General features: G+C 65.3%; 55 protein-coding genes (1 of these 55 only partly in view). 21 read left to right on the top strand and 34 right to left on the bottom strand.

The window, feature by feature from the left end; genetic code table 11:
• Positions 1–738, top strand: partial view of an ABC transporter permease gene (locus tag LRX76_RS11505; RefSeq protein ID WP_231805295.1) — the 3' portion only. 474 nt of this gene lie to the left of the window's left edge; 738 of the gene's 1,212 nt are visible here — the last part of the coding sequence; the start codon falls outside the window, past its left edge; its stop codon occupies positions 736–738.
• An 83-nt stretch (positions 739–821) separates the two neighbouring features.
• Here LRX76_RS11505 and LRX76_RS11500 read toward each other — a convergent pair whose 3' ends face one another.
• On the bottom strand, positions 822–1,826 hold the full coding sequence (locus tag LRX76_RS11500) for an energy transducer TonB (RefSeq protein ID WP_231805293.1): 1,005 nt from the start codon (positions 1,824–1,826) through the stop codon (positions 822–824).
• A gap of 148 nt (positions 1,827–1,974) precedes the next feature.
• Positions 1,975–2,586 (bottom strand): TIGR00645 family protein, encoded by a 612-nt coding sequence (locus LRX76_RS11495; RefSeq protein ID WP_231805291.1) that lies wholly within the window; start codon positions 2,584–2,586, stop codon positions 1,975–1,977.
• Between the two features lie 104 nt (positions 2,587–2,690).
• Between LRX76_RS11495 and LRX76_RS11490 the strand changes: the two genes are divergently transcribed.
• The 8 genes from LRX76_RS11490 to LRX76_RS11455 all read left to right on the top strand — a co-directional run bounded on the left by LRX76_RS11490 (position 2,691) and on the right by LRX76_RS11455 (position 13,716).
• Positions 2,691–3,380: a glutathione binding-like protein gene (locus LRX76_RS11490; protein WP_231805289.1), complete on the top strand. Its 690-nt coding sequence runs from the start codon at positions 2,691–2,693 to the stop codon at positions 3,378–3,380.
• Between the two features lie 150 nt (positions 3,381–3,530).
• On the top strand, positions 3,531–5,780 hold the full coding sequence (locus tag LRX76_RS11485) for a S9 family peptidase (protein WP_231805287.1): 2,250 nt from the start codon (positions 3,531–3,533) through the stop codon (positions 5,778–5,780).
• Positions 5,781–5,964: 184 nt separating this feature from the next.
• A complete protein-coding gene (locus LRX76_RS11480; RefSeq protein WP_231805285.1) occupies positions 5,965–6,720 on the top strand; it encodes a cyclic nucleotide-binding domain-containing protein in 756 nt (251 codons plus the stop codon).
• 280 nt (positions 6,721–7,000) lie between these two features.
• Positions 7,001–8,491: a UbiD family decarboxylase gene (locus LRX76_RS11475; protein WP_231805283.1), complete on the top strand. Its 1,491-nt coding sequence runs from the start codon at positions 7,001–7,003 to the stop codon at positions 8,489–8,491.
• Positions 8,488–9,510: a peptidase U32 family protein gene (locus LRX76_RS11470; protein ID WP_231805281.1), complete on the top strand. Its 1,023-nt coding sequence runs from the start codon at positions 8,488–8,490 to the stop codon at positions 9,508–9,510. The genes LRX76_RS11475 and LRX76_RS11470 overlap by 4 nt, the downstream gene beginning before the upstream one ends.
• The gene (locus LRX76_RS11465; protein ID WP_231805279.1) at positions 9,497–10,402 is read left to right on the top strand and encodes a U32 family peptidase; all 906 of its coding nucleotides are present in this window, start codon (positions 9,497–9,499) and stop codon (positions 10,400–10,402) included. The genes LRX76_RS11470 and LRX76_RS11465 overlap by 14 nt, the downstream gene beginning before the upstream one ends.
• A gap of 8 nt (positions 10,403–10,410) precedes the next feature.
• Positions 10,411–11,283, top strand: a complete 873-nt coding sequence (locus tag LRX76_RS11460) for a chorismate mutase (RefSeq protein ID WP_231805277.1) — start codon at positions 10,411–10,413, stop codon at positions 11,281–11,283.
• Between the two features lie 645 nt (positions 11,284–11,928).
• Positions 11,929–13,716: a DUF885 domain-containing protein gene (locus LRX76_RS11455; RefSeq protein WP_231805275.1), complete on the top strand. Its 1,788-nt coding sequence runs from the start codon at positions 11,929–11,931 to the stop codon at positions 13,714–13,716.
• Positions 13,717–13,842: 126 nt separating this feature from the next.
• On the opposite strand, the gene LRX76_RS11450 is transcribed toward LRX76_RS11455, so the two are convergent.
• Positions 13,843–14,286, bottom strand: coding sequence for a hypothetical protein (locus LRX76_RS11450; RefSeq protein ID WP_231805273.1), 444 nt, complete (start codon positions 14,284–14,286; stop codon positions 13,843–13,845).
• Positions 14,287–15,025: 739 nt separating this feature from the next.
• On the opposite strand from LRX76_RS11450, the gene LRX76_RS11445 reads away from it, so the two are divergent.
• The 4 genes from LRX76_RS11445 to LRX76_RS11430 all read left to right on the top strand — a co-directional run bounded on the left by LRX76_RS11445 (position 15,026) and on the right by LRX76_RS11430 (position 20,213).
• Positions 15,026–15,274 carry a hypothetical protein gene (locus LRX76_RS11445; RefSeq protein WP_231805271.1) on the top strand — a complete coding sequence of 83 codons (249 nt, stop codon included), beginning with the start codon at positions 15,026–15,028 and terminating at the stop codon, positions 15,272–15,274.
• 139 nt (positions 15,275–15,413) lie between these two features.
• Entirely contained in the window at positions 15,414–16,331 is a 918-nt protein-coding gene (locus LRX76_RS11440) for a bestrophin family ion channel (RefSeq protein ID WP_231805269.1), read from the top strand.
• A gap of 76 nt (positions 16,332–16,407) precedes the next feature.
• A complete protein-coding gene (gene hemB, locus LRX76_RS11435) occupies positions 16,408–17,397 on the top strand; it encodes a porphobilinogen synthase (protein WP_231805267.1) in 990 nt (329 codons plus the stop codon).
• Positions 17,398–17,705: 308 nt separating this feature from the next.
• Complete coding sequence (locus tag LRX76_RS11430; protein WP_231805265.1) at positions 17,706–20,213, top strand: sulfite reductase flavoprotein subunit alpha; 2,508 nt, start codon at positions 17,706–17,708, stop codon at positions 20,211–20,213.
• A gap of 366 nt (positions 20,214–20,579) precedes the next feature.
• On the opposite strand, the gene LRX76_RS11425 is transcribed toward LRX76_RS11430, so the two are convergent.
• The gene (locus LRX76_RS11425; RefSeq protein WP_231805263.1) at positions 20,580–21,461 is read right to left on the bottom strand and encodes a TolB-like protein; all 882 of its coding nucleotides are present in this window, start codon (positions 21,459–21,461) and stop codon (positions 20,580–20,582) included.
• Between the two features lie 151 nt (positions 21,462–21,612).
• On the opposite strand from LRX76_RS11425, the gene aroE reads away from it, so the two are divergent.
• The 5 genes from aroE to LRX76_RS11400 all read left to right on the top strand — a co-directional run bounded on the left by aroE (position 21,613) and on the right by LRX76_RS11400 (position 26,352).
• Entirely contained in the window at positions 21,613–22,464 is an 852-nt protein-coding gene (gene aroE, locus LRX76_RS11420; protein WP_231805261.1) for a shikimate dehydrogenase, read from the top strand.
• Between the two features lie 11 nt (positions 22,465–22,475).
• On the top strand, positions 22,476–22,820 hold the full coding sequence (locus LRX76_RS11415; protein ID WP_231805259.1) for a hypothetical protein: 345 nt from the start codon (positions 22,476–22,478) through the stop codon (positions 22,818–22,820).
• Between the two features lie 8 nt (positions 22,821–22,828).
• Positions 22,829–23,062, top strand: a complete 234-nt coding sequence (locus LRX76_RS11410; RefSeq protein ID WP_231805528.1) for a hypothetical protein — start codon at positions 22,829–22,831, stop codon at positions 23,060–23,062.
• Between the two features lie 336 nt (positions 23,063–23,398).
• Positions 23,399–25,498 carry an ATP-dependent DNA helicase DinG gene (gene dinG / locus LRX76_RS11405; RefSeq protein ID WP_231805257.1) on the top strand — a complete coding sequence of 700 codons (2,100 nt, stop codon included), beginning with the start codon at positions 23,399–23,401 and terminating at the stop codon, positions 25,496–25,498.
• Between the two features lie 470 nt (positions 25,499–25,968).
• A complete protein-coding gene (locus tag LRX76_RS11400) occupies positions 25,969–26,352 on the top strand; it encodes a nuclear transport factor 2 family protein (protein WP_231805255.1) in 384 nt (127 codons plus the stop codon).
• Positions 26,353–26,433: 81 nt separating this feature from the next.
• Here LRX76_RS11400 and LRX76_RS11395 read toward each other — a convergent pair whose 3' ends face one another.
• The 3 genes from LRX76_RS11395 to LRX76_RS11385 form a co-directional block, all read right to left on the bottom strand.
• Positions 26,434–27,579, bottom strand: coding sequence for a histidinol-phosphate transaminase (locus tag LRX76_RS11395; RefSeq protein ID WP_231805253.1), 1,146 nt, complete (start codon positions 27,577–27,579; stop codon positions 26,434–26,436).
• Between the two features lie 162 nt (positions 27,580–27,741).
• A complete protein-coding gene (locus LRX76_RS11390; RefSeq protein ID WP_231805251.1) occupies positions 27,742–30,399 on the bottom strand; it encodes a TonB-dependent receptor in 2,658 nt (885 codons plus the stop codon).
• Positions 30,400–30,816: 417 nt separating this feature from the next.
• Entirely contained in the window at positions 30,817–32,142 is a 1,326-nt protein-coding gene (locus LRX76_RS11385; RefSeq protein ID WP_231805249.1) for a carbon-nitrogen hydrolase family protein, read from the bottom strand.
• Between the two features lie 215 nt (positions 32,143–32,357).
• Here LRX76_RS11385 and LRX76_RS11380 point away from each other — a divergent pair, with 215 nt between their 5' ends.
• The gene (locus tag LRX76_RS11380; RefSeq protein ID WP_231805247.1) at positions 32,358–32,582 is read left to right on the top strand and encodes a hypothetical protein; all 225 of its coding nucleotides are present in this window, start codon (positions 32,358–32,360) and stop codon (positions 32,580–32,582) included.
• Positions 32,583–32,680: 98 nt separating this feature from the next.
• Positions 32,681–33,226 carry a DUF2058 domain-containing protein gene (locus LRX76_RS11375; protein WP_231805245.1) on the top strand — a complete coding sequence of 182 codons (546 nt, stop codon included), beginning with the start codon at positions 32,681–32,683 and terminating at the stop codon, positions 33,224–33,226.
• A gap of 44 nt (positions 33,227–33,270) precedes the next feature.
• On the opposite strand, the gene LRX76_RS11370 is transcribed toward LRX76_RS11375, so the two are convergent.
• From LRX76_RS11370 to LRX76_RS11310, 13 genes are all read right to left on the bottom strand, one after another.
• Positions 33,271–33,672: an ACT domain-containing protein gene (locus tag LRX76_RS11370; RefSeq protein ID WP_231805243.1), complete on the bottom strand. Its 402-nt coding sequence runs from the start codon at positions 33,670–33,672 to the stop codon at positions 33,271–33,273.
• Between the two features lie 72 nt (positions 33,673–33,744).
• Positions 33,745–33,999, bottom strand: a complete 255-nt coding sequence (locus LRX76_RS11365; RefSeq protein WP_231805241.1) for an SHOCT domain-containing protein — start codon at positions 33,997–33,999, stop codon at positions 33,745–33,747.
• Between the two features lie 459 nt (positions 34,000–34,458).
• A complete protein-coding gene (locus LRX76_RS11360; protein WP_231805526.1) occupies positions 34,459–34,947 on the bottom strand; it encodes a nuclear transport factor 2 family protein in 489 nt (162 codons plus the stop codon).
• A gap of 584 nt (positions 34,948–35,531) precedes the next feature.
• Complete coding sequence (locus LRX76_RS11355; protein ID WP_231805239.1) at positions 35,532–35,921, bottom strand: DUF4260 domain-containing protein; 390 nt, start codon at positions 35,919–35,921, stop codon at positions 35,532–35,534.
• Between the two features lie 492 nt (positions 35,922–36,413).
• On the bottom strand, positions 36,414–36,764 hold the full coding sequence (locus LRX76_RS11350; RefSeq protein ID WP_231805237.1) for a VOC family protein: 351 nt from the start codon (positions 36,762–36,764) through the stop codon (positions 36,414–36,416).
• 1,015 nt (positions 36,765–37,779) lie between these two features.
• Positions 37,780–38,067 carry a hypothetical protein gene (locus LRX76_RS11345; protein WP_231805235.1) on the bottom strand — a complete coding sequence of 96 codons (288 nt, stop codon included), beginning with the start codon at positions 38,065–38,067 and terminating at the stop codon, positions 37,780–37,782.
• A 67-nt stretch (positions 38,068–38,134) separates the two neighbouring features.
• Complete coding sequence (locus LRX76_RS11340) at positions 38,135–38,827, bottom strand: CTP synthase (protein WP_231805233.1); 693 nt, start codon at positions 38,825–38,827, stop codon at positions 38,135–38,137.
• Between the two features lie 69 nt (positions 38,828–38,896).
• Positions 38,897–39,376, bottom strand: a complete 480-nt coding sequence (locus LRX76_RS11335) for a GNAT family N-acetyltransferase (protein ID WP_231805231.1) — start codon at positions 39,374–39,376, stop codon at positions 38,897–38,899.
• 162 nt (positions 39,377–39,538) lie between these two features.
• A complete protein-coding gene (locus LRX76_RS11330) occupies positions 39,539–39,943 on the bottom strand; it encodes an HIT family protein (RefSeq protein ID WP_331716776.1) in 405 nt (134 codons plus the stop codon).
• A gap of 99 nt (positions 39,944–40,042) precedes the next feature.
• The gene (locus tag LRX76_RS11325; RefSeq protein WP_231805227.1) at positions 40,043–40,363 is read right to left on the bottom strand and encodes a hypothetical protein; all 321 of its coding nucleotides are present in this window, start codon (positions 40,361–40,363) and stop codon (positions 40,043–40,045) included.
• 215 nt (positions 40,364–40,578) lie between these two features.
• On the bottom strand, positions 40,579–40,995 hold the full coding sequence (locus tag LRX76_RS11320; RefSeq protein ID WP_231805225.1) for a DUF4279 domain-containing protein: 417 nt from the start codon (positions 40,993–40,995) through the stop codon (positions 40,579–40,581).
• A 1,877-nt stretch (positions 40,996–42,872) separates the two neighbouring features.
• Complete coding sequence (locus LRX76_RS11315) at positions 42,873–43,253, bottom strand: hypothetical protein (RefSeq protein WP_231805223.1); 381 nt, start codon at positions 43,251–43,253, stop codon at positions 42,873–42,875.
• A gap of 1,034 nt (positions 43,254–44,287) precedes the next feature.
• Positions 44,288–44,476: a hypothetical protein gene (locus LRX76_RS11310; RefSeq protein ID WP_231805221.1), complete on the bottom strand. Its 189-nt coding sequence runs from the start codon at positions 44,474–44,476 to the stop codon at positions 44,288–44,290.
• A 389-nt stretch (positions 44,477–44,865) separates the two neighbouring features.
• Between LRX76_RS11310 and LRX76_RS11305 the strand changes: the two genes are divergently transcribed.
• Entirely contained in the window at positions 44,866–45,096 is a 231-nt protein-coding gene (locus LRX76_RS11305; RefSeq protein WP_231805219.1) for a SymE family type I addiction module toxin, read from the top strand.
• Positions 45,097–45,221: 125 nt separating this feature from the next.
• On the opposite strand, the gene LRX76_RS11300 is transcribed toward LRX76_RS11305, so the two are convergent.
• The 14 genes from LRX76_RS11300 to LRX76_RS11235 form a co-directional block, all read right to left on the bottom strand.
• Positions 45,222–45,659, bottom strand: coding sequence for a hypothetical protein (locus tag LRX76_RS11300; protein WP_231805217.1), 438 nt, complete (start codon positions 45,657–45,659; stop codon positions 45,222–45,224).
• A gap of 83 nt (positions 45,660–45,742) precedes the next feature.
• Entirely contained in the window at positions 45,743–46,201 is a 459-nt protein-coding gene (locus LRX76_RS11295; protein ID WP_231805215.1) for a hypothetical protein, read from the bottom strand.
• A gap of 66 nt (positions 46,202–46,267) precedes the next feature.
• Complete coding sequence (locus tag LRX76_RS11290; protein WP_231805193.1) at positions 46,268–46,579, bottom strand: hypothetical protein; 312 nt, start codon at positions 46,577–46,579, stop codon at positions 46,268–46,270.
• 507 nt (positions 46,580–47,086) lie between these two features.
• Positions 47,087–47,482, bottom strand: coding sequence for a hypothetical protein (locus tag LRX76_RS11285; protein ID WP_231805213.1), 396 nt, complete (start codon positions 47,480–47,482; stop codon positions 47,087–47,089).
• A 76-nt stretch (positions 47,483–47,558) separates the two neighbouring features.
• The gene (locus tag LRX76_RS11280; protein WP_231805211.1) at positions 47,559–47,870 is read right to left on the bottom strand and encodes a hypothetical protein; all 312 of its coding nucleotides are present in this window, start codon (positions 47,868–47,870) and stop codon (positions 47,559–47,561) included.
• Between the two features lie 412 nt (positions 47,871–48,282).
• Entirely contained in the window at positions 48,283–48,717 is a 435-nt protein-coding gene (locus tag LRX76_RS18815) for a toll/interleukin-1 receptor domain-containing protein (protein ID WP_231805209.1), read from the bottom strand.
• A 403-nt stretch (positions 48,718–49,120) separates the two neighbouring features.
• Positions 49,121–49,801 (bottom strand): hypothetical protein, encoded by a 681-nt coding sequence (locus LRX76_RS11270; RefSeq protein ID WP_231805207.1) that lies wholly within the window; start codon positions 49,799–49,801, stop codon positions 49,121–49,123.
• A gap of 51 nt (positions 49,802–49,852) precedes the next feature.
• The gene (locus LRX76_RS11265) at positions 49,853–50,512 is read right to left on the bottom strand and encodes a DUF998 domain-containing protein (RefSeq protein WP_231805205.1); all 660 of its coding nucleotides are present in this window, start codon (positions 50,510–50,512) and stop codon (positions 49,853–49,855) included.
• A 78-nt stretch (positions 50,513–50,590) separates the two neighbouring features.
• A complete protein-coding gene (locus LRX76_RS11260) occupies positions 50,591–51,511 on the bottom strand; it encodes a type II CAAX endopeptidase family protein (protein WP_231805203.1) in 921 nt (306 codons plus the stop codon).
• Positions 51,512–51,636: 125 nt separating this feature from the next.
• Complete coding sequence (gene catB, locus LRX76_RS11255; RefSeq protein WP_231805201.1) at positions 51,637–52,269, bottom strand: type B chloramphenicol O-acetyltransferase; 633 nt, start codon at positions 52,267–52,269, stop codon at positions 51,637–51,639.
• 432 nt (positions 52,270–52,701) lie between these two features.
• A complete protein-coding gene (locus tag LRX76_RS11250; RefSeq protein ID WP_231805199.1) occupies positions 52,702–53,088 on the bottom strand; it encodes a hypothetical protein in 387 nt (128 codons plus the stop codon).
• Between the two features lie 100 nt (positions 53,089–53,188).
• Positions 53,189–53,719: a hypothetical protein gene (locus LRX76_RS11245; RefSeq protein WP_231805197.1), complete on the bottom strand. Its 531-nt coding sequence runs from the start codon at positions 53,717–53,719 to the stop codon at positions 53,189–53,191.
• Positions 53,720–53,768: 49 nt separating this feature from the next.
• Positions 53,769–54,092, bottom strand: a complete 324-nt coding sequence (locus LRX76_RS11240) for a hypothetical protein (protein ID WP_231805195.1) — start codon at positions 54,090–54,092, stop codon at positions 53,769–53,771.
• Positions 54,093–56,188: 2,096 nt separating this feature from the next.
• Entirely contained in the window at positions 56,189–56,500 is a 312-nt protein-coding gene (locus LRX76_RS11235) for a hypothetical protein (protein WP_231805193.1), read from the bottom strand.
• Positions 56,501–56,898 lie beyond the last annotated feature (398 nt).

The raw sequence follows: 56,898 nt of genomic DNA, 5'->3' as shown, positions 1-56,898 counted from the left end.
GCCGGCGCCCTGCGCCTGCTCGCGCGCGGCATCGACCCGGGCATCGTCGGCGCGGTCGGCGTGCAGGACCGCGACCTGGCCACGCCCGAGGCCAAGCGCGGCCTGCTGCTGTCGGTGCTGCTGCCGCTGCTGCTGGTCATGTGGGCCTTCATCGGCGGCGCGCACATCTCGATGGACGCCACCGCCGGCGAGCGCGAGCGGCAGTCGCTGGAGCCGCTGCTGGCCACGCCGGCGCCGCGCTGGGCGATCGTCAGCGGCAAGATGTTCGCCGCCGCCGCGCTGGGCCTGGTCAACCTGACCTTGACGCTGCTGTCGTTCAAGCTCAGCGCCACGCTGGTCGGCGGCACGATGCGCATGCTCGACGTCAGCGCGCCGGCGATGCTCAAGCTGCTGGTGGTGCTGCTGCCGCTGGTGCTGATCGGCACCGCGCTGATCACCTTCCTGTCGGCCGCGGCCAAGAGCATGAAGGAGGCGCAGAGCCACATGACCTGGCTGATCTTCCTGCCGATGGTGCCCGGCTATGCGCTGATGGCCTATCCGCTGAAGAGCCAGGCGCTGTGGCAGTACGCGGTGCCGTTCCTGGCGCAGAACCAGATGCTGGTGAAGGTCACCCGCGGCGAGGCGGCCACGGCGCAGCAATGGGGCATCTACCTGGCCTGCGCGTTCGGCCTGGCGGTGCTGCTGTGGCTGGCCGCGACCTGGCGCTACAAGCAGGAGAAGCTGGCGATCTCCGGCTGATCGGCCGCGGTCGCAGCCGTCGCGCAAACGGACAAGCCCGGATCGCTCCGGGCTTGTTCGCCGGCTTCGCGGTCGATCGCGGATCAGTTGCCGGGATTGAACGCCAGCGTGCGGCGGGTGGTGACCGGCGCCGGCACCGGCTCGAAGCGCCAGCGCTTGGCCGCGTTCAGCGCCTCGCGGTCGAACACGCGCGCCGGCGTGGCCCGCAGCACGCGGGCGTTGGTCACCGAGCCATCGGTGCCCACGGTGATCTCCACCAGCACCTCGCCGGAGGTGCCCGAGCGCAGCGCCTCGGCCGGATAACGCGGGGCCGGGGTGCTGATCGGCCTGAGCGTGGGCGGGGCGGCGACCGCGGCCGGACGCGGGGCGGCCTGCTCGCGGCGGGCGGCGGCCTGGCGCTCGGCTTCGGCGCGCTCGGCCTGCTGGCGCGCGGCGGCCTGGCGGGCGGCCTCCTGCTGCGCGGCGATCTGCTGCGCCGCCTGAGCCTCGCTGGCCTGCTGCTGCGCCTGCCGCTGCTGCTCGGCCAGCTGCCTGGCCTTGTCGTCGGCCGCCTTCCTGAGCCGTTCGGTCTCGGACTGGGTGCGGTCGGCCACGGCCTGCCTGCCGCTGCCGACGCCCTGCCGCAGCCGCGGCAGCGCGGGGGCGTCGGCGTCGACCTTCTCGATCAGCGCGATCAGGCGCTGGGCCTCGGGAAAGTCCTCGCGGTTGATGTTCTGCTCGGCGGCGATCAGCGCGTAGGGCATCAGGTCGGTCAGCGCGCTCTTCACCGAGGCATCGTCGGGCTGCTTGTCGCGCAGCGCCAGGTAGTACTCCACGGCGTTGTCGCCGGCCGGGGCATACATGCGGTTGTCGCGCAGCGCCTGCGTGGCCGCCTCGCGCAGCTCCCCGGTGCCCATCGCCTGTACCTTGGTGGAGATGGCAGGCTCGGCGGCGGGTGCCGGTGTCGCGGGCGCGCTGGCGGCCGGCGCCGCGGCGGTGGCCGCGGGCTTGGCGGCGGGTTCGTCCTGCTTGCCGGAGCAGGCACCCAGCGCGAGCAGCAGCGCCGGCGCGAGCAGGCGCCATTTCCCCGGGTTCTTCGACTGCAACATGCGTGTTCCCCTTGATTCGACGCGGTGACCGGTGCGGATGCGTGGATCCCGGCGACGTCCCCACGACGGCCGGTGAAGCTTGCCGGGGCAATCTAGCACCGGCCCGGCATCGGCGCACGCGACGCCGGCCGCTGCCGCCGGGCGGGTGTCAGTGGCCCTTGGCGGCGCCCTTGCCGCCGGACATGAGCCGGTCGGTCCAGGCGATGCCGAGCGCGGAGAGGATGAACACGCAGTGGATGATGGTCTGCCACAGCACGCCATCGGAGGTCAGCGCCGAGCAGCTCATCTCGCCGATCTGGGTGGCGGCCTTGTTCATGTTCTCGGGCGCGCACAGCGGCAGGCCGTTCAGCGAGCCGGCGGCGATGAAGGTCTTGAGCAGGTGGATCGAGGAGATGCCGATGATCGCCATCGCCAGCTTCACCTTGAGCACGCTGGCGTTGACGTGGCTGAGCCACTCCGGCTGGTCCGGGTGGCCTTCCAGGCCCAGCCGCGAGACGAAGGTCTCGTAGCCGCCGACGATCACCATCACCAGCAGGTTGGAGATCATCACCACGTCGATCAGCCCCAGCACGATCAGCATGATCTGCTGCTCGCCCATGCCGGGCGCCTCGTGGATCAGGTGCCACAGTTCCTTGCCGAACAGGAACACATACACGCACTGGGCCACGATCAGCCCCAGGTACAGCGGCAGCTGCAGCCAGCGCGAGGCGAAGATCAGGGCGGCGACGGGATTCAGGCGGGCGGGGTGGGGTGCGGACATCGGGATGCTGCGTTGCGGGAGGACGGCGCAGGTTAGCCGCCGGGCGGGGCGGTGCCAAGCGTGCGGCGGCTACACTTGGGACTTTCCCGAGCCGGAGCGCGGCGATGATCGATTTCCACTACTGGCCCACCCCCAATGGCCACAAGGTCACCCTGATGCTGGAGGAGGCCGGCCTGGAGTACCGCGTGCTGCCGGTGAACATCGGTGCCGGCGACCAGTTCAAGCCCGACTTCCTCGCCATCTCGCCGAACAACAAGATGCCGGCCATCGTCGACCATGCCCCGGCCGACGGCGGCGCGCCGCTGAGCGTGTTCGAGTCCGGCGCGATCCTGCTGTACCTGGCCGAGAAGACCGGCCGCTTCCTGCCGGCCGACCTGCGCGGCCGCACCGCCGCCCTGGAATGGCTGTTCTGGCAGATGGGCGGGCTGGGGCCGATGAGCGGGCAGATGGGCCACTTCGCCGTCTACGCGCCGGAGAAGATCCCCTACGCGATCGACCGCTACCGCAACGAGGTGCGCCGGCTGCACGGCGTGCTCGACACGCGCCTGGCGCAGCACGCCTACCTGGCCGGCGAGGAATACGGCATCGCCGACATGGCCAGCTATCCGTGGCTGGAGGTCTACGGCGACCTGAAGCCGGACTACGCCGCCTTCCCGCACCTCAGGCGCTGGCACGATGCCATCGCCGCGCGCCCGGCCACGCAGCGCGCCTATGCGCTGAAGGAGCAGGTCAATCCGAATGCCGGCAAGCCGCTGTCCGACGAGGAGCGCAGGCACCTGTTCGGACAGAAATGACCGTCGCCACCGCTTCCCCTGCCTTTCCGTAGCAGCGTCCGTAGGAACGACTTCGGTCGCGATCGGGATTTACCGGTAATGCCCCATCGCGACCGAAGTCGCTCCTACACCCGCTCCTGCACGGATACCACCCGGTCCAGAGAACCCTCCATGCGCCATCTGCTAGCCGCCCTTGTCCTGATGCTTGCCATGCCCATCGCCGCCCACGCCGAGAAACTCACCCTCGAAGCCATCACCGGCCCGCTGCCGCTGTCCGGTCCCACCCTGATGAAGCCCAAGATCGCCCCCGACGGCTCGCGCGTGACCTTCCTGCGCGGCAAGGACAGCGACCGCAACCAGCTGGACCTGTGGGAGTACGACATCGCCAGTGGGCAGACGCGGCTGCTGGTCGATTCCAAGGTGGTGCTGCCGGGCAGCGAGAGCCTGAGCGCGGAGGAGCGCGCGCGCCGCGAGCGCCAGCGCATCGCCGCCTTCACCGGCATCGTCGACTACCAGTGGGCACCGGATGCGCGCGCGCTGCTGTTCCCGCTCGGCGGCGAGCTGTACCTGTACGACCTGTCCAGGCAGGGCGCCGCCGCGGTGCGCAAGCTCACCAACGGCGAGGGCTTCGCCACCGATCCGAAGATCTCGCCGCGCGGCGGCTACGTCAGCTTCGTGCGCGGGCGCGACCTGTGGGTGATCGACCTGCGCAGCGGACGGCAGTCCCGGCTCACCGACGACGGCAGCGACACCATCGGCAACGGCGTGGCCGAGTTCGTCGCCGACGAGGAGATGGATCGCCACACCGGCTACTGGTGGGCGCCGGACGACTCGGCCATCGCCTTCGCCCGCATCGACGAGGCGCAGGTGCCGGTGCAGAAGCGCTACGAGGTCTACGCCGACCGCACCGAGGTGGTCGAGCAGCGCTATCCGCAGGCCGGCCAGCCCAACGTGAAGGTGCAGCTGGGCGTGATCGCGCCCAGGGCCGCGGCGAAGCCGCAGTGGATCGACCTCGGTGCCGAGCAGGACATCTACCTGGCTCGCGTCGATTGGCGCGACGCCAGGCGGCTGACCTTCCAGCGCCAGTCGCGCGACCAGAAGAAGCTCGAACTGGTCGAGGCCACGCTGCCCGGCGGCCGCCAGCGCGTGCTGGTCACCGAGACCAGCACGACCTGGGTGCCGCTGCACAACGACCTGCGCTTCCTCAAGGATGGCCGCTTCCTGTGGGGCTCGGAGCGCAGCGGCTACGAGCACTTGTACCTGGCCTCCGAGGACGGCTCGCAGCTCACCGCGCTGACCTCGGGGCAGTGGATCGTCGATGGCGTGGAGGCGGTGGACGAGGCCGCCGGCAAGGTCTACTTCACCGCCAGCAAGGATTCGCCGACGCAGCGCCAGCTGTACGCGGTGCCGCTGGCCGGCGGCGCCATCGAGAAGCTCTCGCGCACGCCGGGCATGCACGCGCCCAGCTTCGCCCGCAACGCCAGCGTCTATGTCGACAGCTGGTCCAACACCACCACCCCGCCGCAGATCGAGCTGTTCCGCGCCGATGGCGAAAGGATCGCCACCCTGCTGGCCAACGACCTGTCCGATCCGCAGCATCCGTTCGCCCGCTATCGCGATGCGCAGCGCCCGGTCGAGTTCGGCACGCTGACCGCGGCCGACGGCACCACCGAGCTGCACTACCGGCTGACCCGGCCGGAAGGCTTCGACGCCTCGAAGCAGTACCCGGTGATCGTCTACGTCTACGGCGGCCCGGCCGCGCAGACCGTGACCGACAGCTGGCCCGGGCGCAGCGATGCCATGTTCGACCAGTACCTGGCCCAGCGCGGCTACGTGGTGTTCTCGCTGGACAACCGCGGCACCCCGCGCCGCGGCCGCGACTTCGGCGGCGCGCTGTACGGCAGGCAGGGCACGGTGGAGGTGGACGACCAACTGCGCGGCATCGCCTGGCTGAACGCGCAGCCGTGGGTGGATGCCTCGCGCATCGGCGTGCAGGGCTGGTCCAACGGCGGCTACATGACGTTGATGCTGCTGGCCAGGCACAGCCTCGCCTACGCCTGCGGCGTGGCGGGCGCGCCGGTCACCGACTGGGGCCTGTACGACACCCACTACACCGAGCGCTACATGGACCTGCCCGGGGCCAACGAGGCGGGCTACCGCGAGGCGCGCATCGCCACCCACCTGGACGGGCTCACCTCGCGGCTGCTGCTGATCCACGGCATGGCCGACGACAACGTGCTGTTCACCAACTCCACCTCGCTGATGGGCGAGCTGCAGCAGCGTGGCCGCCCGTTCGAACTGATGACCTATCCCGGCGCCAAGCACGGGTTGTCCGGCAGCAACGCGCTGCACCGCTACCGCGTCGCCGAGGACTTCCTGCAGCGTTGCCTGCGTCCGCAGGTCGCAGGCGAGCAGCGGTAGCAGGTCGCACCCCGGCAGGCCGTAAGCCGGCCGCCACCGCGGCGCGATGGCCCGCGACGTGCCATCGCATCGTCGTGCTATGCGACTTTGTGTCGCAGATGCCGCCTCAAGGCCGTTTTTTTGCGGCAGTACCGGGAGATTGCATCGTAAGCTGGGATCCCCACCTCAATCCATGATCCATGTCATGAACGACTTCACCCTGCCGCGTTCCCGTGCGTTGCCGCTGGCGCCACACGGCAACCTTGCCGCCCTTCGTTTCTGCATGGCCTGCGACATCGGCGACATCTGCCTGGCCGAGAGCGAGGCCGAACCTTTGCGCCGCATGGAGGCCCGCGTCGAGCACACCGGGTCCTACCGGCCCGGGCAGTACCTGTTCCGCGAGGGCGATCCGCTGACCTCGCTGTCGATCGTGCGCACCGGCACGGTCAAGCTGTTCGTGGTCGAGCCGTGCGGTACCGAGCAGGTGCTCGGCTTCGCGCTGCCGGGCGAGGCGATCGGGCTGGACGCCTTCCACGACGAGCGCCACGGCTGCCACGCGGTGGCGCTGGAGACGGTGGCGCTGTGCCAGCTGCCGCTGACGATGCTCAACGGCATGTGCGCGAAGGTGCCGCAGCTGCAGCGCAACGTGCTCAACCTGCTCAGCCGCCACATCGCCAAGGCGCACCTGCTGGTGGGCTGCTACGCCGCCGAGCAGCGGCTGGCGGCGTTCATCGTGCTGCTCTCGCGCCATGCCGAGCGCCGCGGGCTGTCGCCGCGCCAGCTGCACCTGGGCATGGCGCGCGTGGACATCGCCAACTACCTGCGGCTCACGCCGGAGACCATCAGCCGGGTGCTGCGCAGGTTCCAGGACGACGGGCTGCTGCAGGTGAGCCGGCGCGAGCTGGAAGTGCTCGACCTGCCTGCGCTGAACGATCTGGCGCGCAACATCCTGCGCAGCTGAGCATCTGCGGCCGGGCGGGCTTGCGCGGCCGTCGCTCCCGCAGCTCGGCCGCACGCGCTCGACGTGGGCGGTGTCAGGCTTCACGAGGCATCGGCAGCCTGGCCCCGAGCTGCCGGCCACCGCGCCGGGATCGCTGGTCCGCCGCCCCGACCGGGGCACGGCGGCACCGCCGCCGCTGCCGCCAACCCCGGCCGGCTTGATCCATCTCAAGATGCCGCGCGCCGGCATCTGTAGTCTTTCGTGATCGCCTCGATGCCGCCGTGCGCGGCTGCAGTATTCAATGAGCTATCACGATCTACGCACCTTCCTCTATCACCTGGAGCGCCAGGGACAACTGCAACGGGTGAAGTCGCCGGTGGACCCGGTGCTGGAGGCGACCTCGCTGTGCCTGCGCTCGCAGGTCGAGGGCGGCCCGGCGTTGCTGATCGAGCAGCCGACCGGTTCCGGGCACGCGCTGCTGGGCAACCTGATGGGCCACCGCGACCGCATCGAGGCGGCGCTGGGCGGGCGCCCGCTGGCCTCGCTGGCCGAACTCGGCGAGCTGCTGGCGGCGCTGAAGGAGCCGCGCTGGCCCGGCAGCCTGAAGCAGGCGCTGTGCAGCTGGCCGGAACTGGCGCAGCTGGCGTATGCCGCGCCGCGCCACGTGCGCCAGGCCGTGTTCGAGCACGAGACGGTGGAGGCCGGCGACATCGACCTGGAACGGCTGCCGGTCCAGCACTGCTGGCCGGGCGATGTCGGGCGCCTGATCACCACCGCGCTGGTGGTCACCCGCGGTCCCGGCCAGGAGCGGCAGAACGTGGCCATCTACCGCCAGCAGGTGATCGGCCGCAACCGCGTGATCATGCGCTGGCTGCCGCATCGAGGCGGCGCGCTCGACTTCGCCGCCTGGCAGAGGCAGCATCCGGACCAGCCGTTCCCGGTGCTGATCGCCATCGGCGCCGATCCGGCCACGCTGCTGGCGGCGGTGGCGCCGATCCCCGACAGCCTGTCCGAGTACGAGTTCGCCGGCCTGCTGCGCGGCCAGCGCAGCCAGGTCTGGCACAGCCGGCTGACCGGGCTGGACGCGCCGGCCGGCGCCGAGATCGTCATGGAGGGCTTCATCCAGCCCGGCGACTTCGCCGAGGAAGGGCCGTTCGGCGACCACACCGGCTACTACAACGGCCGCGCCAGCTTCCCGGTGGTCACGCTGCAGCGCATGCACCTGCGCGCCAACGCGATCTACCACGGCAGCTACATGGGCCGGGCGCCGCACGACGAGCCCTCGGTGATGGCGATGGCGCTCAACGAGGTGTTCGTGCCGATCCTGCGCAAGGTGTTCCCAGAGATCGTCGATTTCTACCTGCCGCCGGAAGCCTGCTCCTACCGCATCGCCGTGGTCTCCATCCGCAAGCAGTACGCCGGCCATGCGCGGCGGATGATGATGGGCATCTGGTCGTACCTGCGCCAGTTCACCTACACCAAGTTCGTCGTCGTCACCGACGAGGACATCGACGTGCGCGACTGGGGCCAGGTGATGTGGGCGGTGGCCACCCGCGTGGATCCGGCGCGCGACGCCATGCTGGTGGAGAACACGCCGATCGACTATCTCGACTTCGCCAGCCCCGAGCCGGGCCTGGGCTCCAAGATGGGGCTGGACGCCACCCGCAAGTGGCCCGGCGAGACCCATCGCGCCTGGGGCGAGCCGATCGCGCTCGATCCGCAGGTGGAGCGCCGCGTCGATGCGCTGTGGTCGCAGCTGCAGCGCGAGCGCGGGCAGGGAGCGGCGGCATGAGCGCCAGCGCGACGGTGCCGATGAAGCTGGTGTGCCCGGCCGGCAACCTGCCGGCGATGCTGGCCGCACTGGAGTCCGGTGCCGACGCGGTGTACGCCGGCTTCCAGGACCAGAGCAATGCCCGTGCCTTCCCCGGGCTGAACTTCAGCGAGGCCGAGCTGCGGACCGGCATCGCCGCCGCCCATGCGCGCGGCCGCCAGGTCTACCTGGCGCTGAACACCTATCCCGACGACGCGCGCATGCCGGCCTGGCAGGCGCGCGTGGATCGTGCCGCCGAGCTCGGCGCCGACGCCATCATCGCCGCCGACATGGCGCTGCTGGACTACGCCGCGCGCACGCATCCGCAGCTGGCGCGGCACCTGTCGGTACAAGCCAGCGCCACCACCGCCGCGGCGCTGCGCTACGCCTACGAGCGCGTCGGCATCGCCCGCGCGGTGCTGCCGCGGGTGCTGTCGATCCAGCAGGTCGAGCGGCTGTGCGACACCTCGCCGGTGGCGCTGGAGGTGTTCGCCTTCGGCAGCCTGTGCATCATGGTCGAGGGCCGCTGCCAGCTGTCGAGCTATCTCACCGGCGCCTCGCCCAACTGCCAGGGCGTGTGCTCGCCGCCGGCGTTCGTGCGCTGGGACGAGCGCGCCGACGGCAGCCGCGAGGTGCGCTTGAACGGCGTGCTGATCGATCGCTTCGGCAGCGACGAGCCGGCCGGCTACCCCACCGTGTGCAAGGGCCGCTACCGGGTCGGCGAGGCGGTGTTCCATGCGCTGGAGGAGCCCACCAGCCTCAACACCATGGAGCTGATCCCGCGGCTGGCGCAGGCCGGGGTGGCGGCGCTGAAGATCGAGGGCCGCCAGCGCGGCGCCGCCTACGTGCGCCAGGTCACCGCGAGCTGGCGCCAGGCGCTGGACCGCTACGCCGGCGACCCGCAGCACTGGCGGCTGCAGGACGGCTGGCGCGACACCCTGGCCGCGCATGCCGAGGGCCGGCAGACCACCTTGGGACCGTATCACCGTGGATGGCATTGAAACCCGTGGCGGACCCGGGGCGCGGCTGAGCCTGGGACCGCTGCAGTACTACTGGCCGCGCGAGCAAGTGCTGGCGTTCTATGCGCAGGCCGCGCAGTGGCCGCTGGACGTGGTCTACCTGGGCGAGACCGTGTGCGGCAAGCGCCGCGAGCTGCGCCTGCGCGACTGGCTGCAGGTCGGGCGCGAGCTGCACGCGGCCGGCAAGCAGGTGGTGCTGTCGTGCCTGGCGCTGATCGAGTCCGGCTCGGAACTGTCGGCCACCGTGCGGGTGGTGGAGAACGGCGATTTCCTGGTGGAAGCGAACGACCTGTCGGCGGTGCAGCTGTGCCGCGAGCGCGGCCTGCCGTTCGTCGCCGGCCCCGGCCTGAACGTCTACAACGCACGCACCCTGGCGATGCTGGCCGAGGATGGCATGGTGCGCTGGGTACCGGGCGTCGAGCATGGCCTGCAGACGCTGCTGCGCCTCTCCGCGGCGTTGCCCGAAGGCATGCCGATGCCGGAGCTGGAGATCCCCGCCTGGGGCCGGCCGCCGCTGGCGCACTCGGCGCGCTGCTTCACCGCCCGTGCCCACGACCTGCCCAAGGACCAGTGCGGCTTCCGCTGCCTGGACTATCCCGACGGCCTGCCGCTGGCCACCCGCGACGGCGCGCCGCTGCTCGTGCTCAACGGCGTGCAGGTGCTGGGGCATGCGCTGTTCGACCTGGCGCCGGAGCTGACCGCGCAGGTGCCGATGGCAGCCATCCTGCGGCTGTACCCGCAGGCCAAGGGCATGCACGAGGTGGTGATGCGCTTCCGCCGCGCACTCGCCACCGGCAACGTGCCGCCGCGGGTCGGCGCGCGCAACGGCTACTGGCACGGCGGCGCCAGCGTGGCGGCCTCCGACGCGGCATGAGCGCGGCCATGCTCCTGTCGTCGCTGCTTCCGCCGCCACCGCCGTTGCCGCTGCTGCGGCATGCGATCGATGCCGTCGACGATGGCCTGCTGGTGCTGCTGGCCGGGCGCCGCCGGCTGGTCGCGCAGGTCGCCGCGCGCAAGCACGAGCATGGCCGTCCGCTGCGCGACGCGTGGCGCGAACGCCAGGTACATGCCCGTGCCCAGGCCTGGGCGCGCTGGCTACGGCTGCCGGCCGCCAGCGCGCAGGCGCTGATGGACCTGCTGATCGCCGATGCCTGCGCATTGCAGCAGGCCCGGCACGTTTCCCCTCCTGCCTCGCTACCGGCCCTGCCCATGTCCGCTTCCTCCGCCACGCCTTCCGACACCACGCGCTCCGACACGCTCTCCTCCCTGTGGCCGGCGCTGCTGCCGCCGCCGCGCTACTGGCGGCAGCTGCTGCGGCTGGTGCCGCCCGCGCTGCAGGCCAGCGCGCTGCAGGCCGCGCTGGACCGCGCGCTGGCGCCGGCGCTGCAGCAGGGCGTGTTCGACGCGGTACAGTCGCGCCGGCTCGGCATCGCCGTCGAGGACCTGGGGCTGCACTGGGTCTGCGAACTGTCGCAGGGCCACGTGCGCCTGCTGCAAGGGCAGCAGGCCGAGGCCACGGTCGCCGGCAGCGCCACCGACCTGCTGCTGCTGGCCAGCCGCCAGCAGGACGCCGACACCCTGTTCTTCCAGCGCCGGCTGCGTCTGACCGGCGACGTCGAGCTCGGCCTGACCCTGCGCAACCTGCTGGACCGGCTGCCGTGGGAATCGCTGCCGCTGGGATCGCGGATCGTGCTGCAGCGGGCGGCGCTGCTGGCCGACAGTGCGCGCGGGGCTTACCGCCAGCGCCATCGCTAGGACGGGCATCTATCCAGCGTGGGAGCGGCGGAAGCCGCGAGGGTTTTCGCGGCAGGGATCCCTATGCTCGGCAATGGGAGCAGAAGCAAAGGCTTCCGTCCGCTGTCGCGGCCGGGTTCATTTCTTTTGGATAAGCGCCAAAAGAAACGGAACCAAAGAAAAACGCTTTCCCTGCAAGATCAAGAGCCTTCGCCTGATGGGTTATCGGGATTTTCCGACTCGCCATCCTGGCTCGGTCGGAAAACGCCGCCCATCCATGGGCGGCGCCCTCCGGGTCTGCAGAGATATTGGTTACTCATGCTTGGCAGCAACAGCAACAGCCACAGCAACAGCGGCAACAGAAGCAACAGAAGCAACAGAAGCAACAGAAGTAACAGCCACAGCAACAGCGCCGCCTGCGACGTCTGGAGAAGCAGGAGGCTCTGTGCTGTTGCCCCCTCCCTTGCGAAGCAGGGGAGGGATGGGGAGGGGTGCCGTTGCTGTCCTGGGCAATCCGGTCGTCATGGCCCGGAGGACACGCAGCATCGCTCCTGCACCGGCGCGCGTGCCGTCATGTGCCTGTCAACACCGGATCTGCGGCAGCGCGGCTTGGTCGCGCCGCGGCGGTCGGGTAGGGTGCGGCTTCCCTCCAAGGTGCGTGCCCCGATGAAACCGACCCTGCTCGCTGTTGCCCTGTTGCTGATCCTGCCGCTGGGCGCGCCCGCGTCCGCCGCCGCCCAGCAGGCCACTCCCGCCGCGGTCGCTGCAAATCCGGCCTGGGTCGCGCGCAGCAACGCGTACGCGCAGATCCTGCTGCAGGCGCAGGCGCCGTTCCAGCCCGAGCAGGCCAGCTTCTTCGGCGTGCCCGGCTACGACGACCGCGTTTACGATCTCGGCCCGCAGTATCCGGAGCGTTTCCGCACGGCGATGGCCAGGGCCCGGACCGAGCTGCAGGGCAAGCTGGCGAGCGAGCGCGACCCGGACGTGCGCCAGGACCTGCAGATCCTGATCGGCGCGGCCGACCAGGACATCGAGGGCAGCGAGCTGGACCAGCGCCTGCAGCTGCCGTGGGTGGACGTGCCGAAGCTGGTGTTCTCCGGCCTCAACGGCCTGCTGTCCGAGCAGACCCCGCCCGAGCGCCGCGCCCGTGCGCTGGAGCGGCTGCGGCGCTACCTCGGCCAGGCCGAAGGCAGCACCGCGATCGCCACCCTGGCGCGGCAGCGCTACGAGGAGGCGCTGGCCGATCCGTCGCGGCTGCAGCCCACCCGCATCGAGGTCGAGCAGTCGCTGGACAACGTGGACACCTACATCGCCGGCATCGGCGAGCTGTTCGCCAGGTACCGCATCGACGGCGCCGGCGAGGCGCTGGCGGCGCTGAAGCGGCAGATGACCGACTACGCGCAGTGGACCCGCGCGCAGGTGCTGCCGAAGTCGCGCAGCGACACCCGCCTGCCGCCGGAGCTGTACGCCTTCCGCCTCAAGCAGGTCGGCATCGACATCGACCCGCAGCTGCTGGTGCAGCGCGCGCAGCTGGAGTTCATGGAGACGCGCTCGATGCTTCGCCAGCTGGCGCCGCTGGTGGCGCGGGAAAAGGGACTGCCGGCCAGCGACGACTACGTGCAGGTGATCCGCGCGCTCAAGCGCGACAAGATCGCCGACGACCAGCTGGAAACCCACTACCGCGGCGTCATCGACCGCATCGACCCGATCATCCGCGCCCAGCGCATCGTCGATGTCCCCAACCGGCCGATGCAGATGCGCCTGGGCTCGGCGGCCGAGAGCGCGGCCAGCCCGGCGCCGCACTTCCTGCCGGCGCCGCTGGTGGGCAACACCGGCCAGCAGGGCCAGTTCGTGCTGCCGCTGGGCAACCCCGCCGCCGGCGCCGACGCCCAGTACGACGACTTCAACTTCGCCGCGGCGGCGTGGACGCTGAGCGCGCACGAGGGCCGCCCGGGCCACGAACTGCAGTTCACCGCGATGGTCGAGCGCGGGGTGTCGCTGGCGCGCAGCATGTTCGCCTTCAACTCGGTCAACGTCGAAGGCTGGGCACTGTACGCCGAGGCCGAGATGGTGCCGTTCGAACCGCTGGAGGGACAGCTGATCGCGCTGCAGTTCCGCCTGCTGCGTGCCGCCCGCGCCATGCTCGATCCGATGCTCAACCTCGGCCTGGTCGAGCGCGAACGCGCGCGCCAGGTGCTGGAGGACGACGTCGGCCTGTCGGCGGCGATGGCGCGGCAGGAACTGGATCGCTACACCGTGCGCTCGCCCGGCCAGGCCGGCAGCTACTTCTACGGCTACACCCGCATCCTCGAACTGCGCATGCGCACCGAACTGGCGCTGGGCGATCGCTTCGACCGGCTGGCGTTCAACAATTTCCTGCTCGACCAGGGCCTGTTGCCGCCGGACCAGCTGGCGCAGGCGGTGGAGCAGGTGTTCGTTCCGTCCCAGCGCTGACCGCCGCCGCGTGCCGTGTTCACGTGCGGCCGGCGCGCGCAGCGGTTGAGGTTTCGGGGCACGGCCCCGGACTGCGGACGGCGGCGATCGACCGGCCCGCGGGGATCGTGAAGTCCCCGGAATCCCTCAGCGCGGCGGCTGTTCCTGCGCGCGCTGCGCCTGCGGCGGCACCCACAGGGCGACGCCGGCGGCGCGCTTCTGCGTGGTCGGGATGCCGATGCCGACACCGCCGCCCACGTGCGAGCCGTAGCTGCCGGCGCCGACCGACATGCCCACCGGCGAGCCGCTCGAACCCACGCCCATCAGCACCACGCCGTTGGCGCCGAGCTGCGCGGCCGCGCGCTTGAGCCGCTCCACCGCGGCATTGGTCTGGCCCTGGGTGCCGAAGCCGACTGCGCTGGACGCCTCGATCTGCGCGATCTCCACCGATCCGGCCGGCGCGTTCGGGTAGATCTGCACCAGCGCCGGGTCGATCGGCGGCCGCGCGCTGCCGAGCATCACCCGGGATGTGCTGGCGCAGCCGGCGACGGTCAGCAGCAGCGCCGCGATAGTGAACGAACGGATCTTCATGACGCCCTCCAGCCTCCGATTACCGCGATCATCCCGCGCGGGTACTGAATGTGCCAGTACCTGCGGGCGGCGAGGCGTCGCCGCATGAACGCCTTCACCCCGCAAGAGGACCCGGGCGCCGCCACCGCCCCCTTCTCCCGCTTGCGGGGGAAGGGGGCCGAAGGGCGGATTGGGGGCCGCCTGGAGCATGGGAAAGCTACAGCAAAAGCCTCCCCATCCGGCGCTATCGCCCCCTTCTCCCGCTTGCGGGGGGAGGTGCCCGAAGGGCGGATGGGGGCTGTCTGGAGCATGGGAAAGCCACAGCAAAAGCCCCCCATCCGGCGCCAACACCCCCTTCTCCCGCTTGCGGGGGAAGGTGCCCGAAGGGCGGATGGGGGGCTGTCTAGAGCATGGGAAAGCCACAGCAAAAGCCCCCATCCGCCGCTACCGCCCCCTTCTCCCGCTTGCGGGGGAAGGTGCCCGAAGGGCGGATGGGGGCTGCCTGGAGCATGGGAAAGCCACAGCAAAAGCCCCCCATCCGGCGCCACCACCCCCTTCTCCCGCTTGCGGGGGAAGGTGCCCGAAGGGCGGATGGGGCCGCCTGGAGCATGGGAAAGCCACAGCAAAAGCCCCCATCCGGCGCTACCGCCACCTTCCCCCGCAAGAAGGGAGCCTGCCGTTCGTCCTGCTTGCGCCTGCACCCGGATCGGCTATCGTCGGCCAACTCCAATCCAATCCCAATCCAACCGGGGGTGCTTCGATGGGTCTGATCAGTCTGCTGTGGGGCATCTTCGCCCTGGTCTGGCTGGTGTTCGCCTTCATCCCGCTGCTGGGCTGGGGCAACTGGTTCCTGATCCCGTTCGCCGTGGTCGGCGCGATCATCGCCGCCATCGGCATCCTGTTCACCGCACCGGGCAATCGCGGCCGTGCCAAGACCGGGCTGGTGCTCAACGTCGTGGCGATCGTGGTCGGGGTGATCCGGCTGAGCCTGGGCGGCGGCGTGGTCTGACCGCGCCTGGGCAAGGTCCGGCCGCCGCCGGGCCGTGCCGGTGCGGGTTGCGAGGGGATCGCACCGGCGGCGGCAGGCGTAGACTGTAGCAATCACCCCCATCCAAGGCAGGCGCCCCGCGCCTTGCCACCGTCCCGCAATGATCATCCGCCCGCGTCCGCAAGGCTGGCAGCTGCTGTACATCCTGCGCGGTTCCATCGTTCCCGCCGTCGCCCCCCGGGTGCTGACGATCACCGTCCTGGCCATCGCCGTGTCCGCCTTCGCCGAGCTGTGGCATCCGCGCGGCATCGAGCGCGTCTCGGTGGCGCCGTTCACCCTGCTCGGCCTGGTGCTGTCGATCTTCCTGAGTTTCCGCAACGGCGCCTGCCACGACCGCTGGTGGGAGGGGCGCCAGCAATGGGGGCAGCTGATCGTGCAGTCGCGCTCGCTGGCGCGCGAGTGCCACGCGCTGTTGCCGGACGATCCTGCGCTGCGCACGCGCGTGCTGCGCCTGGCCGTGGGCTTCGCCTACGCACTGGCGGCGCGGCTGCGCGAGCGCGACGTGCGCCAGGCCGCGGCGCCGTGGCTCGATGCCGCGCAGCGCCAGCAGCTGCAGGACCGCGCCAATACCCCCGACCAGCTGCTCGGCATGATCGCCGCCGAACTGGCGCTGCCGCTGCGCCAGGGCCGGCTCGACCCCTACCTGTACGGCGTGCTGGAAAACCGGCTGGCGGCGATGTCCGGCATCCAGGCCGGCTGCGAGCGCATCCATGCCACGCCGCTGCCGTTCGCCTACACCCTGCTGCTGCACCGCTGCGCCTGGCTGTTCTGCGTGCTGCTGCCGTTCGGCCTGGTCAACACCCTGGGCTGGGCCACGCCGGTGGTGTCCACGGTGCTGGCCTATGCCTTCTTCGGCCTGGACCAGCTGGGCGAGGAGATGGAGGACCCGTTCGGCACCGAGCCCAACGACCTGCCGCTGGACGCGCTGGTGCGCACCATCGAGATCGACCTGCTCGACAGCCTCGGCCAGCACCCGCTGCCCGAGCCGCTGCAGCCGTGTGACTACGTGCTCACCTGACAGCCGGCGCACCGCGGGCCGGGCCCGCGTGGACGCCGGGCGTATCATGCCCGCTTCGCTTCCAGGACACCCCGCGATGAGCTACCCGCTTTCCCGCCCGCGGCGCATGCGCCACGACGATTTCTCGCGCCGGCTGATGCGCGAGAACACGCTGACCAGCGACGACCTGATCCTGCCGGTGTTCGTGCACGAGCAGACCGGGCGCGCGCCGGTGCCGTCGATGCCCGGCGTGGAGCGGCTGTCGATCGACGAACTGCTCAGGGTCGGCGAGCAGGCGCTGGAGCTGGGCGTGCCGCTGATCGACCTGTTCGGCGTGCCCGACCCGTCGGCCAAGACCGCCGACGGCCGCGTCGCCTGGGACGAGGACGGCATCATCCAGCGCGCCGCGCGCGCGCTGAAGTCGCGCTTCCCCGAGCTGGGGGTGATGACCGACCAGGCGCTGGACCCGTACACCACCCACGGCCAGGACGGGCTGATCGACGAATCCGGCTACATCCTCAACGACGAGACCGTGCAGGCGATGGTGCGGCAGTCGCTGTCGCACGCCGCTGCCGGCGTGGACATCCTCTCGCCCAGCGACATGATGGACGGGCGCATCGGCGCGATCCGCCGTGCGCTGGAGGAGGCCGGCTTCATCCACACCAGGATCATGGCCTACAGCGCCAAGTACGCCAGCGCCTTCTACGGCCCGTTCCGCAGCGCGGTGGGCAGCGCCGGCAACCTCGGCAAGGGCAACAAGTACACCTACCAGATGGACCCGGCCAATTCCGACGAGGCGCTGCACGAAGTGGCGCTGGACCTGGAGGAGGGCGCGGACATGGTGATGGTCAAGCCGGGCCTGCCGTACCTGGACATCCTGCGCCGGGTGAAGGACACCTTCCGCCGGCCGACCTACGTCTACCAGGTCAGCGGCGAGTACGCGATGCTCAAGGCCGCCGCCGCCAACGGCTGGCTGGACGAGCGGGCGGTGGCGATGGAGTCGCTGCTGGCGTTCAAGCGCGCCGGCGCCGACGGCATCCTGACCTACTACGCGTTCGACGCGGCGCGCTGGCTGCGCGAGGGCTGAGTCCAGGCGACCTGTGCCCCGGGCGTGCCGCGGCTGCCCGGGTTGCGCGGCCGTTGCAGCGACTGCAGGAGCGACTTTACGTGGCCTGCGAGCCGGCAGTCACGACACGGCTCTACCATCAGGGCAGTAACGGCCCCTCCCCAACTGACGGCGCCGAACAGGCTTCTGCCCGGCTGCGCGGCCGTTCCTTGTCCGGGAATGCGCTTGTCCACGCGCCGCGCCCGGCGCGGCGGTTCGCCTGCGCGAATCATTCTCATCTAGAATCGCCCGTTCGATCGCCGTCCCCTGCCGGCGCATGCGGATTGCCGATGCTCAAGAAGATCCTGTTCCAGCTGCACTGGGTGCTGGGCATCAGCGCCGGCCTGGTGCTGGCGCTGATGGGCCTGAGCGGGGCGACCATGTCGTTCGAGGACGAGATCGTGCGCTGGGCCAATCCGCCGCTGGCCGACGCGGCCGCCCGTCACGCCGCCGGGCAGGCGCCGCTGCCGCTGGGCGAACTGGCGCGGCGGCTGGACCTGGGCGGCGAGCACGCGACCACGCGCATGCTGGTCGATCCGACCGGCACCCGCCCGTCCAATGCGCGCCTGGTCCGCGGCGGGCGCCTGTACTTCGATCCCTACAGCGGCCAGGTGCTGCCCGAGCCGCGCCTGAGTGGCTTGTTCGCGTTCGTCGAGGACCTGCACCGGCGGCTGGTCGCCGGCGAGCGCGGCAAGGCGGTCACCGGCGCCTGCGTGATCGTGCTGCTGTTCTTCTGCCTGTCCGGGCTGTACCTGCGCTGGCCGCGGCAGTGGTGGAGCTGGCGCGCATGGTGGGCGGTGGAATGGAAGCGCAAGGGCCGCGGCTTCCTGTGGAGCCTGCACTCGGTGATCGGCACCTGGTGCCTGCTGGTGTACCTGGGCATCGCCCTGACCGGGCTGTACTGGTCCTACGGCTGGTACCGGCAGGGGCTGGTGGCGGTGCTGGGCGGGGAAGCCCAGGCCCAGGGTGGTGGCGGCCGCGGTGGCACGCCGGCGCAGGTGGATTTCGGCCGGCTGCAGGCGGTCCTCGACGGCGAGCCCGGCCTGCGCCATGCCTACCTCGACCTGCGCCTGCCCGCGCGCGCGGGCCAGCCGCTGGTCGCACGCTACCTGGCCGACGACCCGGCGCACAGCCGCGCCTTCGACACGCTGGAGATCGACCTGCGCAGCGGCCGCGTCGAGCGGCGCCTGGACTATCGCCGGCAGCCGCTCGGCCGGCAGCTGCTCGCCAGCGTCTTCGCGCTGCACTCGGGCAGCTTCTTCGGCCTGCCCGGGCGCATCGTGGTGATGCTGGCCAGCCTGTGCATGCCGCTGTTCTTCGTCACCGGCTGGCTGCTGTACCTGGACCGCCGCCGCAAGCAGCGCCAGGCACGGGCGTTGCGCGGCGACCTGCACGCGCCCGCCGCCGGCGCCGGCGAACCGTGGCTGGTCGGCTTCGCCAGCCAGAGCGGGCTGGCCGAGCAACTGGCCTGGCGCACCGCCGGCCAGCTGCAGGCAGCCGGGCTGCCGGTGCGGGTGCAGCCGCTGGCGCGGCTGGAAATCGGCGCCCTGGCCGATGCCCGGCGCGCCGTGTTCGTGGTCAGCACCTTCGGCGACGGCGACCCGCCGGACAGCGCGCGCGCGTTCGAGAAGACGGTGCTGCGGCAGGCCGCGGCGCTGCCGCAGCTCGGCTACGCGCTGCTGGCGCTGGGCGACCGCCAGTACGCGCGCTTCTGCGGCTTCTCGCGGCGCCTGGAGCAGTGGCTGCACGGACAGGGCGCGCAGCCGCTGTTCCCGGCGGTGGAGGTGGACAACGCCGACCCGCAGGCATTGGCGCAATGGCAGCGGCAGCTGGCCGGGCTGACCGGCCATGCGCCCGCCGCCGAGGCCTGGAGCGCGCCGCCGATGCAGCCGTGCGCGCTGCTCGGGCGCGAGCGGCTCAATCCCGGCAGCGCCGGCGGCCCGGTGTGGCGGATCGACCTGCGGCCATGGGCGGGCGCCGAGTGGCGCGCCGGCGACATCCTGGAAGTGCAGCCCTGCCGGCCCGAGGCCGAGGTGCGCGCGCTGCTGGCGGCCTGCGGCCTGGACGCCGACGCGCCGGTGCGTGACGGCGACGGCGAGCTGCCGCTGTGGCGCGCGGCGGCGCTGCGCGTGCTGCCGGACGCGCCGGCGCCGGCGGAACTGCCGCCGCAGTCATGGATCGAGGCGCAGCCGCTGCTGCCGCATCGCGAGTATTCGATCGCCTCGGTGCCGCAGGATGGCGTGCTGCAGCTGGTGGTGCGGCTGGCACAGCGCGCCGACGGCCGTCCGGGCCTGGGATCGGGCTGGCTGGGCCTGCATGCGCAGCCCGGCGAGCGGCTGCTGGCGCGGCTGCGCTCCAATCCGGGCTTCCACCGCGGCGAGCCGCCGGCGCCGATGATCCTGGTCGGCAACGGCACCGGCATCGCCGGCCTGCGCAGCCTGCTGCGCGAGGCGCAGCTGCATGCCCACCACGGCCATTGGCTGCTGTTCGGCGAACGCAGCGCGGCGCACGATTTCCTGTTCGGCGAGGAACTGCGGCAGTGGCAGGCGCAGGGGCACCTGCGGCGGCTGGACCTGGCGTTCTCGCGCGACCTGCCGCACCGGCACTACGTCCAGGATCGCCTGCGCGAAGCGGCCGCGGAACTGGCCGCATCGATCGCCGCCGGTGCCACCATCCACGTCTGCGGCAGCCTGGAGGGCATGGCCGAGGGCGTGGACCGTGCCCTGCGCGACATCCTCGGCGAGGACGCGGTGGATGCGCTGGCCGCCGCCGGCCGCTACCGCCGCGACGTGTACTGACGCGCCGCACCCAGCGAGTACTGACGCGCCGCATGCAGCGAACAGGCGCCCCGCAGCCCGCGCGAGCGCAGCGCCCACACGCCTCCCTTCTACCGCATGCGGGAGAAGGTGCCCCGAAGGGGCGGATGAGGGCGCCTGCAGGATGCCTGCGGCGTCCCTCATCCGTCTTCGGACGCGCTCGTTAGGGGGCCCTTTCTCCCTGCCGCGCAGGCAGCTCAGAAAACCCCCTCGTTGCCGGTGACGCCCACGGGACTGTCCACTGCCGCCGCAGGCAACCCGGAAACGCCCTTGCCCAGACCGAATCCGAAGGCCGACTGCCGCAAGCGGGGCAGGCAACGGCGCCAGGCGCTCGGGCCTCCCCCCGGTTCAGCGGCAGCTTGCGTCGCCGTCGGGCTGCGGTGCGCGCAGGCGGTACAGATCGAGCCCGCCGGCCTTCGGCGCCTGGGCCGCGCCGGCGACCAGCAGTTCGCCGGGCTTGCGGTTGTCGATCACCGGGCCCTGCGTGCTGCCCCCGGCGGTGTTGAACGACAGCGCCAGCGGTCGGGCGTCGACGTAGCGGCCGCCCTCGCAGCGTGCCAGCCACAGCTGCACGCCGCCGCTCCCGCTGGAGCGGGCGAAGACCAGGCCGCGGCCGTCCTGCAGCCAGGCCGCGTCGGATTCGTCGCCGGCGCCGTTCACGCCGGGCAGGGGATGCGGAGCGGCGAAGGCGCTGCCGGCCAGGCGCGCGACGAACAGGTCGTATCCGCCGGCGCCGCCATGGCCATTGCTGGCGAACAGCAGCGCGGTTCCGTCCAGGGAGAGCGTCGGCGCGCGTTCGTCGCCGGCGCCGTTGACCGCGGGGCCGAGGTTCTCGGCGGTGCCGTAGCGCCCATCGGCCGCGACCGCGGCCCGGTACAGGTCGCTGCCGCCATGGCCGCCGCGGCGATCGGAGACGAAGTACAGCCAGCGGCCATCGGCGCTGAAGAACGGATCGGTGTCGTCGGCCGGCGTATCCAGCGGCAGCGGCTGCGCATCGCTCCAGCGGCCATCCTGCAGCGTGGCCTGCCACAGGTCCCAGCCGCCGGCGCCGCCGTCGCGGTCGTTGCTCCAGACGATGCGCCGGCCATCGGGCGCGATCGTCGCGCGCGCCTCGTTGGCCGCGGTGGACACCACGCCCATGCCCTCGATGCCGAACTCGGCCAGTCCGAGCGCCGCCGGCGCGCATGCCAGCGCCATCGCGGCGGCAAGCAGGGAAACGGATCTGCGCATGCGCGGCTCCTGGTGACGGGGCGCACAGTCTAGGAGCAGGAGCGTAGCTGCGGCCATCTCCTGCGCCGCATCACTGCCGTCGCGGGCGTCCGGCTTACAATCCGTTCCTGTCCATTGCCATTGCGTGCGCCGCACGCGCGGAGAAACCTGCATGACCCGCACGCGCTATGCCGTCTTCGGCCAACCCGTTGCCCACTCGCTGTCGCCACGGATCCACGCGGCGTTCGCCGATACCACCGGGATCGCGCTCGAGTACACCGCCATCGAAGCGTCGCCGGACGAATTCTCCGAGGTGCTGGAGACGTTCGCCGCCCAGGGCGGGGCCGGCGGCAACGTCACCCTGCCGCACAAGGAGGCCGCCGTGGCGCTGTGCACCACCCTCAGCGAGCGCGCGCGCCGCGCCGGCGCGGTCAATACCCTGGTGCGCACCGCCGAGGGCCGCTGGCATGGCGACAACACCGATGGCGCCGGGCTGGTGCGCGACCTGACCGGCCGCCATCGCCTGGACCTGCGCGGGCGGCGCGTGCTGCTGCTCGGCGCCGGCGGCGCCGCGCGCGGCGTGGCCCCGGCCTTGCTCGATGCCGGCGTGCAGCAGATGGTGGTGGTCAACCGCACGCCCGCGCGTGCCGACGCCCTGGTCGATGCGCTGGGCGAGCCCGCGCGCGTCATCGCCCGCTACTGGGACGACCTGCGCGAACTGGGCGACTTCGAGCTGATCGTCAATGCCACCGCCGCCGCGCGCGGCGACGGCAGCGGCTTCTCGCTGCCGCTGTCGCTGGTCAACAGCATGACCACGGCGGTGGACCTGAACTACGGCGAGGCGGCCATCCCGTTCCTGGCGTGGGCGCGCGCCTCGCAATGCCGCAACCGTGCCGACGGGCTGGGCATGCTGGTGGAACAGGCGGCCGAGAGCTTCGCGCTGTGGCATGGCGTGCGCCCGCAGACCGACCCGGTCTACGCCATGCTGCGCGAGCGCGACGTGCTGCTGGTCACCGCGGACTGAGCGTCGCGATGGTGGATATCCAGACCCTGCTGGTCACGCTGCTCAAGGACGCCGCCTGGCGCCTGCCGGTGCTGGTCGCCCTGGCCGCAGGACTGGGCATGACGATCGCCACGCGCGGGCCGGCGCGCATCCGCCGCGTCGCCGCCATCGGCCTGTCGCTGCTGCTGCTGGCCGAGGTGGCCGGCGCCCTGCTGGGCCTGCTGCCGTTGTGGCTGCTGGGGCAGGGCCGCCCGGGACTGGAGATGATGTCCTCGGTGATGGGCGGCGCCGGGCTCGCGCTCTCGCTGCTGCGCGCGGTGGGCTTCGTCGCGCTGGTGTGGGCGCTGGTGAAGGCCCTGCGAGTACCGGCGGCTTGAAGACGCTGCTGCTGCCGTGGCGTGCGCTGACCGCGACGATCGCCGGTGCGGTCTGCACCGCGCAGGGGGTGTGGACCCTGCTGCATCCGCAGCAGCTGGCCGCGGTCAACCGCGCCGGCTGGCTGTACGAGCGATTCGGCGCGGCCGGCGTGGGCGTCGGCGGGCTGCTGATCGGCCTGGCGATGCTGGTCGGCGGCAGCGTCGCGCTGTGGCGGTGGTGGTCGCGTTGGCGGCAACGCTGAACGGATCCGCGAGACAGGGCAGCCCTTGGCCCGCCGCTCGCACCGCCGGCCTACGCAACCGGGCGCCTTGACCCGTCTGGCCTGCCACTGGCCCGCGACATCGCCGCCTTGGCAGGCTCCGCCGCGGTGGGCCGGGGCCCCTGGAACCGGTGCGGCCGACGCTGAAAGGACAGTTGCTCCTGCGCGGAGGCTGCGTGGTTCAGCTCGAAAACCCGGACGCCGCGCGTCGGCCGCGGCGGCATCGGCGTTCCGGCAACGAAAGCATCCCGGTCTCGGCCCGCGCGACCGGGCATGGGACAATGGCGTCCTGTATCGCAACGGGAACCAGGCAACGGGATGGAGAAGGTCGCACCACGGCGCGGGCTGGACGAGGCGCTGAAGGCCGCCATCCGCGAGGCGTACGCGCGCCTGCAGGCCAATACCCCCGGCTTCTCCACCCGCCGCTCGCAGAGCCAGATGATCGGCGTGGCCTCGCGCGCGCTGGCGCGGCCGGGCGGGGTGGGGGTGATCGAGGCGCCGACCGGCGTCGGCAAGAGCCTGGGCTACCTCACCGCCGCGGTGCCGATCGCGCTGGCGCACAAGAAGAAACTGGTGATCAGCACCGGCACCGTGGCGCTGCAGTCGCAGCTGGTCGAGCGCGACATCCCGGCCTTCCTCAAGGCCACCGGGATCGAGGCCACGGTGGCGCTGGCCAAGGGCCGCACCCGCTACCTGTGCACCCGCAATGCCGCCGACTTGCACGGCGAGACGCGCCAGGATTCGATGTTCGAGGACGAGCAGGTGCTGTACGAGCGCCCGCTCAGCGCGGCCGACGCCGATCTCGCCCGGCGCCTGGCCAAGGCCTTCGCCGACGGCGCCTGGAACGGCGACCTCGACCTCGCCCCCGAGCCGGTGTCGCCGCCGCTGCGCATGCGCATCACCACCCCGGCCTCCGGCTGCGCCGGGCGGCGCTGCTCGCACGCCATGCAGTGCCCGGTGCTGAAGGCGCGCAACGAGGTGCGCGAGGCGCAGGTCGTGGTCACCAACCACGCGCTGCTGCTGTCGGCGCTGTCGCTGGGCGATGCCGACAACGGCCAGCCGCTGATCGCGGCGCCTGCGGACATGCTGCTGGTGCTGGACGAGGGCCACCACGTCGGCGGCGTGGCGATCGACCAGGGTGCGGCCAACCTGCCGCTGGAGGAGATGGCGCGGCGCACCGGGCGGCTGCAGATCCTGATCGCCGCCGCCTACCGCGCGGTGGACAAGGACAGGATCGGCACCCTGCTGCCGAACGAGGCGATCGAGCTGGCCGCGCAGGTGGCCAAGCTGCTCAAGGCCTTCCATGCCGAGGTGGTGCGCGCGTGGACCCCGGACCCGGGCGAGCGCGACCCGCAGTGGCGCGCGCCCAACGGCCGGCTGCCGGAGGACTGGCGCCCGGCGATCGAGGAACTGGGCGAGCAGACCCGCGCGCTGTACAACTGGGTGCATGCCGCGCAGGGACTGGTCGCCAAGGGCAAGCCGGAGGACAGCGCCCGCGAGCGGCTGCAGCGCAGCGTCGGCATGGCGCTGGAGATGGTCGAGCAGCAGCACGCGCTGTGGAGCGGCTGGCGCCGCGAGGACAGCGAGGGCCAGCCGCCGATGGCGCGCTGGATCACCCTCACCCGCGACGGCGACCTGGTCTGCCACTGCTCGCCGGTCTCGGCCGCGCAGGTGTTGCGCAAGCTGCTGTGGCAGCAGGTGGATGCGGTGGTGATGACCTCGGCCACCCTCACCGGCGGCGGCGACTTCCAGTCGCTGGCGATCGACGCCGGCCTGCCCGACGACGCCGAGATGGTGTCGCTGCCCTCGCCGTTCGACCTGCCCAACCAGGCCGAGCTGGTGGTGCCGAAGTTCCCGGCCACCCCGGACGACCGCGAGGGCCATCCGAAGGAGGTCGCGCGCTGGCTGGTGAAGGAACTGGACTGGGGCCGTGGCAGCATCGTGCTGTTCACCTCGCGCTGGAAGATGGAGAAGGTCGCCGACCTGCTTCCTCTGGCGCAGCGCAACCGCGTGCTGGTGCAGGGCGAGGGCAACAAGAGCCAGCTGATCGCCGAGCACCTGCGCCGCACCGGCGCCGGCGAGGGCTCGGTGCTGTTCGGCCTGAACTCGTTCGGCGAAGGCCTGGACCTGCCCGGCGAGGCCTGCACCACCGTGGTCATCACCCAGGTGCCGTTCGCGGTGCCGACCGACCCGCAGACCGCGACCCTGGGCGAATGGCTGGAGAGCCGCGGGCAGAACCCGTTCAACCTGATCGCGGTGCCGCACGCGCTGCGCACGCTCACCCAGTTCGCCGGCCGCCTGATCCGCACCTCGTCCGACCGCGGCCGCGTCGTCATCCTCGACTCGCGCCTGCTCACCCGCCGCTACGGCCGCCGCATCATCGACGCGCTGCCGCCGTTCAAGCGGGTGATCGGCTGAAGCTGCCGCCATGGACCGGCAATCCGTGGCCGGGGAGCCTTGCCGGGGCCTGATTCGCGTGGAGCGTCGGCCCCTGCGTTTCCAGCGGACGTCATCCCCGCGAAAGTGCACTGCTGTCCGGGTAAGTTTCGTCGCTGTGACGGCCAATGCCGGGAAACGCAAGGCTGCCGGTGTGCCGGGGTACTGGCGGGCCTCGATCCAGGCTTGCGCGCCGAGCCTTGGTCCTCGTCATCCCCGCGAAGTGTTTTTCCACAGCCGAATGGCTGGTCAAGCGGGGATCCATGGACGTTCGTGCGGATCGGGGCAACGTCCATGGGCTCCCGCCTGCGCGGGAGCGACGATTGGATTTCCCCGGACCGTAGTGCGCGAAAGCGGGGATCCAGTGCCTTCGACTGGGCACGACAACCAACGGTTGGCGCCGATCAGGTTCCAGGATGGACGCCGCCCATGAACAACCGGAGAACGATCCCATGAACGAAGAAGAGGCATTGCAGGCCGTGGACGCGGCCGAGGCACGGCTCGGCGAGGCCATGCTGGCCGGCGACGTCGCCGCGCTGGAGCGGCTGCTGGCGCCGGAACTGGTGTTCGTCAACCACCTGGGCATGCGCCTGGGACGCGAGCAGGACCTTGCCGCGCATCGCAGCGGCATGCTGCGGATCCGGCGGCTGCAGGCATCCGACCGCCAGGTCCGGCTGCTGTCGGGCGGCGCGGCGGTCAGCGTGTGCGTGCAGGTCGAGGGGACCTACGACGGCCAGCCGGCCAACGGCCGCTTCCGTTTCCTGCGGATATGGCGGGCGCCGGCCGGCGACGGCGGGTGGCAGGTGGTGGCGGCGCAATCGACCCTGGTTGCCTGAGTCCGGCGCGTAGCGCCATTGCGCAACGGGGTGTCCTCGCGTCCGTTCCAGGACCGCCGAAGAACGCCGTGCCGTCCCCCGTCAGCCCTTGCCCAGCACCGCGGCCAGTGCGCGCTGGGCGACGGCGTTCTCCTCCGGCCGGCCGATGCTGATGCGCACCCAGCTGTCGTACGGCGGGAACGCGCGGCCGATCTGCACTCCGCGCGCCAGCAGCCCGGCGGCGACCTGCGCCTGCGGGCGGCCGCTGTCGAAGAACACGAAGTTGCCGGCCGGCTGCGCGTAGCGCAGGCCTAGCCCGTCCAGTGCCTGCAGCCAGCGCGTACGCTCGGCGGCGACCTGCCGGCGCACGCTGGCCAGGTGATCCGGATCGCCCAGGCTGGCGGACGCGGCGGCGATCGACAGCTGGTTGAGCGCGTGCGCGCCGCCGACGCCGCGCACGCGCAGCGCGGCGGCCAGCGGGCGCGGCACCAGCGCGTAGCCGATCTGCAGCCCGGCCAGTGCATGCAGCTTGCCCAGCGTGCGGAACACCGCCACGTTGGCGCCCTCGCGCAGGTGCCGCACCGCGGTCAGCCGCGCGAAGTCCTCCTGGTAGTCGAGATAGGCCTCGTCGACGATCACCAGCGCGCGCCGCGCCGCCGCGCGCACGAAGGCGTCGAACGCGCCGCCCTCGCTGAGCGTGCCCGACGGGTTGTGCGGATTGACCACGAACAGCGCGCGCGTGCGCGGCCCGACCGCGGCGGCCAGCGCCGGCAGGTCGTTCTCCAGCTTCGCATCCAGCGGCACTTCCACCGCGCGGCCGCCGAACGGCGCGGCGGCATCGACCAGCGCGCCGTAGCCCGGCACCGAGTAGACGAACTCGCCCGCGCCCTGGCTGAGCGCCAGGTGCTGGCCGAGCGCCTCCAGCACCTCGCCGATGATCACCTGCTCCGGCGCCACCCCTTCCAGCGTGGCGATCTGCCGCTGCAGCGCCTCGGCCTGCGCCGTGGTGACGTAGCGCGGGGCATCGGCCAGCGCGCGCTGCACCGCCGCGGCCACGCGCGGCGAGGGGCCGTAGCTGCTCTCGTTGAGGTCCAGGCGGATGAGGCTGGAGGCGGCCTCGCCCGTCTTCGCCACCGCAAGACCGCGTGCCTTGGCGGCGGCCGGTGCCAGCACGGCGGCGGCGACGCCGAGGCCGCCGGCGCGCAGCCAGCGGCGGCGGGAAGGATCGAAGGCAGGGATATCGGTCATGTGGATTCTCGTGGGCAAATGCGCGCTCGCGGCTATGGCAGGGGCGATCGTAGGAGCGACTTCAGTCGCGATCGAGGCTTTACCGGTGAAGCCCATCGCGACTGATGGCTCGGAGGCCACGCAGAGTCGCTCCTACCGGAAGACCCGTGGAGGCCGTCCGCCTCAGAACCGGGTCTCGATGCGCGCGTAATAGTAGGTCCCGCTCCAGCCGAACGGCGACAGCTCGCTGTACGGGAACACGCCATAGGTATCCGCGCCGGATACCGCCGCGGTGGTGGCGATGTTGCGGGTCGGGTAGGTGTTGAACACGTTGTCCACGCCCAGCACCAGCTTGAACGCGTCGCTGAAGCGGTAGGACACGTCCAAGTCGGTCACCCACTTCGGTTCCAGCACCTGGATCACGTCGTAGTTGCCGGCGCTGCCGGCCTCGGTCGGCAGCGAGCTGAAGCGGGTCGAGCCCTTGGCGAACTCGGCGACGTTGGCCGCGCTCTGGTTGGTCGCGGCCACGCCCTGGATCTCGCCGTAGCGGTGCGTGCTCAGGTTCAGCCCCCAGCGCCGCACGTCCCAGCCCAGCCCGAGCACCAGGTTGTCGCGCGGCTGGCCCTTCTCCACCCGGGTACGCTCGGTGACGTCGAACAGCGGCGTGCGCACGCCCAGGTCCAGCAGCTCCTGCGGCGTGCTCGCCACGTGCTGCAGCTCGGTCTTGTTGCGGTTGTAGGCCAGCGTGGCGGTGAGGCGGCCATGGTCGCCCAGTTGCCACAGGTAGCGCGCGGAGAAGTCCACGCCGGTGGTGCGGGTGTCGGCGGCATTGCTGAAGTAGCGCACGCTGGTCACCCCGGGCGAGCCGAGCGCGGCCAGGTAGTCGCGGATGGCGCTGGAGCCGGAGGCGTCGACGAAGTTGCTGGACAGGAAGATGCGGTCGTCGATGTCGATGCGGTACACGTCCAGCGAGGCCACCAGCCCGCGCCAGCCCCAGGTCAGCCCGGCGGTGAGGTTGGTGGCCTTCTCCGGCTTGAGGTCGCGCGCGCCCAGCGCCCGCGCCTCCACCGAGTCCACCGGCGCGGTGCGCACCAGCACGTACTCGGGCAGGCCGGTATCGACGTTGTTGAGGGTGCGGCTGCTGGTGGAGCTGTAGTACTGCTGCGCCAGCGCCGGGGCATGGAAGCCGGTGCTGGCCGAGGCGCGCAGGGCCACGCCTCCGCCCAGCTCGTAGCGCAGCGCCAGCTTGCCGTTGGTGGTGGAGCCGAAGTCGCTGTAGTCCTCGTAGCGGCCGGCCAGCGAGACCAGCAAGCGGTCGGTCACGTCGGTCTCGGCCTCCGCGTAGGCGGAGACGTTGTGGCGTTGGTAGTCGCCGGCATCGCCCGGCTGGATGCCGGCGAAGCCCTGCGAACCGATGGTCGGCACCGTGCCGGCGGCCGGGCCGTCGAGCACGCTGTACGGTCCCCACAGGTAGGAGGCCTCCTCGCCCGGCGAGATCTCGTAGCCGTCGCGGCGGTACTCGGCGCCCAGCGCCAGCCGCAGCGGCGCGTGCCAGCCCAGCTCGAAGCTGTTGGCGAGGTCCAGGTTGGTAGTCCACTGCGAGGCGGCGTAGCGGCCGTTGTAGAACGCGGTCGGGCTGCCGGCGCCGAGGGTGGCGTTGAGCGTGTTGCGGGTGCGGTACTCCAGCTCGTTGCGGCCGTAGACCGTGCTCAGGTCCCAGCGCCAGTCGCCGGCGTAGCCCTTCAGCCCGGTCGCCAGCGAGGCGTTGGTGCTTTGCGTGTCCACCCACGGCAGGAAGCCGTCCGGGTAGATCGCACGCACGTTCTCGCTCTGCCCGGAGCGCCGCAGCGAGGCGTTGGAGCTGCCGTCGCTGACGCCGTAGCCGCCGAAGGCGTAGAACTCCAGGCCCTCGGCCCAGGCCAGCGGCTTGCGCAGGTTGCCGAACACGGTCTTCTCCACCGTGTCGGCGGTGTCGGCGAAGCGCCACAGCCCGGCACGGTCGATGCTGGCCTCGCGCGGGTCGGCCACCGCGCCGGCCGCGGCGCCGCCGATCGGCGTCAGGCCGATGCCCGAGCCGTAGTTGCCGGAGAGCGCCACCGGCTGGCCGTCGGCGCCGATGCCGAAGTACTGCTGACGGGTGTCGGCCTGCGCGCGGTTGGCGCCCTTGCGGTCGCGGTAGTCGGCGGTGAAGTGCACGCCGCCGCCCTCGGGGAAGGCGAAGCCGGCATCCAGCGAGACCTTGGTGGTGTCGCCGCCGCCGTCCTCGGTGCTGCCGTAGCTGGCGGTGCCGTCGAAGCCGGCGTCCTCGCGCAGCACGATGTTGACCACGCCGGCGATGGCGTCCGAGCCGTACTGTGCCGAGGCACCGTCGCGCAGCACCTCGATGCGCTCGATCGCGCTGACCGGGATCGCGTTGAGGTCGGTGGACACCGCGCCCTTGCCGACGGTGCCGCCGGTGTTGACCCAGGCGCTGGCATGGCGGCGCTTGCCGTTGACCAGCACCAGCGTCTGGTCGGGCGAGAGCCCGCGCAGCGTCGCCGAGCGGATGTGGGTGTTGCCGTCCGGCGTGGTCGGGTGCGGGAAGTTGAACGAGGGCAGCAGCGACTGCAGGATCTTGCTGACGTCGGTGTAGCCGCTGTCGCGGATGTCCTCGGCGCCGAGCACGTCGATCGGCACCGCCGAGGCCAGTACCGTGCGCGGCTGCGTGCGCGCGCCGATCACCGTGACCTGGTCGAGGGTGGCGACATCGCCGGCGGGCGTCTGCGCCAGCGCAGGCGTGGCGAAGGCGGCGAGCAACGCGGTGGACAGCAGGGTCCGCTGCAGCGGGAAGTGGCGGAGCATGGGAAGTCCTGGGGACGGATGCGGTGGATGGGAGGCGCAGGCGATGCGGACATCGGTGACGAAGGTGGCCGACGTGCGGAGGCGATGCGTGGGTGTTTTGCGTTTTTTTTTACACCACCACCGGCGCGCGTCAATCGGACCGGGGCGCGCAGGGGTTGCGCAGTGTCGCGGCCGGTGGCGCCGCTGCAACGCCAACAGGCTGAATATGCGGGGTTTTTGCCGCGACGCGAGACATGCGCGGGCATGCCATGACCAAGGCGAATGAGCTGATAACCGCCCCCTATCCGTCATGCCCTGCACGAACGACCGTGGCAGCGACCGTAGGAGCGACTTCAGTCGCGATGGGGCTTCACCGGGAAAGCCCCATCGCGACTGAAGTCGCTCCTACAGCCCCTCCTACAGCCCCTCCCACAGCTTTCAATTGACTGCGCGAAAGCCGCGGATCGCCCGCCGCCGCGCCCTGCCCATGCCGGCCAGCAGCATCCAGCCCGCCGCCGCCGCCACGCACAGCCAGCCGAACACGTCGCCGCTGCGCTTGTACGGCGTCGGCAGCGCGGCGCCGACCGGTAGGTCGGCGATCAGGCTGGCGCCGGCGGGCATCGCCGCGCTGGGCGCCTCGCCGACGATGCGTCCGTGGGCGTCGCTGACACTGAGCAGTCCCTCGCGGGCCGAGCGCACCACGGCATAGCCGCTCTCCACGCCGCGCACCAGGGTCATGCGCGCCCCCATCCACGCATCGCGATAGGCGAAATCCCAGGCCGGGACCAGCATCACCGCGGCATCGCGGCGGCCGTAGCCACGCCCCAGCGCCGCGAAATGCATGTCCTTGCAGATCGCCAGGCCATAGCGCGCGCCGCCGATGGCGTGCACGTTCCAGGCGTCGCCGCTGGCGTAGCGCTGCGCGCGCTCCGGCGGCGCCAGGTGATGCTTCTCGTAGTTCTCCACGCGCGTGCCGGCCGGATCGAACAGCCAGGCGTAGTTGCGCGCCGCGCGGCCATCGTCGATGGCGATGCCGACCTCCAGCCAGACACCGTGTCGCGCGGCGATCTCGCCGAAGCGTTGCTGCCATTGCCGTGCGGCGTCCGGCGCGAGGATGGCGATCTTCTCCGGCAGCACCACCAGCGTCGCCCCCTGCGTGGCCAGCTGCGCCACCAGCGCCTCGTAGCGGTCGACGATGGCGCCGGCATACGCGGGCGAGGCTTGCGGGCCGATGGCGTCGTCGATCGAGGCCAGCCCCACCCGCACCGTCGCCTCACCGGCCGGCTGCTGCAGGCGCCACCAGCCCAGACCCAGCGCAGCCAGCACGACCAGCGCCGTCGCCGACGCCGCAAGCAGCGGCCGCTCGGACCTGCCGCGGCGCCAGATCAGCACGGCCAATGTGGAAGGCACCAGGCACAGCACGAACACGATGCCGGCGGTGCCGGCCAGCGACGCCAGCGGCAGCACGGCCGGGAAATCGGCCTGCGAGTACGCCAGGCTGCCCCAGTTCCCGTCCGGCAGCAGCGCTGCCTGCAGCGTGTCCACCGCGCTCCTGCTGGCGGCCACCAGCGCGGCCAGCAGCACCGCCGCGCGCGCCAGCCAGCGGCGCTCGATCGCGAAGGCCAGTACCAGCAGCGGCACCGGGGCGATCCATGCCAGCCATGCCGCGGGTTCGGGACCCAGGGCGGCATGCAGTATCGATCCGGCGGCGAGGGCGAACGCGAATGCAGCAAGCGGCCGGTGGACGGAAATCGGCGAGGCCATGTGGGGTCCACAGCAGAGGACGATGCCGACGATGATGGCGTGGCCGATCGCTTCGGGGCCAGGGCTGGAAGTCACTTCCGGCGGCGCCTCGCGGTAGCGGTCGCCCGCCCCGGGAGCCGCCCGGCACGGTCTGGCCGGGCGGATAGAACTTCGCCCTAAAGTACCGGCGGGTCGGGCCGATAGGTGCTGTGACACTGACTGGAAGGCTGGCCCACATGAAAGTCGATCCGAGCATCCCGTACCTGGGTTCGCTGCTGGCGCTGGTGCTGTGCACCGCCGGCGCGGTGGCCGCGCTGCTGTTCGCGCGGCTGCACCCGCTGCTGCATGCCGGCTGGTTCCAGGCCCTGGCGGTGGTGTCGCTGCTGGTGCTGCTGGTTTCCTATCGCGCCCTGGGCCGGCCGTTGACCGAAGAGGAAGCCGCCGCCTACGGCAAGCGCTGACGGTGCGCGGTTGCGCCGGCATCGGCTGAGCGCGCCGCGCCGGTGGCCGCCCGGTTGCTAGAATCGACGGCAGTTTCCCGTCCGTCCCGGTGTCTGGCATGCGCAATCCCCTGCAGGAACAACTGCTCAAGGCCGGCCTGGTCAAGAAGAGCGCGGTGGCGCAGGCGGTGCGCGAGCAGGCCAAGCGGCGCCAGGGCAAGGGCAAGCCGGCCGACGGTGCCGAACCGCAGGTCGACGCCCAGCGGCTGCAGGCCGAACGTGCCGAACGCGACCGCGCCCTGGCCGCCGAGCGCAACGCGCAGGCCCGTGCCAACGAACTGCGCGCGCAGGTGCGACAGATCGTGGAGGCGCACCGCATCGAGCGCCGCGGCGAGATCGAGTACCGCTTCGTCGATGGCAACGTCATCCGCAGCGTCCTGGTCGATGCCGCGCAACGTACCCAGCTGGCCAGCGGCGCGCTGGCGATCGCACGCCACGGCGAGGGCTTCGAACTGGTCCCGCGCGCGGCCGCGGACAAGATCGCCGAGCGCGACCCGGCGATGCTGGTGCTGGACCACGGCCGCACCGACAGCGCGGCCTCCGGCGACAGCGAGGACGACGCCTACTACAGCCGGTTCAAGGTGCCGGACGACCTGATCTGGTAGTGCGGCAAGCCGCGCTGCGGAATGGCGCCGGCTTGAACGAGTCGTCAGGCAGCGGCCTGTTGCAAGGCATGAAGTGCGTCCATGGCCCGCCGTGCCTGCTCGACTGGAACGAACACATGGTCGTGATGAACGCCCGCAACTACATTGCAACTGATACCCGCTTGCCCAAGTGCCCTGGAAAAAGCCGCCGTCAGTCCAACAGCCGCGAGATCGGAGTGCACCGTCAGGGTGATCCAGGCTGCCGTGAATGCAACGGCCAGTCCAAGTTCCAGGGCATCTGCCTCACTCAGTATGAGGGAGAGCCCTTCCGGCTCCTGGATGGAGGCAACGATGCGGGACGGGTCAAGTGCCAGGCCAGGCGGCGAGCTGACAAATGCATAGCGGCCGGGGTTGAGGACCGGCTGCATATGGGCGACAAGAGTGTCGAGGTCGCTGATCGGGTCCATTCTGCTGCCTAACGCCAGGATCGGGTTTCGCCGCGCAGCGGGGCAGGCGCGAATGGATTGCCAGGCGCGCACCTACACGCTTGCAATGATGGCCGCACGTTGACGCTCATACTCATCCCGGGTGATCTGGCCTTGCTCCAGCAGCACATGGAGCCGTTCCAGGCAGACATCGGTGCCTTCGGCGAGTGCGCCGGCCACATACGGCACAGGAGCAGGTTTGCGGCGTGACAGATGCACGACCAGCCATACAAGACCGCCGATCAGCACCAGCGGGACTACAAGAAACAGCACGAGAACAAGCCAATGCCAGAGGCTGAAACCGCCCATGGGAACTCCAGAGCCTCAGGTTGACGGGATGGCGCCTGGTAGCGCCTCGACCCAAGCCGAGCGTGGAAGCAGCCTGGGCCGGAATGGGGCGTTGGTGGAATCTACTTGCTCCAGCGCCATCGCGGTGGCTCACCCTTGAGCCAGCACACGGCTACCAGAAGCAATGCGACCACCCCAGTGCCGACGACGAATGGCATGGGCCGACTGGCTGGCGGGAAAACGAAGAACATGGCCGCCAGGAGAACCGCCGCAACCCCATAGGCAACCCATCCTTGCCATCTCAACGGCAGCCCCCATCCCCAGCCATAAGTCCTTGCACTGAACCAGTAGTCTTTCGATTGCATGATTCTCCCCATGTAGAACGCCTGATCAAATTCGTGTCGCGAAGCGGCGCAGGCTCGAATGGACTGTCAGGCCGGGCAATGCGCCCCAGCCAGATGAAGGCGCATGGATACGACATCAGTGCCCTGCCGCCGGGTCCCCGGTTGGTGAAGGCGTCCCCGGTATGCTCCGCTGCCGTGGCGACGCGTTCAAGTTGTCCATGTCCGAGAAGATCAGCCATGGCCCGCCGGGCGTGCGACGCAACGTGAGGGTGAACTTTCCCGTGTCGCCGGGCTTACTGCCGTAACCGTACGCACCGATGATGTAGCCGACCGTATCTGTGGCAGCAAAAGCGAGTGCCCGTAGCCGTAGGGGGCCGCCTTCTCCTTGACCTTCATAGGCTGCCTGGATCGCCGGACGACCACGGACCGGCGGATGATTGCTCTGCAGCACGAATCCATCCTCCGCAAACAACGAGGCGAGGGCGGCCGCATCGCCGGCACGCCATGCGCGCTCATAGTCGCGGAGCACCCGATCCAGCTGAGGCGGCAATGCGACATCCGCAAGCTCCGAGCCCGTTGCTGATTCCGGGGCGTTCTGCGCAGAAAGTGGACCCGCCGCCAGCATCAGGCCGAGGACGGCAGCAACGAGCATGGAATGACGCATATGCCTTGACCCCACTGGAACCGTTGGCGGACTAGTGCTTGAATCAAGCCGGCCCGCTAAGCGGGTCGGCTCGAATGAACTGTCAGTGCTCACTGAGTGGGGTGAATAACCCCAGGAATCCTCCGCTGTCGACCACGTACCTGCGCGGACCATTCGGAGTATTGACGATTATGTGCTCGCCATAGCCACCGACTGCACCCCACGACACTACCTTGGTGACCTTTACATTCAACGGGGTCCTCAATGTCTCCGTTACTCGATGGGATTCATTTACCGAATCCTCACCAATGAGGCAGCGTTTGGCAAGTGGTGTGCCAAGCCAGAGTGCAAGTGTGGATTCCGCGACGTCGCAGGTCACGACTGCTGCCGATCGTTTGAGAGTGAAGGAATCACCAACCCCTATGGGAAGAGAGCTGGACTTCCTTTCTGTGTGGACGCAGCCCGTGGTGACTGTAGACAGGAAGACAAGTACAGCGAGATTTCTCATGAACGCTGACGCCTCGAATTAACTCGCGCCGCGACGCGGCATCGGCTTGAATGAATTGTCAGGCGCCAGCCCGCGTACGCCCGATGAGACCCAAGTGGGTGAACCCGAACCCGGTAGAGTACTTGAGGCCGTAGCCGAGCGCACGGTCGAAGCCGATATGGGTCGTCCAGATGATGCCACCCGTGACGGCTACTGGAGCGGACAGGAGGATCCCGGCAGCAAGCAGCGATAGGGCACCGACGAGAGTGTGCGCGAAGTTGTACGACGTGGCACCCGCCCTCGGCCCTGCCAGGTAGCCGAGGAAAGACAAGTCGGGCGCGAAGAAGAACAACGCAAAGACTCCCCAGCCCATGCCAAACCTTTCATAGGCGAGCAGGCCAACCGCCAGAAGGGCCAGGCCTTCGAGCCGAAGCAAAAGCCGCACGCCACCTGTTACCGAACCTGTCACAAAGCTTCTCCTGGTGCTTGACGCATGAATCGAGCCGACCAGCGAAGCCGGCTCGGCCTGGATGAATTTAGGCCTTTTCTGGATAGAACCGCGGCATGAGCGCGAAGACACCCCAGCCCAGGTACTCTCGCGTGTAGGCGGCATGGCGTCCAGGCTCCGTCAACGCCGAGTTCTTCGGCGCGTGCCTTCGCCTTCTCGGTGAACAACGAACTCATGTCGACGCCGGTGCCAATGATGCCGTGGTCGCGTGCCCAGGTGCACAGCATCTCTCCCGAGCCACGAGTACACGTGCTCCTGGCTCCAGACGCAATGCAGCGCCTAGCGTGGCGAACTTGTCGGGCGTGAACGGATTGTGGATGCGGTGGGCACTTTCCGTGATGCTGGATATTCTCGGGATATCCAAGGCGTGAATTTCCTGGGGAGATGCGAATGGAACCGATAAAAAAATAAGTCCTGCACTAAGCAGCGCCGCGAAGCGGCGTGGGTCAGGTTTCACCTGGCTTGTCCGATCCAGAGGCGATTGCCGTCCGGATCCTCAATGCGGAACTCGGTCATGTCGTAGAAAGTGTCGTCCACCTCCGGAATGTCCAGCCCGTTCTCCCGGGCACGCTTGTGGAAGTCCTGTAGGTTTTCCGGATAGAGATAGAGGACCGAAGTCCTGGGGATGCCCGGATGGAGATTGATGGACTGATCGACCATAAGCCGGTGGTCGCCACAGCGGAGCATGGCCCAGCCCCATTCATCGTTTCGGTTCTCAACCGAGAAGCCGAGCTTCTCATAGAACTCGACGCTGGCCGGCATGCTTGCAACGGGTTGCATTGGAATGAGGCGGTTGAGGCCCATATGAACTCTCCCTGAGGCGCCTAACGCCTGAATCAGGCGGCGTCGGCTAGATTGAATCGTTAGCGAGCAGCGATATCCGTCAAGTACGCGATCGCGATACTTTCCGCCGCCTCATTCGCCACCACGTGGCCAGCCCCGACCGAGCGCCGAAGCCAGCGGTAGAGATCAACTGCCGCATAGAGGCAACGAATGCACGACTCGCGATCGTATGCGGCTACTGTCGCCTGAAGTTGCGAAGCGCGACAAGGGGCTGATGTCTCCACGCGGAGCACCCCCGCCGGTCGCGCGCCTTCTTCCATTAATATCATAGGCCCAAGTACGTGGGCGCGCAGAAAAGCAAGAAAATCCTCTGCCTCGAACAGTCACCCCGACCTATCTAGAGCGTCGCGTGATGGACCCACACCCAGAAGCGGTCCTCGATCCAAAGCGGGTCCGGACGCGGATAGCGCGCCTCATCCGTCATGGCTCAGTGGCCCTTCCGCGAGACCCAACGCCTGAACTGAGCGGCGTCGGATCGAGCGAATGGTCAGGCATCACGCGGGTTGTGGATGCCCCACCACTTCGGCCTTCTCGAGACATATGAATGAAACTGCGGCGCCAGCGCCTTACGATTCGAGGAGTCGAAGATGCCAAGGGCGAGTGCCAGAGTGGGCTGGTCATCAATAGCGCCGATGGTACTGCCGCACGTTGGACAAAATGCGCGACTTGACCGGTCTGATGAACGCCACGTGGAAGGCTTGCCGCCCGATCCGACCCATTCAACCTGCTCCTGAGAAAACTCGATCCAGGCTTGGGTGAGTGCTCCGGAATGTCGCTGACATTGCTTGCACGAGCAGGTATGGGGCTTGTGTGCCGGACCGACCGCAATGAAGCGGATTGCCCCGCACAAACAGCCGCCCTCATATGTATTTTCTTTCGCCATATCGGAAACCTGTGATTGCTTGCAGTAATGCCTAACGCCCGAACTGAGTCGAGCCGCGAAGCGGCGTCCGGTTGAGTGAATGGTCAGGTGCCGCTAGCGCCACTGGTACGCAGCGGCCCTTGCGAGCTGCTGGCAGGCCAGAGACGACAACCAGGGGAATCTCTCCGAAAGAGCAGCCTCGGCGGCAGCGACACCAGACGCAAGATTATCCATGGAAAGCCAAATGTTGCGATTGCAGGCGGAAGCCCAAGCCGTCTCTAGCAATTGATGGTCATCGTCCCCCAGTGCCGGGAATGCAGAAACGCTGGCGAAGAACTGCCAAGGAGTTCCCCAGGAGTCGAAGGACTCGATCGCTTTTGCAACGTTCGCGGGATTGACCATTGCCGCACCTAAAACCTGAACCAAGCCGCGCCGCGGAGTGGCGTGGGCTTGAATGAGTTGTTGGAGCTCACGCTGCACATGCCTGAACGAAGGCTCTGATCAAGGGCGATGTTTCCCCTTTGAGGGCGGCACGCTCCGGTTGGAAAAGGGTTGCAAGGAAAAAGGGGTGATCGAGGAGCTCCACCGCACGTATCTCGCCAGTAGCGTCGTCTGCGGAACCAATCAACGGACCACCCAAGAGCGCTTTCCTGAAATCCGGATTCAGTCCGTAGCGGCAACGATATCCCTCGAATATCTTCAAGGTTCCGTAGATCTGAGCCAAGCGACTACCCTGGAAGATATTAACTATCTCGGTGGTTTCTACGAGAGAACAGGCAAGCGGGGAGATGACAGGGCATACCGTGTCCGGAGACGACTCTGCATGATCGGCGTCGGCCCAGCCGAGAACGTTGCGGGCGTACTCGATGATCGCGTGCTGAAATCCTCCGCATGTTCCAAGGAACGGAATTCGCCCTTCTCTGGCGTACTGGATAGCGAGAAGAGCACCTTCCATGCTGCGGTAAGGTGTGGTAGGTACGCACCAGATGCCACTGAATCCAGACACTGATTCAACACTGACAATCTTGTCAGTGGCGAGCCACTCAAAAGTGAGATGCAACCCTATTGATTCGGCTGAATCTCGCAGTGAAGGAGGGATGCCTTGATGTGCAACAACTGTGTCATCAAAATCTCCCACCAGTCCGATCCTTGCTCTTTTCACGAATTCTCCTGTGAGCTCTAACGCCTGAATTAAACCGCGCCGCGAGACGGTGTCGGCTTGAACGAATTGCTAGGTGTTGAGCGGCATGCCCATGATGTTGTCATCATAGTCCTTGTCGCCGACGTTGAACTTGCGATCACCAAGCTTGCTGAAGCCGGCGTGCTCGTAGAAGCCGATAGCAGATCTGTTGTTCGCGTAAACACCTAGGAGCAGGCGCTTGGCGCCAGCAGCAATGGAATAGGCGACGGCGGCGGATATGAGCCGGCTACCGACACCACCACCCTGAAATTTGCCAAGTAGGTAGACCCGCTTCAACTCCAAATCATCGGCAGTATCAGGCAGCGGAAGTTGCGGCGGTGCCACGACCATGTATCCGACAGGAGCGTTGCCGGGATGGCATTCAACTAGCCAGAGTGCGTAACTTGGATCCGAAAGCCATGCCCGGTAAAGATCAGCGGTATGCGCTTGGGTGCAATGAGCGACGATGTCGCCACCGTCCAGAATTCCTGCAAAGGTCTCAAGGAAGGAGGCTTGGCCAACAAGGGCCAAGGCTGCTTCGTCCCCTGGAGTGCATGGCCTTACATCAAGTTGAGTTGCCAATGATGCCTCCATCAACAGCTAACGCCTTGAATTAAGCCGCGCCGCGGAGCGGTGTCGACTTGAATGAATTGTTAGGCCCGATTGCAGCCAAACTTGCAAGAAAGGTACGCATCACCGCAAAGCAGAGCGGAGAATGCTTGCTAACTCGATCCGCTCTTCGGCGCTGTATGGTGCCTTCGGGCCTGCATGCAGACCATCGTTTGTGTAGCGAGGAAACACATGAAGATGATAGTGCCAGACATCTTGATTGCCTGCTGCCCCATTGTGCTGGCGTGTTGAAATTCCTTCACAGCCGAAGGCAGCTCGCATAGCCTGTGCAAGACGGCGCGTGGCACGAAAGAACTCGGCTCCGAGGCTGTCCGGAATGTCCAGTACGTTCTCGTAGTGGCTCCGAGGAATTACTAGACAGTTGCCTTTTATCCCAGCGTAGTGGTGCGCCGGAACAAGAGCAAAAACGTTGTCATCCATCAGGACAACGGCTGATTCTGGAGCGGGAGATGGGAGCGTCGCCGCAATACCGCAGAAAGGACATTTGTATCCGGGTGGAGCATTCTTCATTGGGGCTAACGCCTGAATTAAGCCGACCGGCGAAGCCAATTCGACTTGAATGAATTGTTAGGCCGCGCCACTAGACAGCCTAGCCCAAGACTGCCGAAGCCCGACCAGATGGACGATGCCGATCAGCAGGCAGATTGAGGAGCTCACGGCCCAGAACGGCATGCTGTTTCCAGGGAAATAGGCCATGGCCGGCACGAATGCGACCCCACGAACAATGTAGACGGTTGTGATCGCGGATAGCGCAGTACGTCTCAGCGGCAACTTACGAATCACACCTGATCCGGAAAGGGCGTAGGCGCTCCACCCCAGGAGAATGCTGGCAATGGCCAGGGTAACGACGGTGGGGTACCAATCACCGGTCAATTGCAACTGGGCCATTTGCTCTCCGGCCCCCAAGAGCCGAAACAGCGGGGCACCCACCACCAGGCACGCTAGATGCATCAGCGCTGCGAGTCCACTGAGGACGGCGCCGACTACCAGAAGCTTGTTACTTGGACTGGCCATACAGATCCCCAGCGGCCTAACGTCTGAATTAAGCCGCGCCACGGAGCGGCGTCGGCTTGAATGAGTTGTTAGAGCGCATCTCCGCGATGTCAGTCATCTGAGTGATCATAGATATCCAGCCCCAGCATGATGCCACGCTCCGAAATCTTCCCTAGCAACTCCGGTGAGAACTCTAGCCCGTCATTGGATGACCCCATAAAGACACCACAGAAGAGATCCATCGTGTACTTTGATCTAAGCTGCTCCCAGATTGTCAAATCTTGGGTTAGCTTGGAAAGAATGTCTACAATCTGTGCCGGCACGTCTTCTGGGCGCTTGTCCTCAGCGGAAAGACTCCATCGGCCGGTCTTTTCTATGTACCGATTCCCCGTTTTGGGGCCGATGCGAACGTGGCCTTTGGAGTGCGCTGCGGTTGGTTCATGACCCAGAAGCTTTGTTACTTCAGACGGCACGAGATCGTCTCCGAATATTCGGAATGCGACAACGGAGTGTTCAGCAATTCCCATGCGCTCTAACGCCTGAATTAAGCCGACCCGCGAAGCGAGTTCGGCTTGAATGAATAGTTAGACCGCTAGAGACTAGCGGCCTGTACGAGTGCATCTTGAACCGCCTTGTCAGTCGCGTACTTAGCACGGATGGCCGCTGCCTCATTGTTAATGGTACTGCAGCGTAGATCTGAAAAAAACTTCATGATCTCTTTGTCGCGGTCGGGGTCGCCACCAATCTCACCATAAAAGTGCGAGCATGAAGCCAAACGCTCAGCCACATTGCGCGCGTCTACTGGAAGGCGAGGGAAGCCTGTCACAAGCAAGTTCTCATTTGTGCCGGCAGCAAAAGAGTGCCGAGCACTAGTGCATGCGGAAAGGCTCACTGCGATCAAGACTGCGACAACTTTCATAGCGGTCTAACGCCTGAATTAAGCCGAGCCATGAAGCGGCTTCGGCTTGAATGAATTGTTAGGGCTCACTCACGGGCCCCAGTAGTCAAAGTTGAACACGACTCCCTCTGGGATAACAAAGCTAATCTCTCCTCCGTGGCAATCAATCTTGTGCTCACCAGAAGCGATGATCTTGGGGGTACCAACTGGGACTTCCCAGTCTTGTCCATCAACTTTGATAGGGCAGCCATTATGGTCGTCTGCAATTGCAAGATAGGTTATCCCGTCAGGGCTATTGGTCAAGTAGCCGCGCAGATGACCGTCGTCGCATCCGGTAAGAGCTGCTAGAAGACAAACCGCCAATGTACGACTGAGCCTAAGCATGTGAGACCTAACGCCTGAATTAAGCCGCGCCGCGGAGCGGCGGCGGCTTGAATGAATTGTTAGGCGGAAACTTAGCATCACTGGGACAGATTCAGCCAGAAGGCCAAAACCAAGATGAAAGGGATTGGTGTGAGCGCCAGTGTCAGGCCGAAGGCCCGCCTTGAAGCTGTGTCTGTTATGCGGAGGAAAGTACGAGATGCCGTGAATGCGAAAAGCTCATATGAGAAGTCCTTCCAAGGGCTGGGCACTTTGAGAGAGACGCGCTCTTGCGGCGAGATGTTGCCAAGCCGACTCCAGCCATAGAGCCACGCCGCATAATAAACCAAGAAGTCTACGACTAACAATACGAGTAATAGCTTCATTGCCGCCTAACGCCTGAGTTAAGCCGCGCCGCGAAGCGGCGTCGGCTTGAATGAATTGTTAGGCGGGCCGAGCATAAGCGCTGGCGTGCTGCTGGGCCTCACCCGTAACGCCGACCACATTGCATAGAATCGGCTGACCAATCTTATAAATGATGTACCCCACGTGCTGGAGCTGGCTACGTTTGATGCAGGTGAGCTCAACACGATGCGAGGACTGCCAAGTGCTTGTGGCTCCCGCCGTACCAACCGCCCTAAGGAAATCGGCCCAACGATCCTCCGCTAGATACGGGTGGAACTCAACGATGAAAGAAGAAGCTTCCACGGCCGCCTAACGCCTGAATTAAGCCGCGCCGCGAAGCGGCGTCGGCTTGAATGAATTGTTAGGCGGCAAGAGGCTCACAACTGGCCACCCAAGTTCAAATGCAGCTGGGTAATAACTAGAAAAGACACTGAAAACCAAGCAATAGTAGCAACTCCGCCCAATGCCGCACCTCGCCGTAGCCTTGCTTTGCTCTTGCTGGAAAGGCAAATGTTTAGCGCTAAGAACAAGATAAGCGCTAGCAGAAATAACGCGTAATGGAACGGAGAGTACAGCAGCACATCGATGCCCCTCGAATTTGGCAACGGCATGGTCAGCTGCGCCACAACCGGAACAGCCAAAAGAATGATCGATAGAGCTATGTTGGCCAGAAATCTCTGCATTGCCGCCTAACGCTTGAATTAAGCCGCGCCGCGAAGCGGCGTCGGCTTGAATGAATTGTTAGGCCGCGGCACTGACCTGCTCCAGCACAAGATGCTTATCCGAGCCAGTTATGGACACAATGAGCTCCAGCAGGATGTGGCGCTCATTGTCCGTGGGAATGCGTTGCTCAACAAGTGCGAGCAACCCCGTATCATTTGAGGTGAAGTAGCTCACGGATGACAGGCCTGATTGGGGTGGGCCAAGCGAAGATGCACCCAACTCTGCGAGGCTAGATGAAAGCTCCTCACGGATAGCAACAGCTGGGTCTCTGTCGTAGGCCAGCGCATAACCAAAATGCTTGGCTAAGGTGGAGAAGTCGCCCGAGCAGAGTAGTTGAGTTGCCTGAAGGCCGAATGCCTCCAAAGCTTCAGGAGTTGTTTGGTCGTCCGTGATCTTCATACGCGGCCTAACGCCTGAATTAAGCCGACCCGCGAAGCGGGTTCGGCTTGAATGAATTGTTAGGGCGCAACATAACAGTCGCCCTTTGCGGCGTCTAAGGCAGCTTGGGCACCCGCAACGTCAGCTGCCGCGGAAGCAGCCTTGCCGAATGACTTAGGATTGCCAGCTTTACTTGCCGCTGCCTCAGCGTCTTTGAGCCTTGCGTCCGCCGCGTCATAGGCAACTTGCGCCTCATGGATTTGCGAAGCGCACGCAGATAGCTGCGGTTTGCTGGCACAAGCCGCTAGTCCTAGAACCAAAACTATCAGCAACGATGATTTGGCCATTGCGCCCTAACGCTTGAATTAAGCCGACCCGCGAAGCGGGTTCGGCTTGAATGAATTGTTAGGCGGTGGTGCCTGGAGATGGTGAACCATGGACCGTGCTCCCCAGCACTGCCGCCGCCAGCCGAGCATGCCACAGATGGCGGCACTGGTGCTTGCCCGAGGCACTTGCAGCCAGATGCCGACCGAAGCCGAAGGCAATGAGCGCAGCGTGGGGGTGAAGCGAAAGGGCGAAGCGGCGACCGGTCCGATGGCGGTGAACGTGAGGACGGCGACCCGGAGCTGACCGCCGAAGCGCCAAGGTGCTTGCCGAAGAAGGAAGCCGCGCCGCACCTACGGCTCTACCGCCTAACGCCTGAATTAAGCCGCGCCGCGGAGCGGCGTCGGCTTGAATGAATTGTTAGGGATCTGATGTCCGCTTATTCCAGTCAGAGCCCTCTTTTGCTTTCCCGCGCTGTGTACAAACGTACTCGCCGGTGTTGGAGCCAAAGTGATACTCCTGCTCAATGTGCGGGTGGTCGCAAGGCTTGTCTCCCCATGCCTGACGAAGTTTTGCTGCGGCCAACATCTGCATATATCCTCCTGTTGATGCCTAACGCCTGAATTAAGCCGACCCGCGGAGCGGGTTCGGCTTGAATGAATTGTTAGGGCTCACCTTAGAATTCCGCACTCATGTTGATGAGCGCCAGACGCTGAGAGCCCGGCCCGTTGTCAAAAGTTTCCTTGTGGTGCACCGTCATCACCGCGGCTCAAAATTGTAGCGTTGACACTCACGTCATCAATAAAGAAGAAGCGGAATGGCTTCTCGTGGGTTGCGATTGACTCATCTTCGGAGTACCCGTAGACCTCCAAGTTTTGATCAATCTTGCTGAGTTGAGCAATCAGATCTTTGACTTTCAACGTAGCTCCTTACTCTGATGTGAGTTCTAACGCCTGAGTTAAGCCGACCCGCAGCGGGGCAGCGACTGCGTGCTAGCGTAGCGTATAGCACGCTGGCGCTGCCACGATGCGGGGTCGGCTTGAACGAATTGTTAGGCCCGTGCCCGGAAGTTGACCGGAAGCCGGTGCGGCGCTAGATTGACCACTGGTGCTGAACACACCTTCTCGAAGCGGTAGCCGCGCCCGAAAGCCATGCGGTTTTTTTGTGCCCTGCATTTTTATGGCCGGGTGGCGTGCAGCTATACAACACCCGAAAGGGGAAATCTGCGGGCCGTCTTCGAGCGGTGTTCAAGCGCCCGGCCGCCTCTCTGAACAGGAGGCGAAATTGAACAATCTCGAAGGATGCTGTTATGGCTAATATGGCTAAGAAGAACTGCGTAGCGCCAAAGCCACGCTTTTTGACAGTTGGCTATCAATACTACGAAAGCCAGAACAAAGATAAAGAACAGCGCTACCGACCACGACAAGTGCCATTCTTGCGCTTGAGTGGTGATTGGTTAAAAGCGGCAGGATTCGCGGTAGGCCAGAAAGCACGAGTACAAGTGACTGAACGCGGCATCATGATCGTAGCCGAAGAATAATGCGAGCAATGCCGCAGGCGGACAGCCATCGCCTGCGGCATTCTGCTTCTTACGTGCCTAACGCTTGAATTAAGCCGCGCCGCGAAGCGGCGTCGGCTTGAATGAATTGTTAGGCCCAACCCGCACTATGTATGACCAATCCGCGAGGGTGAGCCCAGCCATAAATGAAGTTGTACGGTTGCCCCTGTCGATAACAGGTAATGGATTAGGGCGAGGCTATCAGGCACCTTGCTGGTGTCAGACCTGCCGGGGTTGAGCCACTGAACAAAGATTTCGTAGCCTTTGTCCGAGAAGTAGTCGATTGTTGTCGTTACATCCTCTCGGTACTGCATGGAGCACAGGACGATGGATGGACGGTCATCTGTGATGAGGTCGCCGACATATGTCTCTCGCTCTTCAGGCGAGCCGCTGACTAGGAATACATCTACGTACTCGCAGTTGTTGAGCCAAAGCTTGCGCTGGTACTTTCCCGTCTTAACAGTTTCACCAAAGAGAGTGTTCCAAGTATGGCTCTTGCCGGAGTTGCGATGGCCAAGAACGCTAACGACAAGTTTTTCAGCCATCAGTGATCTCCATGTTGGGCCTAACGCTGGAATTAAGCCGACCCGCGAAGCGGGTTCGGCTTGAATGAATTGTTAGACCGGGGCTAGGGGTGCAAAGCCGCATGCAACTGCAGCGCCGTGTCTTGGTCTGTCAGCGGCCTGAGGAACACGCCAGGCTTGATTCCGACGAAGTCGGAGCCCTTTAGCAGCACAAGGCGCGCCTCCTCGTCACCTTGATGCGCCTCTTGAATCTGGCCAAGTGTGTAATGAAGGTGAGAAGCCAGAGGAACCGGGATAACGTCTGGAACCTTTGCGGCGTTTGACACAAGAACCTGATCCACTTGAATGAGCAGTCTGATGGTGTTGTCAAGGCTGGGGCCGGTCCGAGCCTGCGGATCTTTAACCGGATTGCCTTGGCCATCAACCATGTCCACGCCCGCGACGCGACCCACCAGAATGTGGTCCGCTTCCTGTGCCATCTCTTCCAGAGTCGCCTCGAAAGGAAAGCCGGCTATCGCAATGGCTGGGAGCAAAGCAACTAAGAACAACAGGACGCGACGCATGCGACCTCCCCGGTCTAACGCTTGAGTTAAGCCGCGCCGCGAAGCGGCGTCGGCTTGAATGAATTGTTAGGCGGCAACTTGCGCATAGTTGTACGTGTAGAAGGCGCAAAGGGCGACCCAAGAAATCCAGCCTATTAGTCTTTTGAATCGTAAAAGTACGAATGAAACAATCAGTGGGATTGCGTACAAGCCAAGACCGAAAGCAAGCACCAGCGTTGATGCGCGAAATGTTGTCGGGTAGTGGCCGATAAGAGCCGCCTCAACAACAAGAGCAAGAAGCCACGTGGCGAAAATTATTGCTACCACATGAAAGAAGTAGTTCTTCCAGCCACCACGCGAGGCAGCTCGCTCCACGCTTTGCTTCAATGATTCAGCCATGATCTCTCCTTGCCGCCTAACGCTTGAATTAAGCCGCGCCACGAAGTGGCGTCGGCTTGAATGAGTTGTTAGGTGCCAAGGCCAGCGCTCTTTCCACGCCGACCTAAGAACACCCGGAGAACAGGTAACGGAGCGAAAGCTATGACGGCACCCTGTACCAGTGGTGTCGGAGTGACGCCAGCCTGCGGCCAGAAGGTAAGCCTAATGGCCAGAACGGCGAGGCATGCCAAAGCCAGCAGAAGCAGCCCCTTTGCGACACGAGCCGAGAACGGAACAGCGAGAGCTGGGGCTGCGGCAAGCACGAACCCTATGCCACTGAGTGCTAATCCTGTCTGTCCCTGGCTGACATTGCCAGACGCAGCAATTGCCAGTAGCAGTACGCCCATCACTGCGACGCCGCCGCCGGCAATGATGGCCAAGAGATTGATAAGCCGCCGATAACGCATCCCTGGCACCTAACGCCCGAATTAAGCCGAGCCGCGAAGCGACTTCGGCTTGAATGAATTGTTAGGCCGCGTCACCGAACTCCCGGACATACGGCACATACGCTGAAATAACCGAAACACAGAGGCCCTCCGAGACTACGAGCCACTCTTGCATAGTGTCTAGCGACGCAGTCACGTGTAGGAACTGGCCTGCGGCGCGCTCTCGCCAGCCGCCAGACGCGACCTTGTAAAGAGCATTACCCATAGTGAGAGGAGTCTGCCAATACTCAAGCATGTCTCCCTCATCCATGACCTGGAATGCCCGGACGAAGGGGAAGTGGATCTCAAGATAGCGGTCAATGCCTTCCGGTGCGGCTACAACAATGCGTAAGCCAGAACTGGTGTTGGTGACCTCGGTAACGTCCGAGCCCCCATGCCACTCGATCTCGCACCCAACAGGTTCTACGAGTGTCTTCATGCAGCCTAACGCCTGAGTTAAGCCGCGCCGCGAAGCGGCCTCGATTTTAATGAACTGTTAGGCCTCATGCTGGTACCTACCAGTTGTGGTCAAGACGATGCAGCGTATCTTGCGTCTTAAGCGTGAAGTACACAAAGATTGCGGCAGGTGGCGCCAACGCTGCGACCAGCCCATACAGCCAACGGTTCTTGCCCATGATAGATGCGGCCTTGGAGAGATGCCAAGCCGTAACAAAGTTGACAGTCCAGACCACTGGCATGGAAAGCTCTGGAATGTACTCTGCGCTTTGTAGGGCAATTGAGAAAACCACGCCACCGGCAATCTCAGCGAGCAGCAACCAGCCGGCTTTGATAAGGCTTGAGTTTGCGGTTGCCGAGGATTTTGACATGAGGCCTAACGTCTGAGTTAAGCCGCGCTGCAATAGCAGCGTCGGCTTGAATGAGTTGTTAGGCAGCGGTGGCCGATGGAGTCGCAGCCGACCAATGCTGCCTGCTTGAACAACACAATGCAGACCGATGATGCCACAGCCTGCAAGACGGGGCTTGCCCGATGAAGCTTGGTGCGCGGAGCCACCCGAAGCCGACGACAAACCGAGTGTGGCGAACCTGACGCCAAGGCCGAAGTTGTGAACTTACCGATGCTAGGAACGGTAAAGAACGGTAGCCGGCGCCGACCAGAAAACGGTCCGCAAATTTGCCGAAGTAAGAACCACCCCCGACTTTGCCCCACTGCGGCCTAACGCCTGAATTAAGCCGCGCCGCGAAGCGGCGTCGGCTTGAATGAATTGTTAGAGTGCACCCCTATGAGGCAACGAGCTCAGCGATTTTTGCAGCTACTTCAGACATCGAGTCTTCAGCAGTGTCAAGGCCCGTTCTTGAAGCGAGCATTGGACTCACCTCGCGAAGCGCCTCATATGTCGTCTTGTGAACGATAGGCACAAGACGATTTCCCGCAAGCAGCGTTGAAAGCTCCTTGTCTGCGACGCTTTCTTTTGGGAGGCGCGCGAGAAGTGCGGGTGTAACAAGCACGAGGCCGACCTTGGAGTTGGCTAGACCTTTATCAATGGCGCGCATCATGGGGACGCCAAGCCCAAGGTCCTTTTCACTGAACCAGACCTTGACCCCTACAGCTTCAAGCAAATCATGCAGTTCTCTTGCGGCACCCTGGCGGTCATCCCAAGCGTGGCAAAGAAACACATCACGTTTGTCTGGGTGCCGTGCGGTCTGGACCTCCACGGCCTCCCGGACTGGCGTAAGTGATTGCACCTCCGACGGCGTATAAAAAACCGCCGATCCCGCCCGCGACCAGCGCGGTTTTGAGCTCTTGCGACCACCGCCGCTGCTTGATGAGCTGGTGTAGCTAGAACTGCTCGTTGATGGATAGTAGGAACCACCGTATCCGCTGCTGTAGCGAGAGCTGCTGCGGTAACGACAAGCAGGGCACGCGGCTGCCGCCGCTGCTGAACTGTGCCCACGTACTGGCGCTGTGCATCTAGCCATGAATCAGTCCTCTATCTAGGGCCTAATTTTCAAGTTGCGACAGACAACGATTGCTGCGCTCTAACGCCTGAGTTAAGCCGCGCCGCGAAGCGGCGTCGGCTTGAATGGATTGTTAGGAGGCGAACCCGTTGAAACCAATCTATTCATTGCGCGGTGTGAAAGTAACAACAGCCTCCGCCACATGATGATGCTTTAGTACTCCGTCCTCCTGAATCAGGGATCTATTTGAATACTGAGCCATGACAACAGCAGACGCATCATAGCCAGATAGCGCAGCTCTGATTATTTTCGCCTTCGCAGTTTTCCCGTCTGTGAGATGAGTTGTCTGTTTGAGTCTGTCTGATACAAAAGAAACAGGATGTCCAAGATTCCTGATATAAAAGTCTCTTGATTCTGGCACCAAGCTAAGAACCATTCCTTCCTCGAACGGCAAATCTCCTATTGTCCGCAGCCATGCTTTGATGGAGGTTCTTGGGCGGTAAGGCTTACGTATCTCTTCAGCGAACTCTGATCTTTTTTCGTCTAGTTCTTTGTCCAAGTACTCTTGCGTCAAGTGAAAGGCGCGAAACCTTATTTCACTATCTACTCGCTCGACCTGGATCCAAGTGTCCCTGCCACTCTCAAAAGCCTCTAATAGCTCTTGGTTTTCATCTTTTGGTATTACAAGGACAAGTCCTTGCCCGCCGACGGAGTGAGATCGGTAAGCATTTATATGGCTCATGTGAGGTTTTGTCCAAAGCTTGAGGGAGAGATTTTTCCTCAGCTTTCCAAGCTCATCGTCATGGACACGGGGATTGACTACAGCTATCTCTTTAGTCATAGCTCCTTGCTACCTCATGCTGGAGTGTGTCATAGCCGCCTAACGCCTGAGTTAAGCCGAGCCGCGAAGCGGCTTCGGCTTGAACGAATTGTTAGGTGCGGACGAGGCAGCGCCGGGAACCATACGCCATGCGACGATGACAATGACGGCTGCGAGCAGAGTGTCAGCTAGCCGCTGAAGCAGACCGCGAATATGAGCCAGCTCTGGCTGAAGCATGAGCGCGAACAGAGTGAGCCACATGCAGCCGGCTACAACGAGGAGTACGCGCCAGCGCGCCGTGAGGCCAGGTGAGAATGCCAGAAGGACAAAGGCAAGCGCGCAAGCAAAGTATGTGGTGAGCCCAAGGAAATCGTGTGCTACTTGCGACGGAGAGCCGCCAATGGGGCAACCTGCGTCACATGGGGCAAGTGCGGCGCCGATGAATATGATTGGCTGGGACCAGAGTAGCCAGAACCCGATACGGCTGATGCCACGAACATGCGCAATTGGGGATGCTGCGACAAGGAAGGCGGCAAACAAGGCGCCGAGCGGGACGAAGCCAAACAGACCAAGCTCCATTGCCCAAGGCGTACCAGTGGCGTTGAGTTCACTGATGAAGTGGGTGACCTGTAAGTAGCCTGGTTTAAGAGCTGCTCCAGTGGTATAGAACAATGCACCAAAACAAATTGTGGCCACGGCGAGAAGGCGAACAATCCGGACTCTGCTTTTCATGGGGAGCGACATCTTTTCTTCCGCACCTAACGCCGGAGTTAAGGCGCGTGCGGTACGCACGTCGCCTTGAACGAATTGTTAGGCCGCCGGCTTGAGGAAGGCGCCACGCCGTCGTGCCGCGCGCAGCAACAGCACAACCACGACTGTGGCTGACACGATCACCAGCAGCGAACTTTCCGGACCGAACATTCCGCCGGTCAGCCAGTCGGGCCCGGCATAGCGGCTTTCGAGCGGCGCTACGGCGCGCCAGTCCTCGATGCCGGAAAGCGGCACGCCACTGAGAAAGATGGTGAAGTTCCATGCTGCGTGATTGGCGGCCACCACCCACAGGTTGCGCGTCAGGACGAACAGCCCGCCCCATAGCAGGCCCAGCACTGTCACCGAAATCAGCATGGCTACGATATCGCCGGGTCCACCGTGCGCCACGTTCTCCAAGTGCGGCAGGGCGAACAGCACCGCTTGCACCGCCAATGCCACCACTGTTCCCCAAGCCCGCTCCAGCAGACGAAACAGCAGGCACCGGTGGACCAGCTCTTCTAGGGTGGCCGCAATTCCAATGAAGGCCGCCACGCCCAGCAGAGCCGGCGAGGCGCCGCGGAACAGCACCAGTTCGTAGGCGCCGAACGCGAACAGCATGGCGATCGGCAACGCTACCAGAGCGGCGCCGCCTACACCGCCAAGTATCAGGGGAACCGGCTGCAGCTGCAGCTCGGTCGCTTTGCGCCTTTCATGCCAGTGCACATAGGCCCAGTAGCCCACGATGGCCACAAGGATGATGCCGGCACGTCTGAACACGCTGAGCCATGCGGGTCCAGGCTGGAACACCGTATCGATCAGTGGTAGCAGGCCTTGCCGAAAGACCAGTACCGAACCCATGATCGCCACTCCGCCCAGCAGGAGCGAGCCAAGCATCCGGAAGGTGACGCGTATGCGCTGGCGCGCGATGCCTTCCGATTCTGCAGGAAGGGTGCGGCTTGGGTCGAAACGATTAGAAGACATGGCATCTTTGCTGGATAGAGATGAGTCAGGGGGACAGAGAATCTGCAGCCGGGTCGTGATCTTTCATGTCGGCCTAACGCCTGAGTTAAGCCGCGCCGCGAAGCGGCGTCGGCTTGAATGAATTGTTAGACGGCAAGTCCTCGCCAGTGCTTGTGCAAGCCATCAATGTTGGATGAGCACAAGAAAGGTATTGCTGCCTCGATCTTATCAATAGGCCAATCCCACCACTCCATTTCAAGAAGTAGCGAAATTTCCTCATCTGAGAAGCGCTTCTTTATTTGTTTTGCGGGGTTTCCGCCGACGATGGCATATGGTTCCACATCTCTTGCAACCAAGGCGCGACTACCAATCACCGCGCCATGTCCGATCTTGATACCAGGCATGATCATAGCTTCGGAGCCGATCCAGACGTCACTGCCTATGACAGTGTCGCCCGCTCTTTGGAAGGCATCGAGCGAATTCGAGAACGCAGACTCCTCTTTCATGTAGAAGAATGGGAAAGAAGACGCCCAGTCGTACTGATGTCCTTGGTTGCCAGCCATGATGAAGGATGCGCCGCTGCCGATGGAGCAGAAGCTGCCGATGATCAGCTTGTCAACGTCGTCACGATCCGACAGAAGATACCGTGCACAATCCTCAAACGAGTGACCATGATAGTAGCCAGAGTAATAGCTGTAACGCCCAATTTTGATGTTCGGGTTTTTTACTTGCTCTGAAAGCAGCTTGCCTTTGAAGGGGCTATCAAAGTAATTGTCCATAAGAATCCATGGGGCATGTCCTGCCGTCTAACGCCTGAATTAAGCCGAGCTGCGAAGCAGCTTCGGCTTGAATGAACTGTTAGGCAGTGAGTGGCCAGAACGGTGGGATGCTGCAACCGTGCTCCCCAGCACTGCCGCCGTGGCTGAGTGTGCCACAGATGGCGGGCTGGGGCTTGCCCAGCAGAGCCGACAGCGGGAATGTCGCCGAGACCCGATGCAATGAACGCAGTGAGGCAATGAAGCGCGATGGCGAAGCTGTGACGGAACCGATGGCGGCGAAGGAGAGGACTACATCCCGGAGCCGACCGTGTGAGCACTGGTACATTTGCCGAAGCAGGGTGCCACCGCGTTTTTGCTCCACCACTGCCTAACGCCTGAGTTAAGCCGTGCCGCGAAGCGGCATCGGCTTGAACGAATTGTTAGGCATCACCCCTAGAAACTGTAATCGCGCCCTTCAAGAATTCCTTTTGTGGATAGAGTTACATTGAACCTCTTGAAAAGTGAAAAGAACTCTTCAGGGGAAAGATCTTGTGCAACCTTCCTGAGGTTGATGGCACCTCCTCCGCGCACATTTTCGGCAAATGAGCCAATGCCTCCGCTCGCCGCGAGGAGAAACGTAGTAGAGATGGTTACGCTACCAGACGCACCCGACAGCAGTGGAGAGACATAAATCTCGTAGCCGACCAATATCTCATTGCTGTTGATAAGCCCCTTGGCTTTGAGCCAAGTGCTTGCATCCGAAATATCAGCACCATCGGCCGCCGAGCTGCCGGTAAGGTCGTTGTACTGGACTGAAGCCTTGAATGTATCAGTGCTCATAATTTCCCCTGTAGTTGCTGAAGTGTGTGATGCCTAACGCCTGAATTAAGCCGCGCCGCGAAGCGGCGTCGGCTTGAATGAATTGTTAGGTGCCACCTGCTCAATCATCGGTCGCGCCAGATGCAGTCAGGTGCGATTTTGCGTCCTGAAATATCTGCTTGAGAATTGCCAGTCTGTGCACTGGCAGGAATGTATTTCCGCGATGATCCGAAAGCATTAGAAAAGCAAGTTGGCCTTCCTTGCTATGGTAGAAGCCAACCTTTGCGCTGTCTTTTGTTGAGTACGTAACTTCGGTGTAGTCACGCGCTTGATTCTGGAGCTGCGTGGCCGTAGTTGAGATGAAGTCGATTGCACCAATTAGTTCATCGAGCTCGTCGTAATCAATGAAAACGGCGGAGTCGAAGTCGCCGCCGGAATCGGAACGCTCAAGACGAACGCCATAGCTCGTATCTTTTTTTGTGCCTTTTACAACATTAAGGATCATCGTCTCGGCAGAGACAACGTCTCCGTGCTCCCCTTTGAGACGTCCGACAGGTCTAGTCTCTTTAACAACGATCGCGCCGCGATTGGCAAGGAAGCGCGAAACACTTGTGCCTTGATTTTCCGGCGCAGACTCTATGATTTCTGACATTTTTCTCCCCCAAGTTGTGGAAATATGTGTGTGGCACCTAACGCCTGAATTAAGCCGCGCCGCGAAGCGGCGTCGGCTTGAATGAATTGTTAGGGCGCAACTCGCAACCAGGGAAGCGAGTGCGGAAGGTCTCATCGACGTAGGGGCCAGCAATGCCGAGGAAGTAGATTGTCAAGGTGTAGATTTTTTGCATTAGTGGCAATGCCAGCAATCTGTAAATCTTGAGCAGTATCGGGCTAACGTAACTCCAAATCTGCGCCCCAACTAGCATTGCGAATAAGTCAATGCCAAAAGCATCAACAAATGGAATCAGCAGCCTGAGTTCCGGATGTGAGGCGAGCAGCACGACTAAGATTACAGTCATGGCGGCCATCGTCCATTTGTACCAATTGTTTCGACTCACCTCTGAACTCTCATTGCGCCCTAACGCCTGAATTAAGCCGCGCCGCGAAGCGGCGTCGGCTTGAATGAATTGTTAGGCGGTGGTGCCAGGAGGTAGTGAGCCATGGACCGTGCTCCCCAGCACTGCCGCCGCTAGCCGAGCATGCCACAAATGGCGGCAGCGGGGCTTGCCCGGGGCATTAACCGCTGGATGTTACCGAAGCCCGAGGAATGGGCGCAGTGGGTTGACGACGCGATAGGGCGAAGCGGCGACCGCCCCGGTCGTGGTGAACGCGAGGACGCCGCCCCAGAGCCGACCACTGAAACGCCAGGGCACTTGCCGAAGAGGGAAGCCGCGACGCACGTGCTGCACTACCGCCTAACGCCTGAATTAGGCCGCGCCGCGAAGCGGCGTCGGCTTGAATGAATTGTTAGAAGGGGGCTAGCTATCCCTCCAAGATGACGCAGCCTTTGGTAGCAGCACCTATGCGCACTAGGTCATCAGTGTTGCGCTGGGTAAGGCCGGTGAACGTAATTCTTGATCCTTTGCCACTGGCAGCCGCGGCAATGCGAACAAGATCATCGGTTGTTCTATGAGTTGCAGTAAGAGTGAAGCCACCCCCCGTAGCCGCGATACGGACTAAGTCGTTTGTAGTTCTGTGCTCGAAGCTCATTTCTACTCCCCCTTATAACGCCTGAATTAAGCCGCGCCGCGAAGTGATGTCGGCTTGAATGAATTGTTAGGTGCCATTGCCGGCACCGAAGTAGTTGTAGCATCCAACGGCGACGATGAGAACTGTCAGAGCAATCAGGCCAACACCCTCAATGTCTACGTCAGCCCGGCGAATCTTGCGCCGCCAAGAAGGGACTAGGAGGCATGGTGTCACTACGACTAAGCCAGCGCCAAGGCTGGCCAAACCGAGCCAGAAATTGAACTGCCACGAATCCCAAAGCTGACTGAGCATTTGATATGGCACCTAACGCCTGAATTAAGCCGCGCCGCGAAGTGATGTCGGCTTGAATGAATTGTTAGGGCCTAGTTTAGCGTGGGGAAGGAATGGCAGTGTATGCCGTACGCCTAAAAATGAGTGTCCGATACTCGGATACAGACAAAGGGCTGCCAACCGGCGCACCAATGATGCTCGTGGGGACTGATGCCATGACCACCGAACCAGAAGACAGCCTGACTGGCACAGTAATCATTGCAGGGCGGAACCTGCCTGGTGCTCCTGGCTCTAGAAGCACGCCTGAGTGATGGGAAACGAAATGCGCAAGTGGGTCAAATGCCAGAGACAAAAACCCGAGCAGGATCAAAGCAGATCCAGCTACAGATATTTTCTTAAATGAAAGATGCCAGATGCTTCTCACTGGGTCCTAACGCCTGAATTAAGCCGAGCCGCGAAGCGGCTTCGGCTTGAATGAATTGTTAGGCAGCAGCGCCAAGTACATGTGCTTTGTAGATAGCGTGTTGCCTTTCAGCGCCTACTGCAAAATGAGGTAAGTCAGCCAACAGGCGATCCACGAGAGGAGTTGGTTCTGGTAGGGGCCGGAACCCGATGCCCTCCCAAAGCCGCATGCTTGAAGGCGCCATAGCCTGAAGCTGGAACTCCAAGGAGGTAAGACTTACGAAGTATGGCTCTGGCAGAGATCTACGAGGTATGGAGACGTAGCTCGCCCCGCAGTACTTACGAATAAAGGCGTTTCTGAGCTTCTTTGCTGCGTCCGCATCTGCAATGGACTGCTCACGAGCGGCTGCCGGGTCGTCAAGCTTCTTGCAGTAACGCCACATACGACCGGTGCAGTACGCTTGCGTAAACTTGTGACTGCGCCCTTCACTACCAGTGGCGTGCTTGCTGTAGATCCTGGTGCGAAATCCCTCAGTGGCTTTTGGCGTACTGCCGATGTACCGGATGTGCCTTTCATGATCCCAAAGAGCGTAGATGCCGAACTCTTCTGGGAGATCTGCAAGGTTGACTGGCTCGGATCGCGTCAGCCTTTCAAAGATACTTCGAGTGTCCACTATCTCTCCCTGCTGCCTAACGCTTGAGTTAAGCCGCGCCGCGAAGCGGCGTCGGCTTGAATGAATTGTTAGGCGGCAACTTGCGCATAGTTGTACGTGTAGAAGGCGCAAAGGGCGACCCAAGAAATCCAGCCTATTAGTCTTTTGAATCGTAAAAGTACGAATGAAACAATCAGTGGGATTGCGTACAAGCCAAGACCGAAAGCAAGCACCAGCGTTGATGCGCGAAATGTTGTCGGGTAGTGGCCGATAAGAGCCGCCTCAACAACAAGAGCAAGAAGCCACGTGGCGAAAATTATTGCTACCACATGAAAGAAGTAGTTCTTCCAGCCACCACGCGAGGCAGCTCGCTCCACGCTTTGCTTCAATGATTCAGCCATGATCTCTCCTTGCCGCCTAACGCTTGAATTAAGCCGCGCCACGAAGTGGCGTCGGCTTGAATGAGTTGTTAGGTGCCAAGGCCAGCGCTCTTTCCACGCCGACCTAAGAACACCCGGAGAACAGGTAACGGAGCGAAAGCTATGACGGCACCCTGTACCAGTGGTGTCGGAGTGACGCCAGCCTGCGGCCAGAAGGTAAGCCTAATGGCCAGAACGGCGAGGCATGCCAAAGCCAGCAGAAGCAGCCCCTTTGCGACACGAGCCGAGAACGGAACAGCGAGAGCTGGGGCTGCGGCAAGCACGAACCCTATGCCACTGAGTGCTAATCCTGTCTGTCCCTGGCTGACATTGCCAGACGCAGCAATTGCCAGTAGCAGTACGCCCATCACTGCGACGCC

This window comes from Stenotrophomonas sp. MMGLT7 (assembly GCF_021168555.1).
Taxonomy (GTDB): Bacteria; Pseudomonadota; Gammaproteobacteria; order Xanthomonadales; family Xanthomonadaceae; genus MMGLT7.
Note: the sequence above shows the minus strand (reverse complement) of the source record. Positions and strands in the feature narration are given on the sequence as shown.

Bases quoted from the DNA above. Each gene is read 5' to 3' on its own strand.
- LRX76_RS11500 (WP_231805293.1), bottom strand. From the start codon at position 1,826: ATGTTGCAGTCGAAGAACCCGGGGAAATGGCGCCTGCTCGCGCCGGCG.
- LRX76_RS11495 (WP_231805291.1), bottom strand. From the start codon at position 2,586: ATGTCCGCACCCCACCCCGCCCGCCTGAATCCCGTCGCCGCCCTGATC.
- LRX76_RS11490 (WP_231805289.1), top strand. From the start codon at position 2,691: ATGATCGATTTCCACTACTGGCCCACCCCCAATGGCCACAAGGTCACC.
- LRX76_RS11485 (WP_231805287.1), top strand. From the start codon at position 3,531: ATGCGCCATCTGCTAGCCGCCCTTGTCCTGATGCTTGCCATGCCCATC.
- LRX76_RS11480 (WP_231805285.1), top strand. From the start codon at position 5,965: ATGAACGACTTCACCCTGCCGCGTTCCCGTGCGTTGCCGCTGGCGCCA.
- LRX76_RS11475 (WP_231805283.1), top strand. From the start codon at position 7,001: ATGAGCTATCACGATCTACGCACCTTCCTCTATCACCTGGAGCGCCAG.
- LRX76_RS11470 (WP_231805281.1), top strand. From the start codon at position 8,488: ATGAGCGCCAGCGCGACGGTGCCGATGAAGCTGGTGTGCCCGGCCGGC.
- LRX76_RS11460 (WP_231805277.1), top strand. From the start codon at position 10,411: ATGCTCCTGTCGTCGCTGCTTCCGCCGCCACCGCCGTTGCCGCTGCTG.
- LRX76_RS11455 (WP_231805275.1), top strand. From the start codon at position 11,929: ATGAAACCGACCCTGCTCGCTGTTGCCCTGTTGCTGATCCTGCCGCTG.
- LRX76_RS11450 (WP_231805273.1), bottom strand. From the start codon at position 14,286: ATGAAGATCCGTTCGTTCACTATCGCGGCGCTGCTGCTGACCGTCGCC.
- LRX76_RS11445 (WP_231805271.1), top strand. From the start codon at position 15,026: ATGGGTCTGATCAGTCTGCTGTGGGGCATCTTCGCCCTGGTCTGGCTG.
- LRX76_RS11440 (WP_231805269.1), top strand. From the start codon at position 15,414: ATGATCATCCGCCCGCGTCCGCAAGGCTGGCAGCTGCTGTACATCCTG.
- hemB (WP_231805267.1), top strand. From the start codon at position 16,408: ATGAGCTACCCGCTTTCCCGCCCGCGGCGCATGCGCCACGACGATTTC.
- LRX76_RS11430 (WP_231805265.1), top strand. From the start codon at position 17,706: ATGCTCAAGAAGATCCTGTTCCAGCTGCACTGGGTGCTGGGCATCAGC.
- LRX76_RS11425 (WP_231805263.1), bottom strand. From the start codon at position 21,461: ATGCGCAGATCCGTTTCCCTGCTTGCCGCCGCGATGGCGCTGGCATGC.
- aroE (WP_231805261.1), top strand. From the start codon at position 21,613: ATGACCCGCACGCGCTATGCCGTCTTCGGCCAACCCGTTGCCCACTCG.
- dinG (WP_231805257.1), top strand. From the start codon at position 23,399: ATGGAGAAGGTCGCACCACGGCGCGGGCTGGACGAGGCGCTGAAGGCC.
- LRX76_RS11400 (WP_231805255.1), top strand. From the start codon at position 25,969: ATGAACGAAGAAGAGGCATTGCAGGCCGTGGACGCGGCCGAGGCACGG.
- LRX76_RS11395 (WP_231805253.1), bottom strand. From the start codon at position 27,579: ATGACCGATATCCCTGCCTTCGATCCTTCCCGCCGCCGCTGGCTGCGC.
- LRX76_RS11390 (WP_231805251.1), bottom strand. From the start codon at position 30,399: ATGCTCCGCCACTTCCCGCTGCAGCGGACCCTGCTGTCCACCGCGTTG.
- LRX76_RS11385 (WP_231805249.1), bottom strand. From the start codon at position 32,142: ATGGCCTCGCCGATTTCCGTCCACCGGCCGCTTGCTGCATTCGCGTTC.
- LRX76_RS11380 (WP_231805247.1), top strand. From the start codon at position 32,358: ATGAAAGTCGATCCGAGCATCCCGTACCTGGGTTCGCTGCTGGCGCTG.
- LRX76_RS11375 (WP_231805245.1), top strand. From the start codon at position 32,681: ATGCGCAATCCCCTGCAGGAACAACTGCTCAAGGCCGGCCTGGTCAAG.
- LRX76_RS11370 (WP_231805243.1), bottom strand. From the start codon at position 33,672: ATGGACCCGATCAGCGACCTCGACACTCTTGTCGCCCATATGCAGCCG.
- LRX76_RS11365 (WP_231805241.1), bottom strand. From the start codon at position 33,999: ATGGGCGGTTTCAGCCTCTGGCATTGGCTTGTTCTCGTGCTGTTTCTT.
- LRX76_RS11360 (WP_231805526.1), bottom strand. From the start codon at position 34,947: ATGCTGGCGGCGGGTCCACTTTCTGCGCAGAACGCCCCGGAATCAGCA.
- LRX76_RS11350 (WP_231805237.1), bottom strand. From the start codon at position 36,764: ATGGGCCTCAACCGCCTCATTCCAATGCAACCCGTTGCAAGCATGCCG.
- LRX76_RS11345 (WP_231805235.1), bottom strand. From the start codon at position 38,067: ATGGTCAATCCCGCGAACGTTGCAAAAGCGATCGAGTCCTTCGACTCC.
- LRX76_RS11325 (WP_231805227.1), bottom strand. From the start codon at position 40,363: ATGGCCCAGTTGCAATTGACCGGTGATTGGTACCCCACCGTCGTTACC.
- LRX76_RS11320 (WP_231805225.1), bottom strand. From the start codon at position 40,995: ATGGGAATTGCTGAACACTCCGTTGTCGCATTCCGAATATTCGGAGAC.
- LRX76_RS11315 (WP_231805223.1), bottom strand. From the start codon at position 43,253: ATGAAGATCACGGACGACCAAACAACTCCTGAAGCTTTGGAGGCATTC.
- LRX76_RS11305 (WP_231805219.1), top strand. From the start codon at position 44,866: ATGGCTAATATGGCTAAGAAGAACTGCGTAGCGCCAAAGCCACGCTTT.
- LRX76_RS11300 (WP_231805217.1), bottom strand. From the start codon at position 45,659: ATGGCTGAAAAACTTGTCGTTAGCGTTCTTGGCCATCGCAACTCCGGC.
- LRX76_RS11295 (WP_231805215.1), bottom strand. From the start codon at position 46,201: ATGCGTCGCGTCCTGTTGTTCTTAGTTGCTTTGCTCCCAGCCATTGCG.
- LRX76_RS11290 (WP_231805193.1), bottom strand. From the start codon at position 46,579: ATGGCTGAATCATTGAAGCAAAGCGTGGAGCGAGCTGCCTCGCGTGGT.
- LRX76_RS11285 (WP_231805213.1), bottom strand. From the start codon at position 47,482: ATGAAGACACTCGTAGAACCTGTTGGGTGCGAGATCGAGTGGCATGGG.
- LRX76_RS11280 (WP_231805211.1), bottom strand. From the start codon at position 47,870: ATGTCAAAATCCTCGGCAACCGCAAACTCAAGCCTTATCAAAGCCGGC.
- LRX76_RS11270 (WP_231805207.1), bottom strand. From the start codon at position 49,801: ATGACTAAAGAGATAGCTGTAGTCAATCCCCGTGTCCATGACGATGAG.
- LRX76_RS11265 (WP_231805205.1), bottom strand. From the start codon at position 50,512: ATGAAAAGCAGAGTCCGGATTGTTCGCCTTCTCGCCGTGGCCACAATT.
- LRX76_RS11260 (WP_231805203.1), bottom strand. From the start codon at position 51,511: ATGTCTTCTAATCGTTTCGACCCAAGCCGCACCCTTCCTGCAGAATCG.
- catB (WP_231805201.1), bottom strand. From the start codon at position 52,269: ATGGACAATTACTTTGATAGCCCCTTCAAAGGCAAGCTGCTTTCAGAG.
- LRX76_RS11250 (WP_231805199.1), bottom strand. From the start codon at position 53,088: ATGAGCACTGATACATTCAAGGCTTCAGTCCAGTACAACGACCTTACC.
- LRX76_RS11245 (WP_231805197.1), bottom strand. From the start codon at position 53,719: ATGTCAGAAATCATAGAGTCTGCGCCGGAAAATCAAGGCACAAGTGTT.
- LRX76_RS11240 (WP_231805195.1), bottom strand. From the start codon at position 54,092: ATGGCCGCCATGACTGTAATCTTAGTCGTGCTGCTCGCCTCACATCCG.
- LRX76_RS11235 (WP_231805193.1), bottom strand. From the start codon at position 56,500: ATGGCTGAATCATTGAAGCAAAGCGTGGAGCGAGCTGCCTCGCGTGGT.